General features: G+C 45.6%; 45 protein-coding genes (1 of these 45 running past the window's edge). 37 read left to right on the forward strand and 8 right to left on the reverse strand.

Annotated features, from left to right (window positions below; translation table 11 throughout):
* The first annotated feature begins 54 nt into the window (after positions 1 to 54).
* The 5 genes from DWX43_RS12660 to DWX43_RS12680 all read left to right on the forward strand — a co-directional run bounded on the left by DWX43_RS12660 (position 55) and on the right by DWX43_RS12680 (position 5,236).
* On the forward strand, positions 55 to 900 hold the full coding sequence (locus DWX43_RS12660) for a carbohydrate ABC transporter permease (protein WP_109731089.1): 846 nt from the start codon (positions 55 to 57) through the stop codon (positions 898 to 900).
* 70 nt (positions 901 to 970) lie between these two features.
* The gene (locus DWX43_RS12665) at positions 971 to 1,915 is read left to right on the forward strand and encodes an aldo/keto reductase (RefSeq protein ID WP_118620533.1); all 945 of its coding nucleotides are present in this window, start codon (positions 971 to 973) and stop codon (positions 1,913 to 1,915) included.
* Between the two features lie 166 nt (positions 1,916 to 2,081).
* The gene (locus DWX43_RS12670) at positions 2,082 to 3,518 is read left to right on the forward strand and encodes an NAD(P)/FAD-dependent oxidoreductase (protein ID WP_118620636.1); all 1,437 of its coding nucleotides are present in this window, start codon (positions 2,082 to 2,084) and stop codon (positions 3,516 to 3,518) included.
* A 44-nt stretch (positions 3,519 to 3,562) separates the two neighbouring features.
* Positions 3,563 to 4,867, forward strand: a complete 1,305-nt coding sequence (locus tag DWX43_RS12675; protein ID WP_118620534.1) for an NAD(P)/FAD-dependent oxidoreductase — start codon at positions 3,563 to 3,565, stop codon at positions 4,865 to 4,867.
* 3 nt (positions 4,868 to 4,870) lie between these two features.
* Entirely contained in the window at positions 4,871 to 5,236 is a 366-nt protein-coding gene (locus DWX43_RS12680; protein ID WP_118620535.1) for a DUF1667 domain-containing protein, read from the forward strand.
* An 18-nt stretch (positions 5,237 to 5,254) separates the two neighbouring features.
* Here the strand turns inward: DWX43_RS12680 and DWX43_RS12685 are convergent, their stop codons facing one another.
* Positions 5,255 to 5,962: a GntR family transcriptional regulator gene (locus DWX43_RS12685; protein ID WP_118620536.1), complete on the reverse strand. Its 708-nt coding sequence runs from the start codon at positions 5,960 to 5,962 to the stop codon at positions 5,255 to 5,257.
* A 234-nt stretch (positions 5,963 to 6,196) separates the two neighbouring features.
* On the opposite strand from DWX43_RS12685, the gene phnG reads away from it, so the two are divergent.
* The 20 genes from phnG (at position 6,197) to DWX43_RS12790 (ending at position 31,487) form a co-directional block, all read left to right on the forward strand.
* The gene (gene phnG, locus DWX43_RS12690; protein ID WP_181368656.1) at positions 6,197 to 6,625 is read left to right on the forward strand and encodes a phosphonate C-P lyase system protein PhnG; all 429 of its coding nucleotides are present in this window, start codon (positions 6,197 to 6,199) and stop codon (positions 6,623 to 6,625) included.
* Positions 6,626 to 6,628: 3 nt separating this feature from the next.
* Positions 6,629 to 7,225: a phosphonate C-P lyase system protein PhnH gene (gene phnH, locus DWX43_RS12695; protein ID WP_118620537.1), complete on the forward strand. Its 597-nt coding sequence runs from the start codon at positions 6,629 to 6,631 to the stop codon at positions 7,223 to 7,225.
* 41 nt (positions 7,226 to 7,266) lie between these two features.
* Positions 7,267 to 8,370, forward strand: coding sequence for a carbon-phosphorus lyase complex subunit PhnI (locus tag DWX43_RS12700; protein ID WP_118620538.1), 1,104 nt, complete (start codon positions 7,267 to 7,269; stop codon positions 8,368 to 8,370).
* Positions 8,363 to 9,208 carry an alpha-D-ribose 1-methylphosphonate 5-phosphate C-P-lyase PhnJ gene (locus DWX43_RS12705; RefSeq protein WP_109731097.1) on the forward strand — a complete coding sequence of 282 codons (846 nt, stop codon included), beginning with the start codon at positions 8,363 to 8,365 and terminating at the stop codon, positions 9,206 to 9,208. The genes DWX43_RS12700 and DWX43_RS12705 overlap by 8 nt, the downstream gene beginning before the upstream one ends.
* Entirely contained in the window at positions 9,208 to 10,038 is an 831-nt protein-coding gene (locus DWX43_RS12710) for an ATP-binding cassette domain-containing protein (protein WP_118620637.1), read from the forward strand. The genes DWX43_RS12705 and DWX43_RS12710 overlap by 1 nt, the downstream gene beginning before the upstream one ends.
* 59 nt (positions 10,039 to 10,097) lie before the next feature.
* Positions 10,098 to 11,285, forward strand: coding sequence for an alpha-D-ribose 1-methylphosphonate 5-triphosphate diphosphatase (locus DWX43_RS12715; RefSeq protein ID WP_118620539.1), 1,188 nt, complete (start codon positions 10,098 to 10,100; stop codon positions 11,283 to 11,285).
* 8 nt (positions 11,286 to 11,293) lie between these two features.
* Positions 11,294 to 12,004 (forward strand): ATP-binding cassette domain-containing protein, encoded by a 711-nt coding sequence (locus DWX43_RS12720; RefSeq protein WP_118620540.1) that lies wholly within the window; start codon positions 11,294 to 11,296, stop codon positions 12,002 to 12,004.
* On the forward strand, positions 12,004 to 12,816 hold the full coding sequence (locus DWX43_RS12725; protein WP_118620541.1) for a PHP domain-containing protein: 813 nt from the start codon (positions 12,004 to 12,006) through the stop codon (positions 12,814 to 12,816). Before DWX43_RS12720 ends, DWX43_RS12725 begins: the two co-directional genes overlap by 1 nt.
* 111 nt (positions 12,817 to 12,927) lie before the next feature.
* The gene (locus DWX43_RS12730; protein ID WP_118620542.1) at positions 12,928 to 14,016 is read left to right on the forward strand and encodes a putative 2-aminoethylphosphonate ABC transporter substrate-binding protein; all 1,089 of its coding nucleotides are present in this window, start codon (positions 12,928 to 12,930) and stop codon (positions 14,014 to 14,016) included.
* Positions 14,017 to 14,026: 10 nt separating this feature from the next.
* A complete protein-coding gene (locus DWX43_RS12735; protein ID WP_109731102.1) occupies positions 14,027 to 15,049 on the forward strand; it encodes an ATP-binding cassette domain-containing protein in 1,023 nt (340 codons plus the stop codon).
* A 22-nt stretch (positions 15,050 to 15,071) separates the two neighbouring features.
* Positions 15,072 to 16,775: a putative 2-aminoethylphosphonate ABC transporter permease subunit gene (locus DWX43_RS12740; RefSeq protein ID WP_118620543.1), complete on the forward strand. Its 1,704-nt coding sequence runs from the start codon at positions 15,072 to 15,074 to the stop codon at positions 16,773 to 16,775.
* Between the two features lie 165 nt (positions 16,776 to 16,940).
* Complete coding sequence (locus DWX43_RS12745; RefSeq protein ID WP_118620544.1) at positions 16,941 to 19,868, forward strand: insulinase family protein; 2,928 nt, start codon at positions 16,941 to 16,943, stop codon at positions 19,866 to 19,868.
* Between the two features lie 72 nt (positions 19,869 to 19,940).
* Positions 19,941 to 20,840, forward strand: coding sequence for a GTPase Era (era, locus tag DWX43_RS12750; protein WP_118620545.1), 900 nt, complete (start codon positions 19,941 to 19,943; stop codon positions 20,838 to 20,840).
* Positions 20,841 to 21,130: 290 nt separating this feature from the next.
* On the forward strand, positions 21,131 to 21,871 hold the full coding sequence (gene recO, locus DWX43_RS12760) for a DNA repair protein RecO (RefSeq protein ID WP_243099308.1): 741 nt from the start codon (positions 21,131 to 21,133) through the stop codon (positions 21,869 to 21,871).
* Between the two features lie 200 nt (positions 21,872 to 22,071).
* On the forward strand, positions 22,072 to 23,463 hold the full coding sequence (locus DWX43_RS12765) for a glycine--tRNA ligase (protein WP_118620547.1): 1,392 nt from the start codon (positions 22,072 to 22,074) through the stop codon (positions 23,461 to 23,463).
* Positions 23,464 to 23,566: 103 nt separating this feature from the next.
* The gene (locus DWX43_RS12770) at positions 23,567 to 24,346 is read left to right on the forward strand and encodes a transposase (RefSeq protein ID WP_243099309.1); all 780 of its coding nucleotides are present in this window, start codon (positions 23,567 to 23,569) and stop codon (positions 24,344 to 24,346) included.
* A 97-nt stretch (positions 24,347 to 24,443) separates the two neighbouring features.
* Entirely contained in the window at positions 24,444 to 25,814 is a 1,371-nt protein-coding gene (locus tag DWX43_RS12775) for an aminopeptidase (protein WP_182440689.1), read from the forward strand.
* Between the two features lie 237 nt (positions 25,815 to 26,051).
* Complete coding sequence (locus tag DWX43_RS12780; RefSeq protein ID WP_109733639.1) at positions 26,052 to 27,494, forward strand: aminopeptidase; 1,443 nt, start codon at positions 26,052 to 26,054, stop codon at positions 27,492 to 27,494.
* Positions 27,495 to 27,944: 450 nt separating this feature from the next.
* Positions 27,945 to 30,575, forward strand: coding sequence for a pyruvate, phosphate dikinase (gene ppdK / locus DWX43_RS12785; protein ID WP_118620550.1), 2,631 nt, complete (start codon positions 27,945 to 27,947; stop codon positions 30,573 to 30,575).
* Between the two features lie 204 nt (positions 30,576 to 30,779).
* Positions 30,780 to 31,487, forward strand: a complete 708-nt coding sequence (locus tag DWX43_RS12790) for a GntR family transcriptional regulator (protein ID WP_109733651.1) — start codon at positions 30,780 to 30,782, stop codon at positions 31,485 to 31,487.
* 61 nt (positions 31,488 to 31,548) lie between these two features.
* Here the strand turns inward: DWX43_RS12790 and DWX43_RS12795 are convergent, their stop codons facing one another.
* Positions 31,549 to 32,664, reverse strand: coding sequence for a uroporphyrinogen decarboxylase family protein (locus DWX43_RS12795; RefSeq protein WP_118620551.1), 1,116 nt, complete (start codon positions 32,662 to 32,664; stop codon positions 31,549 to 31,551).
* Between the two features lie 46 nt (positions 32,665 to 32,710).
* Entirely contained in the window at positions 32,711 to 34,783 is a 2,073-nt protein-coding gene (locus DWX43_RS12800; RefSeq protein ID WP_243099310.1) for an alpha-L-fucosidase, read from the reverse strand.
* 390 nt (positions 34,784 to 35,173) lie between these two features.
* Here DWX43_RS12800 and DWX43_RS12805 point away from each other — a divergent pair, with 390 nt between their 5' ends.
* The 5 genes from DWX43_RS12805 (at position 35,174) to DWX43_RS12825 (ending at position 42,330) form a co-directional block, all read left to right on the forward strand.
* Positions 35,174 to 36,547, forward strand: coding sequence for a sugar ABC transporter substrate-binding protein (locus DWX43_RS12805; protein WP_109733653.1), 1,374 nt, complete (start codon positions 35,174 to 35,176; stop codon positions 36,545 to 36,547).
* A 169-nt stretch (positions 36,548 to 36,716) separates the two neighbouring features.
* Complete coding sequence (locus DWX43_RS12810; protein ID WP_109733654.1) at positions 36,717 to 37,595, forward strand: sugar ABC transporter permease; 879 nt, start codon at positions 36,717 to 36,719, stop codon at positions 37,593 to 37,595.
* Positions 37,595 to 38,437 (forward strand): carbohydrate ABC transporter permease, encoded by an 843-nt coding sequence (locus DWX43_RS12815; protein WP_109733655.1) that lies wholly within the window; start codon positions 37,595 to 37,597, stop codon positions 38,435 to 38,437. The genes DWX43_RS12810 and DWX43_RS12815 overlap by 1 nt, the downstream gene beginning before the upstream one ends.
* A 3-nt stretch (positions 38,438 to 38,440) precedes the next feature.
* A complete protein-coding gene (locus DWX43_RS12820) occupies positions 38,441 to 39,616 on the forward strand; it encodes a PLP-dependent aspartate aminotransferase family protein (RefSeq protein ID WP_118620552.1) in 1,176 nt (391 codons plus the stop codon).
* 23 nt (positions 39,617 to 39,639) lie between these two features.
* On the forward strand, positions 39,640 to 42,330 hold the full coding sequence (locus DWX43_RS12825) for a glycosyl hydrolase (protein WP_118620553.1): 2,691 nt from the start codon (positions 39,640 to 39,642) through the stop codon (positions 42,328 to 42,330).
* Between the two features lie 79 nt (positions 42,331 to 42,409).
* On the opposite strand, the gene DWX43_RS12830 is transcribed toward DWX43_RS12825, so the two are convergent.
* From DWX43_RS12830 to DWX43_RS12845, 4 genes are all read right to left on the reverse strand, one after another.
* Positions 42,410 to 43,096 carry an ABC transporter ATP-binding protein gene (locus DWX43_RS12830; protein ID WP_118620554.1) on the reverse strand — a complete coding sequence of 229 codons (687 nt, stop codon included), beginning with the start codon at positions 43,094 to 43,096 and terminating at the stop codon, positions 42,410 to 42,412.
* Positions 43,097 to 43,114: 18 nt separating this feature from the next.
* Positions 43,115 to 45,595: an FtsX-like permease family protein gene (locus DWX43_RS12835; protein ID WP_243099311.1), complete on the reverse strand. Its 2,481-nt coding sequence runs from the start codon at positions 45,593 to 45,595 to the stop codon at positions 43,115 to 43,117.
* Between the two features lie 179 nt (positions 45,596 to 45,774).
* Complete coding sequence (locus DWX43_RS12840) at positions 45,775 to 47,187, reverse strand: HAMP domain-containing sensor histidine kinase (protein ID WP_118620555.1); 1,413 nt, start codon at positions 47,185 to 47,187, stop codon at positions 45,775 to 45,777.
* Positions 47,188 to 47,892, reverse strand: coding sequence for a response regulator transcription factor (locus DWX43_RS12845; RefSeq protein ID WP_109733660.1), 705 nt, complete (start codon positions 47,890 to 47,892; stop codon positions 47,188 to 47,190).
* A gap of 244 nt (positions 47,893 to 48,136) precedes the next feature.
* Between DWX43_RS12845 and DWX43_RS12850 the strand changes: the two genes are divergently transcribed.
* On the forward strand, positions 48,137 to 49,072 hold the full coding sequence (locus DWX43_RS12850; RefSeq protein ID WP_118620556.1) for a CPBP family intramembrane glutamic endopeptidase: 936 nt from the start codon (positions 48,137 to 48,139) through the stop codon (positions 49,070 to 49,072).
* A gap of 153 nt (positions 49,073 to 49,225) precedes the next feature.
* On the opposite strand, the gene DWX43_RS12855 is transcribed toward DWX43_RS12850, so the two are convergent.
* Complete coding sequence (locus tag DWX43_RS12855; protein WP_118620557.1) at positions 49,226 to 50,533, reverse strand: DUF4474 domain-containing protein; 1,308 nt, start codon at positions 50,531 to 50,533, stop codon at positions 49,226 to 49,228.
* A gap of 417 nt (positions 50,534 to 50,950) precedes the next feature.
* On the opposite strand from DWX43_RS12855, the gene DWX43_RS12860 reads away from it, so the two are divergent.
* The 6 genes from DWX43_RS12860 to cas3 all read left to right on the forward strand — a co-directional run.
* The gene (locus tag DWX43_RS12860) at positions 50,951 to 51,796 is read left to right on the forward strand and encodes a PRD domain-containing protein (protein WP_109733663.1); all 846 of its coding nucleotides are present in this window, start codon (positions 50,951 to 50,953) and stop codon (positions 51,794 to 51,796) included.
* Between the two features lie 96 nt (positions 51,797 to 51,892).
* Positions 51,893 to 53,875, forward strand: a complete 1,983-nt coding sequence (locus tag DWX43_RS12865) for a beta-glucoside-specific PTS transporter subunit IIABC (RefSeq protein WP_118620558.1) — start codon at positions 51,893 to 51,895, stop codon at positions 53,873 to 53,875.
* Between the two features lie 11 nt (positions 53,876 to 53,886).
* Complete coding sequence (locus DWX43_RS12870; protein ID WP_118620559.1) at positions 53,887 to 55,311, forward strand: 6-phospho-beta-glucosidase; 1,425 nt, start codon at positions 53,887 to 53,889, stop codon at positions 55,309 to 55,311.
* Positions 55,312 to 55,465: 154 nt separating this feature from the next.
* Positions 55,466 to 55,807: an HIRAN domain-containing protein gene (locus DWX43_RS12875; protein ID WP_118620560.1), complete on the forward strand. Its 342-nt coding sequence runs from the start codon at positions 55,466 to 55,468 to the stop codon at positions 55,805 to 55,807.
* A gap of 79 nt (positions 55,808 to 55,886) precedes the next feature.
* Positions 55,887 to 56,720: a WYL domain-containing protein gene (locus tag DWX43_RS12880; RefSeq protein ID WP_109733666.1), complete on the forward strand. Its 834-nt coding sequence runs from the start codon at positions 55,887 to 55,889 to the stop codon at positions 56,718 to 56,720.
* Positions 56,721 to 56,744: 24 nt separating this feature from the next.
* Positions 56,745 to 57,671, forward strand: partial view of a CRISPR-associated helicase Cas3' gene (gene cas3, locus DWX43_RS12885; protein WP_118620561.1) — the start only. The gene runs 1,212 nt beyond the window's last position; only the first 927 of its 2,139 coding nucleotides appear in the window; the start codon lies at positions 56,745 to 56,747; the stop codon falls past the right edge of the window.

Genomic DNA, 57,671 nt, shown 5'->3' on the forward strand with positions numbered 1-57,671 from the left:
ATTAACCAAGTAGTCTTGATTGACTACATCATTATTATACTGGGAGGTAGAACTATGACAAGGAAAAAACGTCTCTCTTCTGTATTACAGAATATATTTAAGATTGCCGTACTGGTTCTCTTTATGAGCCCGTTTTATGTGGCACTGAATTATGCACTTAAGACAAAACAGGAGATTGCACAGACCGGTCTGGCGTGGCCGAAAGAACTGCACTTTGAGAACTTTACGGAAGCGATCCGCCAGACTTATGTCGCAGGAATGCCTTTCTTTAAAGTACTGATGAATACTGTGATTGCTACATTGGTAGGTACGGCACTTATTGTATTTATTTCCGCTATGGCGGCGTATGCAATTGCACGCAGGAAAGGAAAAATATATTCCATCTGTTACACGCTGATGGTTGTTACATTACTTGTGCCGATCCAGGCATATATGTTCCCTCTGTATGATGAACTGAGGGGGATGGGACTGCTGAATACGAACCTTGGCTTTATATTGGCGAAGGTCGGGGCACAGGTCGGGTACAGTGTCATCATTACGACCGGATTCGTAAAAAATATTTCGGTGGAAATAGAGGAAGCAGCACTGATTGACGGGGCCAGTATCCCGAAAATGTTTGTAAAGATTGTCATGCCGCTTCTGAAACCGATTTTCATGACCTCAATTGTCATCAATGCACTGAGTATCTGGAATGATTTCGGACTGGCGTTCATCGTACTGACGAAGCCGGCGAATTATGTACTGCCTTTGCTTCAGTTTACATTTATTACATCGAATACATCTATGTTGAATCTGGCATTTGCATTATTCCTCCTGACAATGATTCCGATCCTGCTTCTGTATTTGTTCCTGCAGAAATACATAGTCAGTGGTATCATGCTCGGCTCGGTGAAGGGGTAATGTGACTTCTGGAAAAGGAAAAGCGGTACAGTGAAAATAAATTGTTGAAAGATAAGGAGACTTGTATAATATGAAAACAATAAAATTAGGCGGCGCCTTAGAGGCATCCGCAATTGGCCTTGGATGTATGCGTATGGAAAATCTGGATGTAGCGGATGCGCAGAAAGTAATCGATGCAGCCGTAGAATCAGGGATCACATTTTTTGACCATGCAGACTGTTATGGATTTGGTAAGTCAGAAGAAATCTTTGCAGAAGCACTGGAAAGAACAGACATCCGCAGAGAGGACCTGGTCATTCAGTCAAAATGCGGAATCCGGAAAGGACGCGGCAGATACCCGTTCTGTAAACAGTATTATGATTTTTCAAAGGAACATATCATTGAGGCGGTCGATGCAATTCTTGGCAGGCTGAAGACAGACTATCTGGATACCCTCCTGCTGCACCGTCCTGACACACTGGTTGAGCCTGAGGAGGTTGCAGAGGCGTTCGATATTCTGGCTTCCAAAGGAAAAGTGCGCTACTTCGGTATCAGCAATGAATCTCCTGCACTGGTGAAGCTGCTCCAGAAGGAATTAAACCAGCGGCTGATCGTGAACCAGCTCCAGTTCAGCCCGGCCCACACATGGATGGTTAACCAGCAGATTTATATGAACATGAATGACGGCCAGTCCGTCGGACGCTCCTGTGAAGTACTGGAATACTGCCGTGATAAGAACATTACGATTCAGGCATGGTCACCATTCCAGCATGGATTCTTCGAAGGAACCTTCATTGGGGATTATGAGAAATATCCGGAACTGAATCAGGTACTGGACGATTTTGCCAAAGAAAAGGGCGTGACCCCGGCGGCAGTCGTGATCGCCTGGATACTGCGCCATCCGGCGAAGATACAGCCGATCATCGGAAGTATGAATCCACAGAGGATCCGGGACATTGCAGAAGGGCAGAATATCGAAATCACCAAAGAAGAGTGGTATGAATTATATGGTGCGGCAGGGAATGTGCTGCCATAGTAATGGAATTTAGAGTTGTAATTTAAAAAGGCGGGGTGTATAATAGACGTAGAAATTTATAATGTATGCCTATGAGAACAGAGCCTGGCAGATGACATATCAGCAGATATGTTTATTTGTCGGACTCTGTTTTTGTTCGTTTAAAAGGAATATGGGAGGTATGAAGATGTATGATGTAATTATTATAGGCGCAGGTGTTTCTGGTTCGGCAGCAGCCCGTGAATTGTCCAGATATCAGGTCAGGGCGTGTGTCCTTGAAAAGGCGGAAGATGTATGCTGCGGTACTTCGAAGGCAAACAGCGGGATTGTACACTCGGGGTATGATGCGGCGCCGGGAACCCTGATGGCAAAGCTGAATGTCCGGGGAAATGACAGGATGGGGGAGCTGGCAGAGGAGCTGGATTTCCCGTTTTCCAGAAAAGGGTCACTGGTGATCTGCAGGGAAGAAGATGGGCTTTTGGCACTGGAGGAGCTTAAGAAACGCGGAGAGTTAAATGGTGTGCAGGGACTTGAAATTCTGAACAGAGAGCAGGTGCTTGAACTGGAGCCGAATGTGACAAAGGATGTCATTGCGGCACTTTACGCACCGAGTGCCGGTATTGTATGCCCGTTCGGACTGAATATTGCCCTTGCCGAAAATGCAAATAGAAATGGCATTGAATTTTATTTTAATACAGAGGTTATGGATATCAGGAAGACTGAAAAAGGATTTTTGCTGGAGACTTCAGCGGGAGTGTATGAGACAAAATATGTTGTGAATGCGGCCGGTGTATATGCAGATCAGTTCCACAACATGGTGAGCAGGGAAAAGCTGCATATCACCCCGAGGAAAGGTGAATATTATCTGTTGGATAAGAGCACGAGTGACCATGTTTCGAGAACGATCTTTGCACTGCCCGGGAAACTTGGGAAAGGGGTGCTTGTGACGCCGACGGTCCACGGCAACCTGCTTGTCGGGCCTACGGCTGAGGATATTGAAGACAAGGACGGTGTGAATACGACGCCGGAAGGGCTTGCGGCGATTGCTGAGAAGGCGGGGCAGAATGTCAGCGGCCTGCCGCTTAAGAAAGTAATCACCAGTTTTGCAGGTCTGCGTGCCCACGAGGACCGGCATGATTTTGTCATAGGAGAAGTGCAGGACGCCCCGGGCTTTATCGACTGTGCAGGCATCGAATCGCCGGGGCTTACCAGTGCTCCGGCAGTGGGAGAGATGGTTGCCGGGATATTAAAAGATAAACTGAATCTGGAAGTGAATCCGGGTTTTCAGGGGAAGCGGAAGGGGATTTTAGATCCGTCTAAACTTACGATGGAGGAGAGAAACGAACTGATCCGGCAGAATCCGGCTTACGGTAGTATCATCTGCCGCTGTGAAATGATTTCCGAAGGGGAGATTCTTGATGCGATCCACAGGCCGCTGGGGGCCCGCTCGCTCGATGGTGTCAAGCGCAGGACGAGGGCCGGCATGGGGTGCTGTCAGGCAGGTTTTTGTTCCCCGCGTACGATGGAGATACTGGCGAGGGAACTGGGGGAACCGATGGAGGCAGTCACGAAGTCCGGCGGCGGTTCAAGACTGATTGTGGGAACAAACAAGGACAGGATTTAGATATTATTACCGGATTTAGATATTTTTGGCAGGGAGGAAAGAACATGGAACAATATGAGATTGTGATTATCGGCGGCGGCCCGGCAGGACTCTCAGCGGCAGTTTCTGCAAGAAAAGCAGGGGCACAGCGGATTCTGATACTGGAGCGGGATAAGGAGCTGGGGGGAATTTTAAACCAGTGTATCCACAATGGATTTGGGTTACATACATTTAAAGAGGAACTGACGGGACCGGAATATGCGGCCCGGTTTATTGAACAGGCATGTGAGCTCCAGATTGAATACCGGCTGAATACGATGGTTATGGATATCAGCCCGGACAAAACAGTGACGGCTATGAGCCGGGAACTGGGGATGTATCAGATACAGGCAGGGGCGGTCATTCTTGCGATGGGATGCAGGGAACGTTCCAGAGGCGCCCTGAATATACCCGGATACCGTCCGGCAGGGATTTACTCGGCAGGAACAGCTCAGCGGCTCGTCAATATGGAAGGATTTCTCCCGGGGCGCAAAGTAGTCATTCTCGGTTCCGGTGATATCGGCCTGATCATGGCAAGGCGTATGACGCTGGAGGGTGCACAGGTACAGGTGGTGGCAGAACTGATGCCTTACTCCGGCGGGCTGAAACGTAATATTGTGCAGTGTCTGGATGATTACGGGATACCGCTGAAATTAAGCCATACCGTGACCGACATCAAAGGAAGGGAGCGGGTCGAGGGGATTACACTTGCTGCGGTTGACGGGAAGGGAAAACCAGTCCCGGGGACGGAAGAAGAGTATGAATGTGACACCCTTCTATTGTCTGTTGGCCTGATCCCGGAGAATGAACTCTCAGGGCAAATGGGTGTGACGCTGAACCCTGCAACCTCAGGCCCGGTTGTGAATGAGAGTCTGGAGACTGATATAGAAGGCGTGTTTGCCTGTGGAAATGTACTGCATGTTCACGATCTGGTTGATTTTGTTTCCGAAGAGGCGGCAATGGCGGGGGAAAATGCGGCACATTATGTGGATAACTCTCAGAGAACAGCGGAAGCATATGAAAAAACGGATTCGGCGGCGGGTCAGGAAGCATCTGCCACGGTTACATTAAAGCCGGAGAACGGCGTGCGCTATACGGTACCGTCCCTTATCCATCCTGACAGAATGCGTGAGGAGCAGATCATAAGATTCCGTGTAGGCAGTGTATATAAGAACTGCTATCTTGGTGTTTATCTGAATGGAGAGCGGATTCTCCACAGAAAGTGCCCGGTCATGGCGCCCGGTGAGATGGAGGAAGTTAAAATCAAAAAATCACAGCTGACGGGACTGTCCGGACCGGCGGAGCTTAGCATTCAGGTAGAGGAGGCGTAGAAGATGGAACGAAGAGAATTAATCTGCATCGGCTGTCCGATGGGCTGTCCCCTGAGTGTGGAGACAGATGAAGGAGAAGTGATTTCTGTGACAGGCAATACCTGCCCCAGAGGAGACAGCTATGCAAGAAAAGAAGTTACAAATCCGACGAGGATTGTAACGACGACCGTACGGGTCACAGGCGGTGTACAGGAAATGGTCTCCGTGAAGACGAAAACGGATATTCCGAAGGGAAAAATTTTTGACTGTGTGAAGGCATTAAAAAACGCACAGGCAGAAGCACCTGTACGCATTGGTGATGTAATTCTTCAGAACGCGGCCGGGACCGGAGTTGACATCGTAGCAACGAAAAACGTGGATGCTCTTTGAGCACCATGTTTAGTTTCATTAAATTTCAAATATAAACCGGTCGCTGCGGTAAATCGTGCGTGCCACTTCTACAACCGTTCTGGAGGGCAGGGTCACACAGCGGCAGGTCAGCACAAGACTGGGGGCGTATCCTTTGATTTCAAGAAGGGCACGCTCCCTTTTACTAAGGGAAGAAACCGTGATCTGCGTGTTTTCACTGTGCAGGTTTACATATCCGCAGTTATGGATATAATCATACACTGAAGTGACGGATGCTCCGTCATCCCGGATACACGGGAATAAGTCTTCCGCCATATAGCTGATATGGATCGCCGCGGGCTCACCGTCCAGAACCCGCAGCCGTGTAATTTTATAGACCGGCTCACTAAAATCAACATCCAGCATGGAATGAATCAGCGAATCATCCCGAAGCTTCTGGCAGCCGATATTTTTCGTCTCAAAATGAAGATTCAGAGCCGACATTTTCTTGGAGAAACTTTGATCCGTCATAGAAAGACGGATTTTCTCACGTTTCCCGGAAAAAAAGCTGCCGTATCCCTGCATTGAATACACATATCCCAGCTCCTTCAGCCGTTCATACGCCTTTCGTATTTCCGAGCGTGTCACCCCGAAACGGACAGCCATCTTATTTTCGCTCGGCATCTTTTCCCCCTTTTTGTACTTACATTCCTGAAATTCGCGAATTAAAACATCTACAATAGATTCCCATGTCCATTTTTTCTTCATTTGCACACATCTCCCATAGATTTCAGACAATGGCCCGCAAAGGGGTCTGACCCCTTTGCGGTACCTTCCGGTTTCATCTGGATTATATCAACATAAATATGGGCACACAACACAATTCAGACAACTTTACAGAGAGTTTACGTAATTTAGTTGGCGACTTTACACACCTGCAATAAGATGCACAAAGAAGCGGAAAAACAGGTTTCTATTCATAGAAGTTGGGAGGGTACATGGATGACAAAACGGGAGGTTTCCAGGATTCTGGCGAGGGCGTCTAAGGAGGAAGTGGCAGAGACTGCGTCTATTGTTTATGAACGATGCAGGGTGCAGATTATGAAGCAGCCGCAGAAAACTCTGGTTATGGTGAAGGCCCGGGAATCGATAAAGAAGTCCTTATTCTATCTCGGGGAGGTGCTGGCGTCAGAGTGCATGGTCCTTGTGGATGGTGTGAAGGGGGCAGGAATGATAGCGGGGGATGATTTTGAGAAAGCTGTGGCGGCAGCCGTGATTGATGGTTTTCTGAATCTGGAGGGCAGGCAGGATGAAAAGAAGGTTATACTGGACCGGCTTTTGATGCTGGAAAACCGTCAGGCTGAAAAGCGGGCGGAATTGAACCTTGCGGTCCAAAAGTCAAAGGTGAACTTTAATGTGATGGGAGAATAGGCAATGGCAGTGAATTTAAAATTGGCGTATGAGTTTGATTTTGTGTTTGACGGGCAGCAGGTGTTTCGAAAACTGCTGGATGCCCTGTCCAATCCGGGGAGGATTGAGAATATCAGAGTACAGGCGGGAAAATTTGAAAATGCGTATCCGGAGCTTATGGCCCTGGGGTGTACGCTGCTCGATAATGAGGAAACAATGTATGTGGAAAAAAATCCGGACCTTTCGTCTGAGCTGCACAGCCTGACTTTATGCCATGAGGGAAGTCTGGACGAAGCGGATTATGTATTTCTCTCTTCGGAAATGAACTATGGTTCTATGGAGCAGATCCTTAAGAATGTAAAGCATGGCACTTATGCGGACCCCCAGTTATCGGCGACTATATTCCTGAAGTGCGCGGCGATAGAAGGGACGGAGGAGATGAAGGTACAGGGGCCGGGGATCAAAGATACGCTCCGGGTCAATGTGTATCCTTACATAAAAAAGGTGACTGCGCTACGTGACAGCCTCCATATTGAATATCCGCTTGGAATAGACCTGGTCTTTGCGGATACAAAGGGGAACATCATGGGGGTTCCACGTTTGTGCAGGCCGAAAGACTGATACCGGCATGACACATTTATTAGCAGAAAAGGAGAAAAAAGATGGCTTATGTAGCAGTAACCGGCGGCCGGGAGGCGATTGAGCAGTCCCTGAAGCTGCTGGAGATATTCCGGGACAGTAAAACTGATATCAGTGTGTCCTGCATCAAAGACAACATGGGGCTTTTAATCGACAAAATTATGAGTGAAGCCGGATTCTATTCACGGGAATATGCGGCACTGGCGCTGAAACAGTGCGAGGGCAGCGTGGAGGAGGCTGTTTTCCTTCTGCGGGCATACCGCTCCACCCTCCCGAGGAATTATTATTCCCTGCCGGTGGATACCTCTGATATGCGGCTGATCAGGAGAATTTCGGCGGCATTCAAGGATATACCGGGAGGCCAGATACTGGGACCGACTTACGATTATTCCCACCGTCTTCTGGACTTTTCCCTCATGGATGGGGAAGAAAACAACCGGCAGCAAAAAAAGAAAGAAAAAGTAAGTGAAGATACTGGCAGGAGTGTTGCAAAGGAAGGATATGATATCCGCTGCGGACGTGTGACGGACATCCTGAAAAAAGAGAAGGTGCTGGTGGAGACAGAGGAGGACAATACCCCTCCGTTCGATGTGACAAGCGATGTGCTGACATTTCCCGCACCGAGAAGCGCGAGACTGCAGACATTTGCAAGGAGTGACGCCGGTTTCCTTGGCGGGGTGGCCTACAGTTCCATGCGGGGATACGGGGCGGTCCATCCAACGGTTTCTGAACTGCGCTGCGGCTATGTCGAGGTCTGCATCCCCTATGTACTGGATGAATCTGAGGAAATCTGTATCGGGGATATTCTGGTCACAGAGGTCGAGGCACTTGTCCCCTCCCACACGGAAACAGAGGAAGAGTTTGATAAAATGACACTTTCCGGAGGATATGGACTCATCTTCGGAAGAAATGAAAATAAAGCAATCGCGATGTCCATTGCGGATGCGAGTCTGGAAACGGAGGGGAACACACCTTCCCAGGACGAGGAATTTGTGCTGACCCACGGGGACTGTCTGGAAATGAGCGGCTTTATTTCCCATCTGAAGCTGCCGCACTATGTCACCTTCCAGTCAAAACTGGACCGTGTCAGAATACAGGAGGATGAGCAGGAGGAGAAAAATGATTGACGCGAAGCATTATAATTTTGCATTCCTTGATGAGGGCTCGAAACGGGAAATCAGAAGGAGCATCTTAAAAGCAGTGGCAATTCCGGGATATCAGGTTCCGTTCGGGTCCCGTGAGCTGCCAATCGGAAGGGGATGGGGAACAGGGGGAATCCAGATCACGCTTTCGATCATCGGAAAGGAAGATGTACTCAAAGTCATTGACCAGGGCAGTGATGACAGTGTGAATGCGGTAAATATCAAGAAACTGGTCGAAGAGTGCACAGGTGTAGAACTGACTACAGATTCAGAGGAGGCCAGCATCATTCAGAGCCGCCACCGTATTCCGGAGATTCCGATGAGAAACGATCAGATTCTGGTATTACAGGTACCGACCCCGGAGCCCTTACGCATTGTGGAACCGAAAGAATCTGTCACAAAACAGATGCATGCAGAAGCGGAATACAGCGGCATGTGGCTGTCCCTGTTTGAGGATCTGACCCGGTTCGGGGAGATCAGCATCAGTTCGGAATACCCGGTCATGGCCGAGGGGCGGTATGTTATGAATCCCAGCCCGATCCCGAGATACGACAATCAGAAACTGAATGACAGTGACACCCTGTATCTGTTCGGTGCGGGGCGCGAGAAAAAAATATATGCAGTTCCCCCCCACACAAAGATAGAGTCCATGTGTTTCGAGGATGTTCCTTTTCAGACAGAGGATTTCGAAGGCAAACACTGCAGGCTCTGTGGGGCGGCAGGCGTTTATCTGGATGAAATCATTGACGAGAAGACAGGCGAAACGGTATACGAATGCAGCGATACCGGGTTCTGCCAAAAAAGAAGGGAGCGTGGGGCATGATGGAACAGCCGGTACTGGAAGTGAAGAACCTGACGGTCCGTTACGGCAGGACATGTGAGTACTGCAGAAATGGCGGCAGGCTGGTGAAGAATACCTGTCCGCACTGCAAGACGGTATGGGCATGCAATGATATTAACGTGACACTCTATGAAGGGGAAATACTTGGCATTGTCGGGGAATCGGGGTCAGGGAAATCCACTTTGATGAAGAGTCTTTATTTTGACTTCCCTGTTACAGAAGGAAAAGGGTATCTCCGGGATTTTGAAGACGGCAGGACGGATATTTTCGGACAAAGCCTGCAGCAGAAAAAATATATCAAGAATCATGTCATGGGGATGGTGTACCAGAACCCTATGCTGGGACTGCGCATGGACTATTCCAGTGCTGGCAATATTGCAGAGAAACTAATAGCGGCAGGACGGCGTAACTATGCCGGGATGAATGAACGTGTCGGGGAGCTGCTCGATGCCGTAGAGATCCTGCAGTCAAGAAAGAAAGAGCCCCCGAAAAACTTCAGCGGCGGAATGCAGCAGCGCGTACAGATATCAAAGGCGCTGGCAAATAACCCGGCAATCCTCCTGCTGGATGAGGTGACGACCGGGCTGGACTTATCCGTACAGGCGAAGGTGCTGGAACTAATACGCAGGATCAGGCAGGAATTCCATATATCGATTATGCTTGTGTCCCATGATCTGGCGGTCATCAGGATGCTCTCAGACCGGACTATCGTCATGCTGGACGGGAAAATAATCGAGCAGGGACTGACCGACCAGATTCTGGATGACCCGCAGCAGCCGTATACGCAGCAGCTGGTGCACTCCCTGCTGTAAGCCTGAGGGGATTTTGGGCTTAGGGGAGTCTGCGAAAAGAATGTGATAAGGAGAGGGAAATGAAAAAAATCATTACAAATGGCAGGATCATCCTAAAGGAACAGCTTCTGGACGGCTGTGACATCATTCTTGAGGATGGCCTGATCAGTGGAATACAAAGAGCGGGAAGTATGGATATGACAGGGGACATATCCGTATATGATGCAAAAGGGGGATATATCATGCCCGGGATTATCGACATTCATTCCGACATGATTGAAGCCTATATCCAGCCGAGGAGCACCGCGGTCATGGATTTTGAAATGGGGCTTGGTGAGGCGGAACGGGTGCTGGCCGTCTGCGGAATTACGACGATGTTCCATTCCATTTCCATGTTCCGCGACGGGTCCTGGGATGTAAAGGAAATCCGGAAAGCGCCGCAGGTGAAAAGGCTGGCAGAACTAATCAGCGGGTACAGGCACAAGAAGAGACTGATCCGCCACAGGTATCATCTGCGCTACGAGATAGACAATCTGGACTGCTATGAGGATGTCAAAAAAATGCTGGAGGACGGTTTCGTCGACCTGCTTTCCTTCATGGATCATTCTCCGGGACAGGGGCAGTATAAAAATCTGGATGTATACAGAAAACACCAGCCGGGGGAAGGAAAAAAGATTTCGGATGAAGATTTTGAAAAGCTGGTAGAACGGGAAAAAAATAAGAATACTGTTACTCTGGATGAGTTGAAAGTACTGGCAGAAACGGCTGGGAAAAGGGGCATTTCCATAGCCAGTCATGATGATGATACAATAGAAAAGCTGGAATTGAACAAGGAGCTTGGGATAAAAATCAGTGAGTTCCCGATCACCTTAGAGGTGGCAAAGGCTGCTTCAAAAGAAGGATTCATGACCGTTCTGGGGGCGCCAAATATTTTGCTGGGGGGATCACACTCGGGTAATTTATCTGCAATGGATGCCATCCGGGAGAATGCGGCGGGCATTCTTGTTTCTGATTATTACCCGCAGGCCCTGCTCCAGTCCGTCTTTTATCTGTATCAGGAGCAGGGCATCCCCCTGTGGGAGGCGGTCCGGTATGTGACGATAAATCCCGCGAAGGCGGTTGGGCTGGACCGAATGCTGGGCTCTGTTGAGACCGGGAAAAAGGCGGACCTGCTCGTAGTGGATGCCTCGGGAAAAAGGCCGGTCCCGGAGTTTGTGTTTGTCAATGGTGAATGTGTGGCAGAATGTCATTACCGCGCGGCGGATTAGGAGGAGAGATGGAAAAGATACTGGAAATACAGGGATTGTCGAAACAATTTTATTTATATGAACAGGATCGGGAAATCAAGAGCTGCAGTGATATTACCTTTACTTTGAATAAGGGCGGGTTTATCGGAATTGTGGGGACGTCGGGGGCAGGAAAATCAACGGTCCTGCGCTGCATATACCGCACATACCTCGCGACCACGGGGAAAGTGGTATATGACTCTTTGTCTTACGGGAAGCTGGATCTGGTCAGGGCGGATGAAAGAAAAATCATTCACTTAAGGAAGGTGGAGCTTGGGTATGTTTCCCAGTTTCTGACGATCCTGCCGAGAACGACAGCGAGGGAACATGTGATTAACGGTGCACTGGATGCCGGTTTTTCTTATAAGGAATCCGTAGAAAAAGCGGAAGAGATGCTCCGGTATTTTAAACTGAGTGAGACCTTGTGGGACATCTACCCGAATACATTTTCCGGAGGAGAAAAACTTCGCCTGAACCTGGCACATGCAATGGTAAAAGCGCCCCGGCTGCTGCTGCTGGATGAGCCGACGGCCTCCCTTGACAATGACACAAAGCTGCTCGTAAAGGAGCTGCTGATGAAACTAAAAAAAGAGGGGACATCCATGATCGGTATATTCCATGATCTGGAGTTCATGGAAGGGCTGTGTGACCATGTTTACAATATTTCAAAAGGAAGTTTTCAGGAAGGAGAGGCATCATAATGTATGCAGCAGATTTACATATACACACAGATGTGTCCGACTGCAGTATGAACGCAGAAGAAATCCTGAAGCTTGCCCTTGATAAAGGAATCACACATCTGGCCTTCACGGACCATGATACCACGGACTGTGCAGGAGAACATCTAAAACTGGCAGAAAAATACGGGATCAGGGCAATCCCGGGAGTAGAAATGTCTGCCTATGATTATAAGAAAAAGAAGAAAGTCCATATCTTAGGATATGGTTATCAGACCAACCGCCAGATCGAGGCGATTGGTCGTGAGACGTTAAAGAAGAGGACAGAAAACTGCCTGAAACAGATAGAAATACTGAACACACTCGGCTACCATGTTCCTGAGGAAGAGGCGGCCAGGATGGGAAGGACTGGCATTTACAAGCAGCACATACTGGATTACCTTGTAAAAACGGGGCAGGAAGAGACGATGTTTGGGGAGGTATATCACAACATCTTTAAAAACAACGGCCCCTGTGATTTTGATATCACCTACCCGGCGGCAGAAGATGTCATACAGGCGATTAAGGCAGATAAAGGAAGTGCAGTGCTGGCTCATCCCGGCCAGCAGAACAATTACAGTTCCATTCACCGCCTGACAGAAGCCGGCCTTGACGGAATCGAATTAAACCATCCGTCCCACAGGAAAAATGACAGGATAAGAGTAGAGGAATACTGCCGGACCTATCAGCTCATCATGACGGGCGGCAGTGATTTCCACGGCAGCTATGAAAAGACAAGGACAGAACTTGGCGGTTTTCCTGCCCATAAGAGCAGCGAGATCCTTTTCCTGTCATAAAAAACCACAATTTACATCATTTTACATAATTTATACAAAAAGCCGATGAAGATTCAACATTTGGACGCTATACTTCGTTTGTAATCTTAAAAAAGTTATTTGGAGGTAGTTATGAAGAAAATGATTGTATTGGCTCTTGCAGCCATGTTATCCGTAAGTGTACTGACGGGATGTGTGACGAAAGCTGATGCCAGCGGGACAGGGACAGAAGATACTGCCCAGGCAGCGGACGAGAATGTACTTAATGTTTATACGGCTCTGGAAGATGAGCAGGTTGCGGATTACCTGACTGAGTTCAAGGAGCAGAACCCGGATGTGACTGTAAATGTTACGAGGGAATCTACAGGTATTATTACATCAAAGCTCCTTGCAGAAAAAGACAATCCAGTAGCGGATGTAGTATGGGGATTATCAGCAACAAGCCTGCTCGTGCTCGGTCAGGATGATATGCTGGAGGGATATTCACCCGAGGGCGTTGATAAGATTCTGCCAGAATTCAAGGATGATGCGGAGGTTCCGACCTGGGTCGGGATTGATGCATGGGAGACAGCATTCCTTGTAAATAAGGAAGTACTGAAGTCCAAGGGGATTGATACCGTTCCCCAATCTTATGAAGACCTGCTGGATCCGAAGTATAAAGGCCTGATCGTAATGTCCAACCCTGCATCCTCAGGGACGGGGCTGCTGACTGTAAATGGTATCCTGAACTTATACGGCGATGAAGAGGGATGGGATTATCTGGACAAGCTGCATGAAAATGTTGCAGTCTATATGCACTCCGGTTCCCAGCCGGCAAAATCTGCGGCAGCAGGGGAATACGGAATTGGTATTTCCTTCGGATACCGCTGTATCCAGTCAGCCGAAGAAGTAGGAAGTGACATCTGTGAGGCTGTATTCCCTAAGGAAGGTTCCGGATGGGACATGGAAGCGAACGCTCTGATTAAGAAAGATCAGGAAAAAGAGATTTCTAAGAAGTTTCTTGACTGGGCGATTTCAGAGAATGTAATGAAAAAATATGCGACAAACTATCCGATCGTGGCAACAGGTGTTGGTGACAATATTCCGGAAGGATATTCCCAGAATCCGATTGACCAGCTGATTCCGGACATGGACTTTAACAAGGCTGCAAAGGACAGGGAATCAGTACTTGAAACATGGACGGAGAAATACGATTCTAAGAGTGCTCAGGAAGAAGGTTAGAGGCAGGACTATGAGTGTAAGTTTAAAAATTAGCGGCGTTTCAAAGGTATTTGATAAGAACGTAGCATTGAATAACGTAGACTTACAGATCCAGGCAGGCGAATTTGTCTGCCTGCTTGGCCCGTCAGGCTGCGGCAAATCAACGCTTCTGCGATTGATTGCCGGTCTGGACAGGCCGAGTGAAGGTAAGATCTATATCAATGACAGAGATGTGACGAACCTTCCTCCTTCCAGAAGGAATTTCGGTATTATGTTCCAGTCATACGCCCTTTTCCCGAATCTTTCTGCGTTTGAAAATGTGGCATACGGACTGCGTAATAAGAAGATGAAGAGCAAAGATATCCAGGAGCGCGTAGACCGGCTGTTTGAAATGATCAAGTTGACGAGTGCAAAGGACCGGCTTCCGTCCCAGATGTCCGGAGGGGAGCAGCAGAGGGTCGCACTGGCCAGGGCGCTTGCGACGGAACCTGATTTTCTCCTTCTGGATGAACCACTGTCCGCGCTGGATGCGAAGGTGCGTATCTCCCTGCGGAAAGAAATATGCAATATACAGAAAGAATTGAACCTGACGACGATCATGGTAACACATGACCAGGATGAGGCGCTGACTATGGCGGACAGAATTGTCGTGATGAATAAGGCGGTCGTGATGCAGGAAGGAACGCCGGAAGAAATCTATGAACACCCGGAGAATCCGTTTGTGGCGGATTTTATCGGTTCTATTAATTTTATTGATAAAGAAAAAAGCAAAGTATATGACCTTGGAAATTATGAGCGTGTTGCAATACGTCCTGAAAAAATAGAAATCACAAGAAACCCGTCTGACAATGTGCTCCGCGGCAGGATCACGGATATCGAATTCAGAGGTTTTTATGACCGTGTTTCTGTTCAGGTGAGCCATGTTCTTTACGGAGATATGGTTCTGTATGTGGATGTTCCTTTCCAGACGGCAAAAGAGATGAAATTCAGGGTGGGGGAGAATGTGTACGTGAATTTGCCGAAAGAAGAACTGCTGTGTTTTGAATCAGCATGATGGGGAAGGAGATTAACATGACATGGAACGTATAAAAGCAAAAATAAGAGGGGGGACGAAGGAAGACATTGTCAGGGGAATCCTGATCTGCTGCGTTGTTTTATTTCTCGTTTTGTTTCTGGTATTTCCTCTGTGCACCCTCTTTATGAAGGCATTCCAGAATAAAGACGGGGCATTTGTCGGACTTGACCAGTTTATAAAATATTTTCAGAGCAAGTCAATGGTTTATTCCATTTCACATACATTTTTTATAGCAATCGTTTCTACTATAATATCCGTGACAATGGCTTTCTTTTTTTCCTATGCGCTTTCCAGAAAAAATGTACCCTGGAAGGGGTTTTTCAGATATATCGGCATGATACCGATCTTTGCACCAACAATGCTGCTGGGTATCGCACTGATCTATCTGTTTGGAAATAAGGGAATCCTGACAGGCCTGGGACTTCAGATTCCACTTTACGGGAAAGTGGGCATTATCATCGCGGAGAGTATCTACTGCTTCCCGGTGGCGACCACGATTCTGATGGTGGCGTTTTCGGCGGCGGATAACCGGTTGTATGAGGCGGCGGATACGATGGGGACCTCAGCCATAAGAAAAATGTTTACCATTACGATCCCGAATGTAAAATATGGTCTGATCAGCGCGATTTTCGTGGCATTTACATACAGCTTTACCGATTTCGGGGCCCCGTCGGTTGTCGGGGGCAATTATAATGTTCTGGCGACGGATGTGTATAAGCAGGTCGTCGGGCAGCAGAATTTCAACATGGGGGCCGTGGTCGGAATCATCCTGTTATTCCCAGCCGTCCTGTCCTTTGCGGTAGACCGGATCACCAGCCAGAAGCAGAGCGCCGCAATCAGCGCCAAATCCGTGCCGTACCAGATCAAGCCGCACCGCACCTCGGATACAGCGGCCACCTTATTCTGCCTTCTGGTGACGGTTGCCATGATGCTGTTTTTCGCCGTGGCACTGTTTGCCTCCGTGATAAAGCTGTGGCCTTATAACCTGACATTTACACTTTCAAACTATGATTTAAGCAAGGTATCATCCGGGAATGGTTTCACAGCTTTTAAGAACTCTATTCTGATATCGCTGATCTCGGCATTCCTTGGAACATGCATCACATTTATTGGCGCCTATGTGATCGAGAAGAACCAGAAATTCAAGACGGGCAGGAGGGCGGCCTACCTGTTGTCGATCACTCCGCTTGCAATTCCGGGTACCGTGGTGGGATTGAGTTTTATTATGTTTTTTAATGCACCGTACTTTCAGATCCCGTTCCTTGATGGGTATATGCTGCAGAATCCGTTCCACGGCATATACGGGACCATCTGGATTATTGTGCTTGCCAATATGATCCATTTTTACTCCGTTCCATTCTCCACGGCAACAACGGCGCTGAAGGGACTGGACAAAGAGTTCGAAACCGTCTCGGAATCATTAGCGGTTCCGTTTTATAAGACACTGGGGCGTGTTACCTTACCTTTATGCATGCCCGCAATCTGCGAGATGTGGGTATACTTCTTCGTGAACTCACTTGTGACCGTATCCGCAGTGGTCTTTCTGTTCTCACCGGCGGCACCTATCGCATCCGTTGTCATCGTAAGCATGGAGGGTGCGGGACAGACCGCTCCGGCGGCAGCGATGTGTATGCTTCTGCTGTTTATCAATCTGATTGTGAGACTTCTGTATGAGAATCTGAAAAAATACAGGGGAAGGAAATAGAATATTCCGTTTTTTAATAATGGCCTGGGGGCAGAATGTCTGCTTCACAGGCTGTTTTTTCCGCATTTTTTCTGCATGGAGAAAATATTTGACATATGCAGACCCCTTTTATTGTGTTTGGGAAGATGCTATAATAGGAGCATCGAATAAAAAGTGAGGTGTAATATGAGTATTTTGGATTTGAATGCATATGAATTGATACAGCAGGAAAACTTATCTGATTTAAAATCGAAAGGCTATCTTTTTAAACATAAAAAGAGCGGGGCGAGGATTCTCCTGATGGAGAATGACGATGACAATAAAGTATTTGCTATCGGTTTTAGGACTCCGCCGTCTGACAGTACGGGTGTTCCGCATATTATGGAACACTCTGTTTTATGTGGTTCAAGGGATTTCCCTGTGAAAGATCCGTTTGTGGAGCTTGTGAAAGGGTCTTTGAATACATTTTTAAATGCGATGACTTACCCGGACAAGACGATTTACCCGGTTGCAAGCTGCAATGACAAGGATTTCCAGAACCTGATGCATGTGTATATGGATGCGGTTCTTTATCCGAATATCTATGAGCATGAGGAGATTTTCCGTCAGGAGGGCTGGAGCTATAAGCTGGACAGTGAAGAGGACAAGCTCGGGTACAATGGAGTTGTTTACAATGAGATGAAGGGGGCGTTTTCCTCACCCGAGGGTGTGCTGGACCGCATGGTTCTGAATTCCCTGTTTCCAGATACTTCTTATGCGAATGAATCAGGCGGGGACCCGGATGTGATTCCGGAACTGACCTATGAGCAGTTCCTTGATTTCCACAGGAAATATTACCATCCTTCCAACAGTTATATCTATCTGTACGGTGACATGGATATGGAGGAAAAGCTTAAGTGGCTGGACCGTGAATATCTGAGTAAGTTTGATAAAATCGAAGTGGATTCCGAGATCCGTTATCAGGAACCATTTGACGCTGTGAAGGAAATTGAGATGGAATATTCGATCTCCAGTGAGGAGCCGGAGGAGGACAATACCTATCTTTCATACAACAAAGTGATCGGGACAAGTCTGGATGAGAAGCTGTACCTTGCGTTCCAGATTCTGGATTATGCGCTTCTGTCTGCCCCGGGCGCACCGCTTAAGAAGGCACTTGTGGATGCGGGGATTGGAAAAGACATCATGGGATCCTATGACAACGGGATTTTGCAGCCTATTTTTTCTGTGATTGCAAAAAATGCTAACCTGGAGCAGAAGGAAGATTTTCTGGATGTGATTGAGAATACGCTGAAGAATCTGGTGGAGAACGGTATTGACAAGAAGGCACTGGAGGCAGGAATCAATTATCATGAATTCCGTTTCCGTGAGGCCGATTTCGGCAGCTATCCGAAGGGACTGATGTATGGACTTCAGCTCTTTGACAGCTGGCTGTATGCAGAGGATAAGCCATTTATCCATATGCAGGCAATTCCGACGTTTGAATTTCTGAAAGCACAGGTGGGGACCGGTTATTTTGAAGAACTGATTCAGAAGTACCTGCTGGATAATACGCACGCTTCTGTCGTGATCGTGAAGCCGGAAAAAGGAAGAACCGCGCGACTGGATAAGGAACTGGATGACAAACTCCAGAACTATAAGGCGGGTTTAAATGATGAGGAAGTGAAAAAGCTTGTCCGGGATACGAAGGCACTGATTGAGTATCAGGAAGAGGAAGATTCGAAGGAAGATATGGAGAAGATCCCGGTCCTTCGCAGGGAAGATATTTCGAAAGAGACTGCCCCTATTTATAATGAAGAAAAAGATGTGGACGGGACGAAGATGGTCTATCATGATGTCGATACGAACGGAATCGGTTATTTGACGCTGATGTTCGATTTATCCTGTGTGCCGGAGGAAAAGCTTGCCTATGCAGGACTGCTGCAGGCAGTGCTCGGCCTGATTGATACGACGAACTATGAGTACGGGGAACTGTTTAATGAGATCAATGTGCATACCGGTGGAATCGGGACTTCCCTTGAGTTATATGCGGATGTGACAAAGGTCAAAGAAAAAGACTTCCGTGCCACATTTGAGATTAAAGGAAAAGCACTGTATCCGAAAATGGATGTCCTTTTCAAAATGATGCGCGAGATTCTGATGGAGTCCAGGCTGGACGATGAGAAACGTCTGAAAGAGATCCTGTCCATGCTGAAGTCCAGGCTGCAGATGAGTTTTCTGTCATCCGGACATACAACTGCCGCACTGCGTGCACTTTCCTATGACTCTCCGCTGGCGAAGTTCAAGGATGATGTGGACGGAATCGGATATTACGAGGCCGTAAAGGAGATTGAGGAACACTTTGAGGAGAAGAAGGGCGAACTGATTGCGAACCTGAAGGAACTGGCTGCAAAGCTCTTTAGGGCAGACAACATGATGGTAAGTTATACCGCTTCCGAAGATGGGCTTGAGCCTGCATATGAGGGGATCCGGGAACTTACAAAGAGCCTGCATGAGGAACCTGTGGGTGAAGAGACACCATGCATCATCCACTGCCATAAAAGAAATGAAGGCTTCAAGACCTCTTCCAAAGTACAGTATGTGGCCAGAGTCGGAAACTTCATCGACCACGGCGCCGAGTACAACGGTGCACTTCAGATACTGAAGGTAATCCTAAGTTATGACTACCTGTGGCAGAATATCCGCGTCAAAGGCGGCGCATACGGCTGCATGAGCAGCTTCAACAGACTCGGGGAAGGATACTTTATATCCTACCGTGATCCGAACCTCGAGAAAACAATTGAAGTTTACGAAGGAATCGTAGATTACCTGAAGAACTTCACTGTGGATGAGCGGGATATGACAAAGTACGTGATCGGTACAATCAGCAATATCGACCGCCCGATGAACCCTTCCGCAAAGGGAGACCGCTCGATGAGCCTGTATATGAACCATGTCACTGAAGAAATGATCAAAAAAGAACGAATGGAAATCTTAGGGGCACAGCAGGAAGATATACGCAGACTGGCCGATGTCGTGGCAGCAGTGCTCAAGGCTGGGCAGCTCTGCGTAATCGGCGGAGAAGAAAAAATAGAGGAACAGAAAACACTATTCAAAGAAGTAAAAACCCTTTTTTAGGGACGTAATCTTTTTCAGTTTTACTACGTCCCAAATTGAGTTAAGTGGTGTACCTAAATGAGAGGAGAACGAATGAAGGATAATTTTAAGTCGGGTTTTGTTACTTTGATCGGACGGCCGAATGTGGGGAAATCTACGTTGATGAACCAGCTGATCGGGCAAAAGATCGCTATCACATCGAATAAGCCCCAGACAACGAGGAACCGTATACAGACGGTGCTGACAACGGATGAGGGGCAGGTTGTTTTTGTGGATACACCGGGAATTCACAAGGCGAAGAATAAGCTTGGTGAATATATGGTGAATGTAGCAGAGAAGACTTTAAATGAAGTGGATGTTGTACTGTGGCTGGTGGAGCCGTCGGATTTTATCGGCGCAGGGGAACAGCATATTATTGAGAAACTAAAGAATGTGAAAACGCCGGTTATTCTCGTTATCAATAAAATTGATATGGTAAAGAAGGAAGAAGTTCTGGGCTATATTGATGTCTACCGTAAGGAATATGATTTTGCAGAGATTGTCCCGGTTTCTGCGAGGAATGGGGATAACACGGATGAACTGGTCAAGGTGATTATGCAGTATCTTCCTTATGGGCCACAGTTTTATGACGAAGATACAATTACGGACCAGCCGGAACGCCAGATTGTAGCGGAACTGATACGGGAAAAAGCACTGCACAGTCTGCAGGAAGAAATTCCGCATGGGATTGCGGTTGCGATCGACAGTATGAAGATGCAGAAAAAGGTGATGCATATAGACGCAACGATTATCTGCGAGCGAGATTCCCACAAAGGGATTATTATTGGGAAGCAGGGAAGCATGTTGAAGAAAATTGGCAGTACGGCGCGGTTTGAGATCGAACGCCTGCTGGACTGCAAGGTGAACCTGAAGTTGTGGGTTAAGGTACAGAAAAACTGGCGTGACAGCGATTCCCTGATGAAGAATTTCGGATACCGGGAAGAAGAAAATTAATGAATCGTTTTGCCCGGTGATTGTCAAGGCATTTTGACAAAATAGTACTGGTATATTTTACGAGGTATACTGCTGTCTGAATCGGAGAACCTAATATTATACCCAAAGCGCACATCGTAATACATGCCGCGCGGGCAGATATGACTGAAGAAGAGGTGATCTGATGGAGAAGGAATACTGGCAGCAGTTTACATCCACTGGAAAGGTGGAAGATTATTTAAGTTACAGGATGGAGCAGAAAAGCGGTACATCTGGACTTAATAAGGAAAGAAACAATGAGGTAGGGAACCGTGAATCAGATTGTACTGACAGGAATGGTACTGTCTACAGCTCCGGTTGGAGAGTATGACAGAAGAGTCGTCATATTGACAAAAGAACAGGGGAAAATAGCCGCGTTCGCTAAGGGCTCGAGACGTCCGAACAGTCCTTTGGTGGGGGCGGTAAATCCCTTTACGTTCGGTGAATTCACCATGTATGAAGGGCGGACATCACATACGATACAGTCCGCCAATATTACAAATTATTTTTCGGAACTAAGAAATGATATGATTGGGGCTTACTATGGGTTTTATTTTCTTGAATTTGCGAATTACTATACAAAAGAATTCAATGATGAACGGGAAATGTTGAAGCTTTTATACCAGACGCTCAGGGCCCTCTCGAATCCCCATATCCCGAACCGGCTGATCCGTTACATATTTGAACTGAGGGCTTACTGTATTAACGGGGAAGGTCCTCAGGTATTCCAGTGTGTGGTGTGCGGGGATAAAGACAGGCCTGCGGTTTTCAGTGTGAATAAAGGGGGGATAGTTTGTTCGGAATGCGGCCATGATGTGATCGATGGGATGCGTCTGGATGGTTCTACATTATATAGTATGCAATACATTGAAACAAGCAAAATAGAGAAACTGTATACCTTTAATGTGAAAGAGGAAGTTCTGGAGCAGCTGGCTAAAGTCATGGACAGGTACCGGGATGTGTATGTGGATAAAAAGTTTAAATCTCTGGAAATACTGGAGACACTAATATAAACGCTGCCAGTATACCGAAGTGACAGTAACAGCCATGCCTGATGGTTATGATACCATATGGTAAATTGAATGGAAATCTCCGTGTTGTGTCACAAGCGTAATGGGAGAATCATGGATTGTAATAAATGGCTTGAAAAAAAAGGAAATAGACCTTATAATAGTTAGCAATCGAGATGAAAAAGAATGTGAGGAGCAGTATTATGGTAGAAAAAACGATGGATAAGATTGTAGCTCTTGCTAAAACAAGAGGATTTGTTTACCCGGGTTCCGAGATTTACGGTGGGCTTGCCAATACATGGGATTACGGTAACCTTGGCGTAGAGTTGAAGAATAACGTAAAAAGAGCATGGTGGCAGAAGTTTATTCAGGAATCTCCATATAATGTGGGGGTTGACTGTGCAATTCTGATGAACCCGCAGACATGGGTGGCTTCCGGGCACCTTGGAGGATTTTCAGACCCGCTTATGGACTGCCGTGAATGCCATGAACGTTTCCGTGCAGATAAGCTGATCGAGGATTATTGTGCAGAAAATGGCATCGCTATTGAAGGCGCAGTCGATGCATGGTCTCAGGAGCAGATGTCAGCATTTATAGAGGAACACAATATTTTATGCCCATCCTGTGGAAAACACAACTTTACAGATATCCGTCAGTTCAACCTGATGTTCAAGACATTCCAGGGGGTTACTGAAGACGCTAAGAATACTGTTTATTTAAGACCAGAGACGGCACAGGGTATTTTTGTAAACTTTAAAAATGTCCAGAGAACATCCAGAAAGAAAATACCATTTGGTATTGGCCAGATTGGTAAGTCTTTCAGAAATGAGATCACACCGGGTAACTTCACATTCCGTACAAGAGAATTTGAGCAGATGGAACTAGAATTCTTCTGCGAACCGGGCACAGACTTAGAATGGTTTGCATACTGGAAACAGTTCTGCCTTGACTGGCTGCATTCACTCGGCCTTACTGATGAAGAAGTAAGATACCGTGACCACGATAAAGAAGAACTTTCTTTCTACAGCAAGGCTACAACAGATGTAGAATTCTTATTCCCATTTGGATGGGGAGAACTGTGGGGGATCGCTGACAGAACAGATTATGACCTGACACAGCATCAGGAAGTTTCCAAACAGGATATGTCTTATTTCGATGATGAGAAAAAAGAAAAATACATTCCATACGTAATCGAACCATCACTCGGAGCTGACCGTATGGTACTTGCATTCCTTTGCAGTGCATACGACGAAGAAGAGCTGGAAGGCGGAGACATGCGTACAGTTCTTCATTTCCACCCTGCACTCGCTCCGGTAAAGATTGGAGTACTTCCGTTATCCAAGAAATTGAATGAAGGGGCGGAAAAAGTATTTGCAGAATTATCAAAGACATATAACTGTGAATTTGATGATAGAGGAAACATCGGAAAACGTTACCGCCGTCAGGATGAAATCGGGACCCCATTCTGCGTAACATACGACTTCGATTCAGAAGAAGATGGGGCAGTTACCGTCCGTGACAGAGACACAATGCAGCAGGAAAGAGTCAAAATCGAAGATCTGAAAACATACTTCGAAGAAAAATTAAAATTTTAATATATATGGGGACGTAATCTTTTTTAGGAAGGCTACGTCCCAAATTAACCTAAGTGGTGTACCAAAATGAAATTTACCCTGTACCTAAATGAACTATGAAAGGATGGGTGAATGTGTGCCGACAAAGAGACGTAGAAAAAGCAGCACAGATATTTATCATGTGACTGCTAAAGGAATAAATAAAGAACAAATCTTTAATCAAATCAGGGAACGCTATTATTTCAAGAAAATTCTGTTAAAACATCTGGGAAAATATGATGTAAAGATATATGCATATTGCATCATGTCGAACCATATCCATATAATTATCCGTTCAGAACTGAACATTTTATCGCTTTTTATGGCAAAGGTATTGGCTGAATATGCTGCCTATTATAATTATAAACATGGGAGAAACGGCCATGTATTTCAAAACAGGTTTGGAAGTGAATGTATTGAAACAACGCAGTATTTATGGAATTGCGTTAGATATATCCACATGAACCCAGTGAAAGCGAAAATGGCAAAAGACGTATGTACTTACAAATTCAGCAGTATGAAAGAATTTCAACAGAAAAAGGCTGTAGTTATACACGAAAACGTAATCACAATGTGGGAAAAGCGATTTGATAATTTTGATAACTTCCTAGATTTTCATAAAATGCAGGATACTTGTACATATCAGGATGTAGCTGCCGATGTAGATATGCAGATGAAGAGTGCGGCATTTGTCATACTTAGTGCTATGGCAGAAGTCGAAAAAGTAAAGGAAGATGTTGAGATTCTAGAAGATAAAATCTTGAGAGAAAAGTATTTGCAAAGTCTGAAAAGTTCTTTAAATATTTCACAAAAAAAAGCGGATAAATTGTATAATTATATAAAAAAGAGTATAATGACTAAGTGATTACCAAAAAGGGACAGGGTAAATTTCATTTTGGTACACCATTAAATGCAATTTGGGACGTAGCAAACCTTAAAAATATTACGTCCCCAAGGAGGGTATGATGGATAAGAATTTATGGGAAGTTTACAACAACAATCAATTGGCAGAGCTTGATTCTCTGTCGTCTGCGTACAAATTGTTTCTGGATGCAGGCAAAACGGAAAGGGAGTGTGTGTCGGAGGTTATCAGGCAGGCAGAGGCTGCGGGATACAGGGATCTGGCAGCGGCTGAAGTGTTAAGGACAGGTGATAAGGTTTATGCCGCTTGGATGGGAAAATCAATTGCTCTTTTCAACATTGGGGAGGAGCCTTTGGAGGATGGCATGAACATTCTCGGTGCGCATGTGGATTCTCCGAGGATGGATCTGAAGCAGAACCCGCTTTATGAAGAGAGTGGATTTGCTTATTTTGATACTCATTATTATGGTGGAATCAAGAAATATCAGTGGGTTACGATTCCACTGGCCATTCATGGAGTTGTTGTGCGAAAGGACGGTACGAAGGTTGAGGTTGCGATTGGTGAGAAGGAAGAGGACCCGGTTTTTGTTGTGACCGACCTTCTGATTCATCTTTCTGGAAAGCAGATGGAGAAGAACGCCGCTACGGTGGTTGAAGGTGAGAATCTGGATATCCTGATCGGCAGCAGGCCTCTTGCGGGAGAGGAGAAGGATGCGGCAGCGGCGCAGATCCTGAAGCTCCTGAAAGATACATATGCCATAGAAAAGGAAGATCTCATGTCAGCGGAGCTGGAGATTGTTCCGGCCGGAAAGGCAAGGGACTGCGGTCTTGACAGAAGTATGATCATGGCTTACGGGCAGGACGACAGGGTATGTGCATACACTTCTCTGGCGGCAATGTTAAAAACAGAACATGTGAAGCGTACTTCCTGCTGTATACTTGTGGATAAAGAGGAAATAGGAAGTGTAGGTGCAACCGGTATGCATTCCAGATTTTTTGAGAATGCAGTAGCCGATCTTATGGATAAAATGGGAAGTTTCTCAGAACTGAAGCTGCGCCATGCGCTTGCTAATTCTGCTATGATTTCTTCAGATGTAGGGGCAGCTTATGATCCGATGTACGCTGATGCCTATGACAAGAAATCATCATCTTTCTTTGGAAAAGGGATTGTAGTCAAGAAGCATACAGGTTCCAGGGGAAAGAGTGGTTCTAATGATGCAAATGCGGAGTATATTGCGAAGCTGAGAAAAGTATTTGACGACAATCAGGTAGCTTTCCAGATGACGGAAATGGGAAAAATAGATGTCGGTGGCGGCGGTACAATTGCTTATATTCTGGCGCAGTTTGGAATGGAAGTAATCGACGGCGGTGTTGCTGTATTGTGTATGCACGCACCTTGGGAAATTGCAAGCAAAGCCGATGTATACGAAGCATACAGAGCATACTGCGCATTTCTGACTGATATGCGTTAAGTAAAAAGGTATAAAATCAGAAACATGTATGAAACTCAATACACTAAAAAACAAAGAAACGGCTGACCAGCCGTTTTTTTGTTCCCAGAAGTAAGGTATAGTTTTCCCAAAATCCTCCATAATAATCAAAGAGAATCCGGATGTCTGATTAATGTGCTGATATGTTTTTATCCTGCTGGTGTTATGTGCCTCAAGCATGATAAATGTGAAAAAGTGTCTGGAGAAAGGGAGAACTATATGGAAAGAAAAAATGCATGGAACTACTATAGTGAGGAAGAACGCAGACGGGTGGAAGATATCTGCCACGCATACTGCCATTTTCTGGACTGCAGCAAAACAGAACGGGAATGTGCCGCTGCGGCTATTAAACTTGCAAGGGCCCAGGGATACAGGGACCTTAAGACGATACAGGAAGCGAAGGAGACGTTGAAACCGGGCGACAGAGTATATGCCTGCCACATGGACAAGGCTGTTGTACTTTTTCAGATAGGTGCGGAACCTTTAGAGAAGGGGATGAATATTCTGGGGGCGCATATTGATTCGCCGAGGATTGATGTAAAGCAAGTTCCGCTGTACGAAAGTCATGGAAATGCCTATCTGGACACACATTACTACGGGGGTGTTAAAAAATATCAGTGGATGGCACTCCCGCTGGCTATTCATGGTGTTGTGGTCAGAAAAGACGGGACAAAGGCGGAAATCAAAATCGGGGAAAGAGAAAAGGATCCGGTTTTCGTCATAACAGATCTCCTGCCCCATCTGGGAAAGGAGCAAAATGAAAAGAAGGTCAAAGAGTTCATTGATGCAGAGAAGATGGACCTTCTGATTGGGAACCTGCCGGCTGGGAAGGGCATAGAAAAGAAGGCGCTTGGGAAAAAGCATCTGGAGATTGTTGACGGAGAGGAAACCGCTGAAGAGAATGAACTGGTGAAGAGGACAATATTAAGGTTTCTGCGGGAAGAGTACCACATCAGGGAAGAGGATTTTATATCAGCAGAATTAGAAATCGTGCCTGCCGGAAAAGCCAGGGACTGCGGTTTTGACAGGAGCATGATACTGGCGTACGGGCAGGATGACAGGAGCTGTGCCTTTACCTCGCTGCTTGCACTGCTTGAGCAGAAAATGGCGAAACGTACGTCCTGCTGTCTGCTGGTTGATAAAGAAGAGATTGGAAGCACTGGGGCAACCGGAATGCGTTCCCATTTTTTCGAGAACACCCTTGCGGAAATAATGGAACTGGGCGGTGATTATTCAGAACTGAAGCTGCGCCGCTGCCTTTCCAATTCCAAAATGCTTTCCTCAGATGTCAGCGCGGCCTATGACCCGATGTTTGAGGAATATTTCGAAAAGAAGAACAGCGCATATCTTGCAAACGGGCTTGTATTCAATAAGTATTCCGGAAGTGGGGGAAAATCAGGGGGAAACGATGCAAATCCTGAATTTATAGCGGACTTAAGGCGGATCATGGAGAAATACCAGGTTGTCATGCAGACAGCGGAGCTGGGGGCGGTAGACAGAGGGGGCGGAGGAACCATCGCCTATCTGATGGCAGATTACGGGATGGATGTGATTGACTGCGGTATTCCGGTTCTGAGCATGCATGCTCCGTGGGAAGTATCCAGTAAGGCCGATATCTACGAATCACTAAAAGGATATCTGGCATTTCTGAAAGAGGCTTAGAGTGTGTTTGATAATTCATTGTACACGTCTGACCGCCCCGCTTCACGACCTATTTGAGCCAAATTTTATCAACGTAGAACCACTACCCTTCAAAAATTTGGCTCAAATATCTCGCAAAGTGGGACAATCAGCCGTATATATGATTTATCAAACACACTCTAGCAAAATGAGCCCGCCTGCTGTGATGTCCTTTTTTCTGTACACAAGGCAAATTCCTTCATATAAGGGAGTTTGCCTAGTTTTTTGATATTATGTGAAATAAAATTGTGAATAATTCCAAATAAAAAATCGGGCTTGTCGGAAAAGGGTATTTTAAACAAAAAATCTTGCTAAAGATTGGTCAAAATTCCGTACAAAGTGCTTGACGAGCCTAAATAAAACCATTAAAATATTATATGCGACTTAGTGCAATATTATTTGTAAAAAATATTTTTAGGAGGTCATTAAGACATGGCAAAATGGGTTTATATGTTTACAGAAGGTAACGCGACCATGAGAAACCTGCTTGGTGGTAAGGGTTCCAATCTTGCTGAGATGACGAATTTAGGTCTTCCGGTACCACAGGGATTCACAATCACAACTGAAGCTTGTACTCAGTACTATGAAGATGGTGAAAAGATCAATGACGAGATCATGGATCAGATCATGGAATCCATCACAAAGATGGAAGAAGTTACCGGAAAGAAATTCGGTGATAAAGAGAATCCGCTTCTTGTTTCTGTTCGTTCCGGAGCAAGAGCTTCCATGCCGGGAATGATGGACACAATCCTGAATCTTGGTTTAAATGAAGAAGTAGTTGAAGTACTGGCTGCTAAATCCGGCAATCCACGCTGGGCTTGGGACTGCTACAGAAGATTCATCCAGATGTATTCAGACGTAGTTATGGAAGTTGGTAAGAAATACTTCGAAGAACTCATCGACAAGATGAAAGAAGAAAAAGGTGTTACACAGGACGTTGACCTGACAGCAGAGGACCTTCAGGTTCTGGCAGGACAGTTCAAAGATGAATACAAGAAGATGTTAGGCGAAGAGTTCCCGACTGATCCGAAGGAACAGTTAATGGGCGCTATTAAGGCTGTATTCCGTTCATGGGACAACCCGAGAGCTAACGTTTACCGTCGTGACAATGATATCCCGTATTCATGGGGAACAGCTGTTAACGTACAGATGATGGCATTTGGTAACATGGGTGATACTTCAGGAACAGGTGTTGCATTTACACGTGACCCTGCAACAGGAGAGAAGAAGCTCATGGGAGAATTCCTGATGAACGCTCAGGGCGAGGACGTTGTTGCCGGAGTTCGTACACCTCAGAAGATTTCCCAGTTACATGAAGTTATGCCGGAAGTTTATGATCAGTTCGTAGCAATTTGTGATAAACTGGAAGACCACTACAGAGACATGCAGGATATGGAGTTTACAATCGAGGATAGAAAACTGTACATGCTGCAGACACGTAATGGTAAGAGAACAGCTCAGGCTGCCCTGAAGATTGCTTGTGATTTGGTTGATGAAGGAATGATCACAGAAGAAAAAGCTGTTGCAATGATCGATCCTAGAAACTTAGATACACTGCTTCACCCACAGTTTGACGCTGCTGCACTGAAGGCTGCAACACCTGTTGCAAAGGCTTTAGGAGCTTCACCAGGAGCTGCATGCGGTAAGATTGTCTTCACAGCTGACGATGCTAAGGCATGGGCTGCAAGAGGAGAGAAAGTCGTACTTGTACGTCTTGAGACATCTCCGGAAGATATCGAAGGTATGAAGGCTGCCCAGGGTATCCTGACAGTACGTGGAGGTATGACATCTCACGCTGCCGTTGTTGCACGTGGTATGGGTACATGCTGTGTATCCGGATGCGGTGACATCGCTATGGACGAGGCTAACAAGAAGTTTACACTTGCAGGAAAAGAATACCATGAAGGAGATGCAATCTCTCTGGATGGTTCCACAGGTAATATCTATGACGGATTAATCCCGACAGTTGATGCTACAATCGCCGGTGAATTCGGAAGAATCATGGGATGGGCTGACAAGTACAGAACCATGAAAGTCCGCACAAATGCAGATACACCTGCAGATGCTAAGAAAGCTCGTGAACTGGGAGCAGAAGGTATCGGACTCTGCCGTACAGAGCATATGTTCTTCGAGGGCGACAGAATCGATGCATTCCGTGAGATGATCTGCTCAGATACAGTAGAAGAAAGAGAAGCAGCACTTGAGAAGATTCTTCCAGTACAGCAGGGAGACTTTGAAGGTTTATTTGAAGCTCTGGAAGGAAACCCGGTTACAATCCGTTTCTTAGATCCGCCGCTTCATGAATTCGTTCCTACAGAGGAAGAAGACATTAAGAAACTGGCTGATGCCCAGGGCAAGACTGTAGAAGAGATTAAGACAATCATTGATTCTCTTCATGAGTTCAACCCGATGATGGGACACCGTGGATGCCGTCTTGCAGTTACTTACCCAGAGATTGCAAAGATGCAGACAAAGGCTGTTATCCGTGCAGCTATCAACGTACAGAAGGCACATCCTGACTGGAATGTTTGCCCGGAAATCATGATCCCATTGGTTGGTGATATCAAAGAGTTAAAGTATGTAAAGAAATTTGTTGTTGAGACAGCAGACGCTGAAATCGCAGCAGCAGGAAGCGACCTGAAGTACGAAGTTGGTACTATGATCGAGATCCCGAGAGCTGCCCTTACAGCTGATGAGATTGCTAAAGAAGCTGATTTCTTCTGCTTCGGAACAAATGACCTGACACAGATGGCATACGGATTCTCACGTGATGATGCAGGTAAGTTCTTAGATGCTTACTATGATGCAAAGATCTTCGAGAACGACCCATTTGCTAAGCTTGACCAGACAGGTGTCGGCAAGTTAATGGAAATGTCAATCAAATTAGGAAAACCGGTTAACCCGAACCTGCACATCGGAATCTGCGGCGAGCACGGTGGAGATCCAAGTTCTGTAGAATTCTGCAACACACTTGGTCTGGATTATGTATCCTGCTCACCATTCCGTGTACCGATTGCAAGACTGGCTGCTGCTCAGGCTGCAATTACGAAAAAGAATGCATAATCGGCGGATTTATCTGACTGATATGTGATGGAAACCTCTTATACCGTTGGGAAACCGATGGTGTGAGAGGTTTTTAATTGTACCTTCGCGGCATAATAAACAGTACTCGAAATGCGTGGACGATTAATTTCCATATAAGACTTGACTAAGCACGCGGCTGACCTTATAATCAAATAAAAAGCGGTCAGACCGGTTAGGAGTATTATGGAGTACGGTAGAGATACAGGAAGAAAAAGATTATTATATTCTAAGCTATCAGATAGAATATACCAATACATAAAAGAAGAGCACTTAAGTCCGGGGGACAGACTGCCGGGGGAACGTAAGCTGGCGGCGGACTGGAAGGTCAGCCGCCCGTCCCTGCGTGAAGCGATCCGGGAGCTGGAGAATCAGGGGATTGTCCGTGTGGAAGTGGGAAAAGGGACATTTGTCACTGATTATGTAGAGGGAAGGCAGTTGAGCATTAATCTTGCTTTAAAGAATTTTTTGGAACTATTTGAGATTAAGACTGTGTTGGAGAGATACAGTCTTGAGAAAGCGATTCCCAATATATCCGAAGAAAAGCTGAAAGAATTGGAAGATATGGCTGTACAGATGGATGCGGTAGCGGCGAAAGGGATCATGCCTAAGGAAATGGACCACCAGTTCCACCGCAGCATAAGTGAGAGTTACGGGAATCAGGAACTGGCTAATCTGGTCTGCAATATGATCGAGATGTATGAAACCTTTGATAATGACCTGTATGGGTATTTCGAAGACAAAGATTTTGATTATTTACCAATTTTGCTTCAGACATTTCCATATCATCTGGAGATGGTGCGGATGATGAAGGAGAGGAATGTAGAAGAGGCATTGAAAAGGTTTGATAAGATAGTCGCTTTAGATCTGGAAATATACGGACAGATTAAGTAAAGAGCAGGCCGGGCACGGGAGAACGAGTGTTTCCCGTGCCCGGCCTGTTGGAAATGTAACCCTAATCCAGAATGTTTTTGATTTTCTCGCAGTAATATTGTACGTTTTCCCACTTTGCATCATCGGGAATCCGGTGGTCCGGGCAGGGGATGTAGCCGGACAGCCGGGCCAGCGGTTTCAGCCTGTTTATTTCTTCGTCTATGGCTGCATAATCCTGGGCGAGCACAGATTTGCGCATGCCGCCGATTCCTTTTAAGGGGCGCCCGTATTTCTCACGCCAGGGGGCTATGCTGGCATCCCAGGTACCGACTTCGATTGGAAACATTGTATTGACCCCGTTTTTCAGCCAGATCGGGAGAAGGGAGTCTACCAGCCCGTCACAGTCTACGCTGATGGTCCTGACATCATATTCCACGAGCAGGTCCGTTATCTTTTTGTAATGGCGTGCGGTATATTGTTCGAATACATCCGGGGCTAATAAGGGGCCATTTTTATAACAGACGTCTTCCCAGAAATGTGCGTAATCGAACCGGATGCCCGTATCCAGAGTCCTTTTTACGGATTTCAGGCAGAGGTCTCCGACGGTGTTAAACATTTCTTCGAGAAGTTCTTCATCGTCTACCATCATGTAACTGAATTCTACAATCCCTAGATAGTCCCTGATACGCCCGCAAAGGCTGCCGCAGTGGAGGCCGATGGGATTCCCCTTCTTTTGTTCCGATATGACACGGTTTAATTCTGACTGGGAAAAACGCTCCTCCGTGTAAGTTAGTTTCGGTAAATAGTATTTTTCCCAGGATTCTCTGTCTTCCAGCAGGTGCCCGACTTCGGCGGGAATAGACTTGGCCCCGGCACGCTGGAGGATGTATACTCCGTCACAGTTGATATATTTATCGAAGCCATTATCCAGATGCTCTACGAATTTTTCCTCGAAGAAGGGGAAAAGTTCGGTGGTAGTTATACGGCTGGCATGCCACCCGAAATCAAATCCTAGTTTTTGTGATAGAATTTCTTCTCCTTCAAAAGAGTATTCTTCTAAATCCAGAATATCTTTGCCAAGGTGCCCTTCCTGAACCCATCTTTCGATGACCTCCGGGGTAAAGCCAAAATGTACGGCGGGCATCCGGTCCGGTTTTTCGTAATTCATAATCGCCTGAAGGCGTTCTCGGTTATTCATGATCCATATTTCCTTTCATCATAAGATTCTCACATTTATTCTTAGGCTATTTCTTACAAACAATTATCTGCTGTAGTGAAAAAGCAGGCAGAGATATGACTGTTTTATTATTTTCCATATGCTGTTCCAATGTGGCACATTCAGGGTATACAAGCTCAGCCTGTGAAATTGTGCGGTCAAGTTCCAGAGTTCCTCCGCTGACCGGGAAGGCGTCTCCGTGGAAACGTCTTGGAACCATAGAGATCTGGTGGATGATATAACTGTCTTCTGTTTCAAAATAAGCTGTGCGGATTACATCAGGTGTTTCTGTTATATTGCGCACCGCTGGTGTGATTTTTTCATGCTTTAAAAGATCACTGAATAACTCATGCGGATACTGGAAGCTGTCCAGTGAGGCCATTGTAAAGAAGTCGAAGGCCATGTAATAAGCACTGCCTTTTCCGGCTGTTTTCCGGATCAGGGCGGGAAAGACGGAATCGGCCCCCGGCGGAGGACTCCACCAGTTGACCCAATGCCGGGAATCACACGCGACACACGGCAGTATGAAAATAATGAGCGTTTCGGCGTTCTTTTCGGTTATTGTTTCAATGAAGTGTTCACTGACCGGGGGCGTTGTACAGGACAAAAGTCCCGAAAAGTCTTCCGTGCCGGTATTCTTCAGATATGCAGCCCAGCGGTTGGCAGCATATTCAGTGTGTATGGTACACTCGCCGGTCCCTGTGATTCTGGCAATCGTGGAGGCAGGAAGCTTTCTGGAATCTGCCGTCCACAGCCCGCTTTGCCCGGAACTGATCAGGGTACCGCCGTTTTCTGTGTAATCAGCCAGTAGTTCGGCAGTTTCTTTTTCTATGACAAATACTTCCGGCAGCAGGAGCAGGTCAAACTGTTCGAGAAGCGCTTTGTCCAGTGTGCGTTCAGGAAGAACCACGTAAGGGATTTTGGCCCTTTCACAAAGCTGCATGGCACCCAGGACAGCATTCTGGTGCGGATTGTGGTGCTTCATCCGCAGGATGGCGTCTGCATCCAGCGAAGGGATATTGACGGCCATAGAAAGGTCGCTCTGCACGATGCCGGCACACTTTACAGGGGTGCGCCCATTGAAATAGGGCTCCATCTTCTTTAGTTCGGTATAGACGGCGCCAAGCCTTCTTGCCTCTTCAAAATCGAGTGTGCCGTCGATGTGCTGGGAACCGCTGTACATGCCTACTCGGCAGCCCTGTGCGGCGATCGAGGAGAGGTCACATATGTATTCATTGACAGAGCTGTAATTATAGACCTGCGAGGCCTCGCCGGGAGCGAGGATTGGATACTGCCCTACAGCAGTGTCACGTGCATAGGCGGAGGAAAACCAGTTGTCTTTCAGCAGTGGTTCTGAAAACTGGTAGTCCAGCATATCCCGGAGTTCCTGCGGATAATGGCAGGAAAAATTAATCGTAATGGCAAGTGACGGATCAATGGCCTTTACACGCTGCTTCAGCTCGGCAAGGAAACTCATCGCATTCTGATTCAGAAATTCTACAATGTCTGTTTTATGTTCCAGAATTTCATCCTGTGTTTCCGGCAGCGGATAATGATAGAGGGAAGCAAATTTGGTGCGGCAGTGATTGCAGTAGCACAGGGACGCCCCGAAAATATCCAGAAATAAAGAATCAGGGGCATAGTTTCTTACAATCTCTTCGAGCTGTTTCAGACAGTATTCCCGGTATCTGGTCTGGCAGCAGCAGAGTGTCCATTTCGCAAATTCATCGTCCCGGATCAGCGCGGAGCCGTCCGCCTTCTTAACCTGCCATTCCGGAAATCTCCTGGCGGCTCCTTCATCATATTCAATACAGTAGTAGGCAACAAATTCAATGCCTTTTTCTCTTAAAAGTGTACTGATTTCTTTAATCCAGTCACCTTTAACTCCGAGATGCTTTTGTGCCCCGGGCACTTCACTCGGGTAATAAGTGACGCCCCAGTGGTCTTTGCAGTACACCATGAGAGAGTCGATACCGGCAGTTTCGAAAAATGCCTCATATTCTTTGATATCGAGATGGTTCAGCGTGACGTCAGGTGGCTGGGGGGAGTGATGGTCTATTAAGTAGCATCGCCTGGTGGCCGTGTATTTTTTACTCATCATGATTTAAGCAATATACGTCTGTATACTGCCTGACTCCTTTCTGTATAGGTGAAATTTTACGATTCAACATATAAGTGAATAGACTTGAGATCAGATAAGGGAAAAGTTTATTAAGCTAAGAATATAAAAAACGTACAGTATTGTCAAGTGAAAACAAAAAGTTAATTGGTGAAAAATAACCAAAAAAGGAGGGGATAAATTAGATAAAAAGTATAAAAATAACAAAGATATTGACAAGAGGAGTTTCAAATGATAGTATAATCGCATAAGTGGTCAGACCGGAAATACCTCACGAGAGTGGCGGTCAGTAACCAGCTAAGGGAAAAGCGCAACTAAATAATTCAAATGACCTGGTATTGTGATTTGAAAAAAAGAAAAGGAGAGGAAGTTATGAAAAAAAGGATTTTAGCGGCAACATTGGCAGCTGTTATGGTAGGCGGACTGCTGGCAGGATGCGGGTCATCCGATAAGAAGTCCGGTTCCTCCAAAGACTCGGCAAAAGACGGCGGGAAAGCGACGCTTCGTTTTATTGATGTAAGCCCGAGCCCGGAGAGGCAGAAGTATTATGAGAATGCATTTGCCAAGTTTGAAGAGGAAACCGGCGTGGCAGTTAAGTACGAAAGTGTCCCGTGGGACGATGCAGCCGACAAGCTGACGGTACTCGGTACTTCCGGACAATTACCGGATGTTATCACCACCCACCCGCTCTGGCTGGGACAGTTTACAGAGGCCGACTGGGTGATTCCGATTGACGATTATGTGGAGGAAAACGGGGACCAGTTTGTTGATGCAGTTCAGAAAATCAACTGGGCACAGGAAAAAGAAAGATATGGACATGTTTACTCTGTTCCTGACGGATTCATGGTAAAGGGTATCTTCTACAGGAAAGACTGGGTGGAAGAGATAGGATATGATATTCCGACCGGTGATGACTGGACATACGATGCATATTTTGATCTGATCAAGGCATTGACAGACAAAGACCAGAAACGTTACGGAAACTCCTTCCGCGGGGCAAGAGGTGCATTTGACCCGCTGCTCGCTTACCTGCAGTCCTTTACAGGCGGCTATGTATTCGATGAAGAAGGCAATTTCATCCTGAATACACCGGAATGTGTAGAAGCAGTCGAGAAATGGTGTGAGATTTATAAAGACGGATATGTACCGGAAGATTCTGTTAACTGGGGATTTGTTGAGATGGTGGATAACTTCACAGGAGGCCTTACAGGAACCCTTTCCAATGACTCTGAAGTAGCAAAGGCATGTGAAGAGAAGATGGATGCTTCCAAATGGGGAGTCCTCCCAATGCCGGTATCTACTGTTGACGGTAAGATGATGAATACCGCGGGCAGCCCTTACTCATATACAATCGCAAAGAGCTCTGAATATCCGGAAGAGTCCCTGCAGCTGATTGATTTCCTTGTGAGAGCTGACAATAACATTGAATACTGCAAGATGGGCGGACTGATTCCGATCAAGAAGGATGTCGGAGACGATGCAACATACGGAGAAGACGGACCTTACGCAGTATTTCTGGATGAATTAAATGATCCGAATTTTACCGTTCCGCCGATGTATGGTCCTTTTAATTATACAGACCTTCATCAGGATATGTTCCACACAGAACTTCAGAAATATCTGCTTGGACAGCAGTCAGCTGAAGACGTCCTGACTCATATCGGAGATGAACTTACAACAAGAATGAAACAGTACCTTGCTGATAATGAAGGATCTACAATAGAAACACCGAAAACGATGCAGTAAAAATACAGCAGGTAAGGTTATTGCAGGATAAGATGAGAAGGGGGTTAATGTAAAATGAAAATAAACATTAACCCCTTTTCCATTTCATACCGGATACCGTGAATTTTTACAACGGCAGAACAACTGCCATGCATTTTTTGAATACGAGATAAAGGAGAGTGATATCTACATGAAAAAGAAAATGGAACCCTGGTTGTTTTTACTTCCTGTTCTTGTGATTTTGCTGCTGCTGTTTGGATATCCGCTGATCAACAGTATTATCATGGCATTTCAAAATTACAAACTGACAGCGCCAAACGATATTCATTTCAATGGACTTGATAACTTTGCCAAGCTGATGGGGGATCCGGACGCGTTGATGATCATAAAGAATTCCTTTATTTATGTCATCGTATCTGTACTGGGACAGTTTCTGCTTGGAATGACTCTGGCAGTAGCATTGAAGAAGCAGTTCAAAGGAAGAGGCATCTACCAGTCAATCGTATTTCTGCCGTGGGCTTTTTCAGGATTTGTGGTTGGTCTGATTTTCCGCTGGTCTTTTAACGGGGAATATGGCGTTGTAAATAACCTTCTGGATAAACTGGGACTGATCGACAAGAATATTGCCTGGCTGGGAACACCGGGATTTTCGCTTGCAGTTGTTATTATTGCGATGATCTGGATGGGAATCCCGTTCTTTGCAATCATGATCCTCGCGGCTCTGCAGTCAATCCCGACGGATGTCTATGAAGCGGCGGATGTGGACGGATGCGGGACAGTAAGACAGTTTTTCCAGATTACGCTTCCCTATATCAAACCAACGCTGATTACGACGATCCTGCTGAGGACAATCTGGATCTTCAATTCGCTGGACCTGGTGGTTATTATTACAGACGGAGGACCCGCGAATACATCACAGACTCTGCCCGCGTATATGTATTCAAAGGCGTTCGGCTCTTATGACTTCGGTTTTGCAGCGGCGCTGGGCGTGATACTGATGATTATTCTGGGAGTTTATGCAATGGTATTCCTGAAAGCGACCAAATATGATAAGGCAGGTGATTTCTAATGAGCAGAAAGACAAAAAACGCAATTGGAGGCACAATACGTGTTCTTGTTCTGATTTTCTTCTTTTTACTTGTCGTACTGCCTATTTACTGGATTGTGATCACTTCGTTTAAGACAAGCGGGGAAATTCTGGACATCAATAACCTGACATTCTTCCCGAAGGATTTTACATGGAAGAATTATACAGACTTATTTGAGCAGTTTAACTACGGTGTGTTACTAAAGAACAGTCTTTTGGTATCGGTGACTTCGGCACTGGTTGTTACGGTCTTCTCCATGCTGGGCGGATACTCACTGGCACGATATAAGTTCAATGGAAAGCAGGCAGTTATCCTCTTTTTCCTGATTACGCAGATGATACCCGGAATCCTTGTGATTATTCCGTTGTACATCATTTTCTCAAAAATGGGTCTGATCAACACACATATCGGGCTGTTTATCTATTATGTAACCGTGAACCTGCCGTTCTGCGTGATTACGATGCGGAGCTTCTTCGAGCGGATCCCGGTAACACTGGAAGAGGCAGCCAAGGTGGACGGATGTACAAAAATGCAGTCTCTGTTTAAAATTGTATTTCCGATCATGTTCCCCGGCATCGTCTCCGTATTCGTATTTGGCTTTATCGGAGCGTGGAACGAATTGATTGCAGGATCTATTTTCATAAGTACGCCGGAAATGTGGACGATCCCGGTAGGACTGAAGACCCTGATCGGAAAATACAACGTCGAGTGGGGCCTGCTCATGGCGGGCGGTGTGATGGCACTCCTTCCTACGGCAGTCATGTTTGCGGCCATGCAGAAATTCATCGTGGAAGGAATGACAGCCGGGGCTGTAAAGGAGTAAGTCATGCAGAACAAAGAAGACAGATTAGCAATCACACATCTTGGGGAAGAACAAAGCAAATATATGAATGCGGTTGTTCCCCCGGTATTTATGAACTCTCTCCATGTATTTGACAGTCTGGAATCCTATGCATCCCATCAGGAGGACCAGGCCTATGTATATGGGCGTGCGGCAAATCCTACTGTACATATTTTAGAGGAGAAGGTGGCGGCCCTTGAGAAGGGGAGCACCGCAATCGCATTCTCCAGCGGCATGGCGGCAGCATCGGCAGCAATACTGGCGGTATGCCGCGCAGGCAGCCATGTGATCTGTATGCGGGATGTCTACCAGCCGGTGAAAAATATTCTGAACAGGTATTTTATTCCGAAAATGGGGATCACGGTATCCTATTGGGACGGGATGGACCTTAACCGGCTGGAAGATCTGATTCAGGATAATACGGATATGATTCTGCTGGAAAGCCCGGCGACATTTGTTTTTACCGTAACGGATATCGCAGGTGCGGCCAGGGTTGCAAAGGCCCACGGCATCAAGACTTATATTGATAATACATTCTGTACGCCGCTTTTCCAGAAACCGCTGACAATGGGAATCGACATTGTCATGCATACATTGTCGAAGTATATCGGTGGACACAGTGACATTATCGGCGGCATTCTTGTCGTTCAGGATGAAGAACTGGGGAAACTGATCCGGGAAACAATCCGGGAGCTTTTTGGCGGGATATTAGGGCCGATGGAGGCGTGGCTGGGAATCCGGGGGCTGCGGACGATGCACCTGCGGGTGGAACAGCATCAGCAGACCGCAATGGAGGTGGCAGATTATCTCGAGCACCATCCGAAGGTAGAACGGGTCTACTATACAGGACTGGCCTCCCACCCACAGGCGGAACTGATCAAAAAACAGCAGTCGGGACATACGGGACTCATGAGTTTTGTACTGAAAGGAGATCCTGAAAAGGCGGTGAAGGCTGTAAACAGCCTGAACGTATTTGAAATCGGCTGTTCATGGGGCGGGTTTGAGAGTCTGGCACTGTGCCCCCTGATACATTACAAGAAGGAGGAACTGGAGTTCCTGAACCTGAACGGGCATGACAGCGGCCTGATCCGGATACACTGCGGCCTGGAAGGGGCCGATGTACTGATCGGGGATCTGGAGCAGGCATTGGAAAAGATTTAACGATTAAGCCGGGAGGTGTTCAAATGAATAAAGAAGAAGTCATTCATCAGCTGAACCAGCCGCGCAGTGAGACAAGAGGACGTACGAGATGGTGGTGGTATGGCTGTGCAGTGGAAAAGGATGAGATTATAAGGGAACTGGATCTGATGAAGGAGGCACAGATCGGGGGTGTGGAACTGCAGATTTTATACCCAGTAGAGGCGGATAATAAAGAAAAAGGTGTCGAAAACTACGAATATCTTTCTCCGGGATACTTTGAAATGATACGCTTTGCAGCAGATGAGGCCGCAGCACGGGGAATGCAGTTTGATCTGACACTCGGGTCATCCTGGCCCTTTGGAGGGCCGTTTCTTACGGAAGAATTAAGCGGGCCGAGTGTTCTCCCGTTCTGTCTGGACATCGAAGGGCCATGCCGTTTTTCGAAAGACCTGACGACAGTCATATACGGGAAAGTTGTCGGTGCAGTGCTGGGAAAAATGGAAGGTGCCCAGATGCTTCCGGAGACGATGGTGGATATCACAGAGCGTGTGGTGGATAAGTATCTGTTCAACTGGCCCTGGGGCACGGAAATCGAAGAGATCGTGATACCTGAGGGCGTGCACAAAATCGTCCTGTTTGTGTCCAGTGATAAAAGGCAGAGAGTGTTGAAACCTCTGCGGGGCGGGGAAGGGCTGATCATAGACCATAACCGGAAGGATTCCCTGAGGGCCTTTCTGGAATATGGCGGGGACCCTATTGTAGAGAACGTCGGCCGGGGAAAAATAAGCAACTTTTTCTGTGATTCCATCGAGGTGTTCGGACACAACTGGACGGATATCCTGTATGATGAGTTCCGCAAAAGAAGAGGGTATGAGCTCAGACCTTACATCTATGCCCTGTGGGGGGAGGTAAAGGGACTGACAGAACAGATCCGGTATGATTTCCAGAAAACAATGGGTGAGCTTACCGTGGAGAATTTCTTCCGGGAACTGACTAAGTGGTGTCATGAAAAGGGCGCCGTTTCCAGAATCCAGGCGCACGGGACATGGGGGGACATCCTTCAGGCATACGGGGCTGCAGATATTCCGGAAGGGGAGACCTTCTCAGCATTTGACAGATATGCTGTGAATACGGTACACAGAAGGCTGGCGGTTTCAGCCGGGCATGTCTACCGCAAGCCTGTTATTTCCAATGAATCCTTTACCTGGCTTCGTTTCCCGCGGTTTGTAGTGTCACTGGAAAACATCAAGGCGGCGGCAGACAGTATTTTTCTGGACGGAATCAACCAGATTGTCAACCACGGATACAGCTACAGTAAAGAAGACGGTGTGGGGATGACTCCATTTTATGCATCCACAAACATTAACCATACGAACACATGGTGGAAGTATTACAAAGAGATCAGTGTTTATATCAACCGTGTGTGTGACTTCCTGCAGCGGGGCACGCCGGTGGTTTCTACGGCCGTGTATCTGCCACAGCATGATATATGGGCAAAAACCCCTCTCGCGGATACGCATATGTGCATGAAGCTGGACGAAAGACTGGAATCATCCTGCATAAATGCGATCCATAAGGCGGGCTACTGGTTCGACTACGTCAATGATGATGTTCTGGAAAATTGGGAAAAGTATGAATATGACACACTGCTCCTGATTGAGTGCGGCCATATCCCGCTCGATACGATGGAAAAGATCCGGCAGTTTGCGGAAAATGGCGGGAACGTCATTGCAGCCGGGAGGATTCCGGACAAGTCCTGTGGAATGCTCCGGTTTGAGGAGGATACTGCCAGAATCCGTGAGATTGGAAATGAGTTGAAAAGGCAGGGGAATGTTATCGTCACAGAGGATAAGTTTGACAGTCTGATTCAGGAACTGCGCAGGATAAAAACCCCGGATGTGCTGATATACCACCATCCGGAAACCGTCGGGTATGTACAGCGTAAAACGGAGACGGATGATATTTATTTTATGTCTAATATTAGTGAAAAAGACACAGAAGAAACGATAAAGTTTACAAAAGCCAAAACTGGATTCTGTGTATTTGACCCTATGAACTGTGAAGAAAAGGAGATCCGACAGATACAAGTGACAGAGGATGGGATAGAGGTAAGCCTTGATATAGAAGCATATCAGTCCCTGCTTTTTGTATTTCATGACGGGATGGATATGCCTGAGCCTGAACGCAGAAAAGAGGAAATCATATCTCTGGACCTGTCTCGCGGCTGGATTCTCGATATACCGGAAAAAGATTTCCGAAAAGAATACCATGTGCTGGACAGCTGGGAGAAAGAACCGGAGCTTAAGTATTACTCTGGAAGCGGAAGGTACAGCAAATGTTTCTGTATCACAGAAGACGAATGGGCGGAACTGGAAGGCTCCGGCGCTGTAATACTGCATATGGATCACCTCGGGGAAACGGCTGAGATCTATGTAAATGGCACGCTGGCTGATACCGTGATCAAGCATCCTTACAGGGCAGATATCACCGGGCTTTTGCACCAGGGTGAAAACAGCGTGGAACTGGTCGTGACAAATCTCCTGATTAACAAAATGATCGATCCGGAATATCCGGAAATACTGGAAGATAAAATCATATCGGAATGGCCATATGCTTCTGGCGGGCTGAACCGGTGCAGGGAAGAAAAAGTATTCAACTGGCGGGAGAGAGAGATGATAAAAGAACCATTCCCGTCAGGGATCTGGGGAGAGGTCAGAATTGTTGGAATGAATTAAAAGATTAATTATCCATAAGGGGCATCATGATTCAGCCTGGGTCATGATGCCCCTGTATTTCTCCCCTCCCAAAAAGCAGTTACAAAATCACTCCGTCTTTTACGGTAATAATACGGTCACTGCTCTTCGCTGCTTCTGGTGAATGGGTGACCATAATAATCGTCTGGCCGCTGCTTTTATTGATAGACTGTAAGAGTTCCATAATCTCTGCCCCGGTTTGACTGTCCAGATTCCCAGTAGGTTCATCCGCAAATAAAATGTCAGGACTGCCCATTAGGGCACGGGCGATTGCGACCCTTTGCTGCTGTCCGCCTGACAGCTCCCTTGGTGTATGTTTTTTCCTGTCCGTCAGCCCTACTACTTCGAGGATTTCATCCAGCCGTTTTCTATAATCCCGTATTTTTTTCCCGTCCAGCAGCAGAGGCAGCATAATATTTTCCTCTACATCCAGATTCGGGATCAGGTTATAAAACTGGAATACAAAACCTATTTTCTGACGCCTGATTCTACTCATTTTTTCATCATCAAATTTAGAGATATCTATTCCATTCATAGAAACAGTTCCCCTGGTCGGTGTATCAAGGCCGCCCAGTATATAGAGGAGCGTACTTTTCCCGGAACCGGACTGTCCCATGATAGAGACAAATTCACTCTTTAAAACTTTTAAAGAGATATCTTTCAGCACCTGTGTCGTTGTATCTCCGATTATAAAATCTTTGACGATATTCTTTCCTTCGACAGCAATATTGCCAGTAATTGATTTCATTTCACGTCCTCCTATTTATCATTCAAATTTTATCTCTTCAACCAGTTTCATTTTTCTGCTCTTTACCATAGGAACAACCGAACCTGCCAGTGTGACGAGGATTCCCAATAATCCGGCTGATAAAAAGGTCTTGAAATCCAAATCCGGTGACATGGATATTTTAGGACCTGCCACAAGAAAGATTGTCTGGATCTCCAGATAAGATACAACGATTGCGATGGCGGCTCCAATGATCCCGGAGGTGAGGCTTTCGATGATTGTTATTTTGATATTCTGCCTGTTGCTCAGGCCGACTGATTTATACATGGCAATCGAACGCTGTTTCTGGATGTAGTTAATCAGCAGATTATTAATGATGCCCACTGCGGCCAGCAGCAGTATCAAATAGGTCATACTATACATTGGCTCCAGAAATGCCCCAACCGTGGAAAGTGCATCTGTATTAAATTCTTCGACAGTCCGGCTCCAGTTTTGTGTATTTCCAAACAAATCCCTGATCTGAATCATAATAGAATCCGGATCGGCAGCCGTATAGGCCAGAAAATGATATGCCGCAGGTTTGAAATCCGGGATGGCATAAGCCGAGGGGATAACAGCTTCGACATCGGTAGCCCTCGATTTAAAACTTCCGGTTATGGTGTAAGTATTCCTGCCGGAATCGTTCTCCAGTGTCAGCGAATCACCAATTTCATAGTCATCCCTGTTCAGGACATCCTCCTGAATGAGGATGGAACGTGTCTCCGAAAAAGCGGAAATGGCGGAGACTTCCATGTCCTTTTTTGAATAGATGAGATGAAACATCGAGTTGTATAGTTCAAGGTTGTCTGTGGCCTCCAGTCGTGAGAATGTATGATCCTGACACTGCATTTCATTATTGAATACATAGACCGGCAGTATCTTTTCAATTCCCTCCATCCCTTCCACCTGTCTGATGAAATCTTCATCCATTTCCCCGTCTGCAAATCCCTGAAGTTCAGCGCCATTGAATACATCTGTGATATAGGTATTGACAAAATTACCGACAACTGTAATTGCAATCACAGCGGAAATGCTGATGAACAAGAGAGTGATATTCTGGGTTATGTTTTTATTATCCCTCAAATTTCTGGCTGCCAGCATCCCTTCATTCTTGAAGATAACCGTATACACTCGTTCCAGAACTTTTGACAATAAGTTTGTAACAAGCGGGATGACCATGATTGCCGCAGATATCAATCCGAGTAATGAAAAACCACCTGCGGGGTACAGGAATTTCCCTGAGGCAAGCCTTGGAAGTAACACAGAAACCACAAGAAGCGCGATACCGATGCCGGCAGCGTGATGGTTTGGCATATGTTTTTCTTCCACCATTCCTAATACAACATCCTTAATTGGCAGCCGGCTGGCACGGCGTACCGGAATCCATGCACTGAGTATGGAAACGACAACCGCCGCCCCGAAAGAAAGCAGGACTGCCGCAGGAGTAATAACAACAGGAATTTCGATGCCTGCTGACAAAGAATCGCCCATGCCCCGTAAAATCAGTTTAAGGATAACTGTGCCGAGCAAGATACCAATGATACCACCGGTAAAGCCATATAAGGCACTTTCCAGCATTAATATACGGGTTACCGTTTTCTGTGTCGCCCCGATACTGCGAAATGTTCCAATGATTGGTAAACGGTCCAATGTAATGACCTTGTAGCTGCTGTAAATAATAAAAACACTCATCGTCAGGGCGAAGAAGCTGATGAGGAAGAACGGCATTGATTTCTGTCTGGCATCGGCTTCTATCTGCTCCTCATTCACGACCTTTGATACGCTAAGGGGGCGGCCGGAAAGCTCCTCAGTCAACGTGTCCGCCAATTCCCCGGCAGATACATCCCCGGCAGGTTCTATCAGAATTTCGCTGTATCCATTCTTTTTCTGTAAAATTTCTGCGAGTGTGGATTCCGGCAGCAGAGCCGTTGCACCTCTTGTATGTCTTAAAAAGACTGTATCGTAAGAAGCTATTTCGGCAACTTCGAACCGGGTGGGGACACCGTTGATTTGAAGAATGACGGTATCCCCCTTTTCAATTCCATATTTAGAAGTAAAACGGTCAGGCAGGATAACCTTGTAACCCGTAAAATTTTCGATGTCCCCGCCGCTGACCAGGCGGGGCTTATTTATCTGGTTCAGCAAAGAGAGGTCAGAAGCGATTAAATCAATGGTTTCATAATAACCATCCTCATGGTACAGGGCACTGCCCTCCAGCATGCCGGCTTTTGCCTTAATAGAAGTTAATTCCGGGATATCATCTAAGCCGACCGTATCATCGGGGGACAGGGGACTGACTGATATCGCGGCAGACCCGGCCATTCCGCGTGCCATTTTTTGCTGTGCATTTTCATAGGATGTACCGATTGAAAACGAAACAAACAAAAGTACTGCAGAAAGGACGATTGACAGAAGCATGACAATTGTCCGTGTTTTCCTTTCCTTAACATTTGTGAGAATATATTTCAAAATAATCTTCAAAGCTGTTCCTCCTTTCAATTTCTGTATTTTTGATGTTCAGTGAATGTAACAAAAAAGGTTAATAGCTATTACATAACATAATAAGCTATCAACCTTAATCTAACTTGCAGGCATCCTTAATTAACCTTAATTCATGAAAATGCAGTTACGCACCTGTATGCATCTGTGGGGTGCACTTCTTATCCGTTTCCCAGATAAATTTTAAAATCAGTTCCGATTCCGAGTTCACTTTCGACCATGATACTGCCGCCCTGTGCCTCGATAATACTTCTTGTTATAGCAAGTCCCAAGCCTGTTCCTGCTGTCTTTTGTTCCGTGTTTGTCCCTCTGTAATACCGCTGGAAAAGCCGGTTGGCTTCCTCAGGTTTTATACCATTTCCGTTATCAGAGACAATGATCTGCACCATGCTTCCAGCTTTTGCAATTCGTAAGGTAATCTCTGTATCTTCATTCCCGTGCGCAAAAGCATTCAGAATTAAATTTTGAAAGGCCCTTGTCATGAGCTTACTGTCGAAGAAAAGTGTAATTTCTTCCTCAGGACAGTCAAAATGAATTTCGCGGTTCTCATATTCAGGATTATTTAGAATATCGATCACCAGTTCCTTTAAAAAGCGGACAATATTCCTGTGCTCGTTCTGGATAGGAACCATGCCGCTGTCCAGCTGATAGGTCAGCTTTAGATCATTGATCAGCGACTCCATATAGGAAACATTTTTTAGCATCACCTGAGAATATTTTTTTACCTGTTCTTCAGATATGATATCTTTTTCAGACAGCATCTCCGCATAGCCTTTTATAGGGGACAAGGGTGTCTTTAGATCATGTGTTATATTGGAAATCCATTCTTTACGCAAGTTTTCCGTTTCTTCCGCCACTTTATCACTTGCTTTGATTTCTGCATCCAAATGGTCCAGACTGTCAAAGAGATCACGGAAGGCACCCCTGTCTGCTGTTGGGATATAAGAACGTTGTGCAATATTCTGAATCGAGTGAGACAAGCGGCTAATGATGTTTGTGATCCGGAATCCGTAAATAAATCCGGCGATAAGTATGGTTAAAAACATAACACCTAAGCACAGGAAGAGGACTTGCTTCCCTGCTGTAAACCGGTCTCCGTTCATATACATCGTCACCTTTGCTATATTTACTGGAAAATGAACGATATAAGTGTAATCTTTTCCATTATGTTCCAGAGCGCCGACAAAGGATGTTGTCCCACTGTCGTTTATATGTCCTGTTTCACTTATCTCCAAGAGATCTCTGTAAGAATAAGAATCCCTGAAATCTTCAGGTTTCTGATAACTGACTATTTCCTGTCCGCTGTCATTGAGAATCTGTATTCCCGCATGATTTGACTGCAGCAGTTCCAACCCGGATTGTTTGATACGAGGTGTATTATCTGTAAAAACAATCTGTTCCTGAAAACCCACGGTAAACTCTTTCGGGTAACTGCTCCTTTCAGCAGAACCGCCGGGAGTATGGACCGTGATTATGGATAACGAAAAGAGGGCTGCAAAAATAGTTACACATAGTAATGCTGTTAAAAAAATGAAATATATGTGCAGTGTCGAACGGTATCCAGATTTTCTCATCTAATCAATCCTTTTCTTTAATTTATATCCCAGACCCTTCACAGTAATAAGCTGCCGGGGATTGGAAGGGGAGTCCTCAATTTTTTCACGAAGGTGCCGTATATGGACCATAATCGTGTTATCACAAATGACACTGTACTCACCCCACACATGTTCGTATAAATGTTCTTTGCTTATGATCTTATCCGCATTTTCCATGAAGTAAGACAGAAGCAGAAATTCGCGCCCAGTCAGGCTGATTTCATTTCCGTCCTTATAAATGCGGCAGCTCTCTTTATCTAGCGAAAGGGGGCCGGCAGTAATCATGCTTTTTTCAAGCGGCTGAAAATCGGTATGGTACTGCTGGCGTCTAAGCTGTGCTTTAATCCGGAATACAATTTCACGCGGGCTGAAAGGCTTCGTAATATAATCATCACCGCCGCTCGACAGGCCAAGGATTTTATCAACATCCTCATTTTTTGAAGAAAGAAAAAGGATCGAGCAGATAGAAAATTCACGGATTTTTCTGCACACATCTATGCCGTTGCTATCTGGCAGCATAATATCCAAAACCACGATATCCGGCTCAAATTCTTTGCATAATTGTAAGGCCTCCATACCGGTATAAGCCTTTTTAATAAACCGGAACCCATCCTGCCGCAGAACCTCTTCCATTAAATCCACGATATCCTTCTCATCATCTACCAATAATATTTTACCGTCCATATTAACCACTTCCTTCTCCGCTATTGCCCTGTGATTTAGAAACTTCTCTGATGTTCATTATATTTCGGGAGGGCACGATATACAAGAAGAGATTTACTGATGGATTATTTCTTTTAACATTATTTTTGAACTATTGAATTAAAAGTTGAAAGTGATATAGTTAAAATATGGAAATAAGGGGAATTGGGAGTAAAGGAAGGAGAGTATAATATTCAGCTTCTACAAATATTATACAAGGAATAGAATGAGGGCAGGTAATTCTAAAAAAGCAGAGATTGCAATTTTTTTTGCTATTTCGTATGGATGTTCCTTAATTTTTGGCATCATTATTTATTTGGGGATATATGAAGAAGTTTATAACATATCTCTATTTATGATGTTAACGCCTGCGGCTGGTGTCGCTTTAGCAAAAATACGAAACAGCGATAAAGAAAAGGGAGCAAAACAAATATATAAAATAATTATAATTGCTTTTTGTATGTCTCTTTTCGCATTGTTGTTTAGGATTACAGGCGTTATAGGGGAACCCCTGCTAAAGAACTTCATAGTAATAGGTAATGGTATCTTAAGTCTAATTATACTTTTATATGCATGGATGTCCTGTCCACAGCTGGATCCTTCTAAGAACATAAAAGCTGGGGCAAAATATATATTATTATATACAGTTATTATGCTTATTGTAGTTATGTGTATGAATTTTAAAGGAATAACATCTACTATATTTTTTGCTCCTGTTGCATCTATTGTAACATTTCCATTACAGTGTATATTGACATTCGGGGAAGAATATGGATGGCGGGGGTATCTCCAGCCATTATTACAAAGAAGATTCGGAAAACGGCTGGGCGTCATTTTTGTCGGTGTACTCTGGCAAATATGGCATATACCATTTTACTTTCCAATTGATAATTGGAACTGGACAGTACAGTTCGCCAGGTTTATTTATTTGCCCGCCCTGTCAGTTGCGTTTGGTTATGTGTATATGAAAACTAAAAATATATGGATTATATCATTTATGCATTTTATGACTAATATAATTCTGACATTCCTTCCGGATTATAAAGATACACATTATTTGCCTTGTATAATGATCCTTTCATGTATTTGTTTTTCACTACTTTTTACTAAGACATACCAAAATGATAAAAATAAACAAAGTGAGATTGACAATTCTATTTAGAAAGCTTTAGGAGAAAAATAATACTGATGGCCGGGAAATACCAAGCTGGTGTGAAAGACGTATATGGGCGCATATCATAAAAATTCCGGAAATGAAGATTCTATCATTTCCGGAATTTTTCTATCCTAAAGAAACTTAGGTTTTTTCTGCGGTCTATTCAAAATCATCATTTCTGTCAGAATAGGATTCTGTCTCTTCCGATTGGTATCCATACTGTGAATCTCTCATCTGCCTGTTGTTTCTGCAGGGACTGCACTGCATCTGGTTTCGCTGCTCCATATTGCAGGAATTATAATTTCCCTGACGACACGGATTGCACTGTGGTGGACAACTGGGCCTTGGCGGGCAAGGCGCGCATGGATTCGGACTGCACGGCGGGCAGTTACAAGGCGGCGGACAGTGCGGCTTCGGCGGACATGGAGGTTCAGGCGGACACGGAGGCTCCGGGCGGCAGGGTGGTTCAGGCGGGCACGGTGGTATCGGAGGCTTAGGTGGCGGGCATGGCGGTACTGGCGGAACCGGGTGCGGTGGTTTCCCGCCCAGCCAGTCTTTGATCCACTCGAAGGCCTCATATATTCCCCTTGCATAAAGTGAGTCGATGAATAATTTATAAAGCTCCGGGGCCATTGCCTTTGCGTATTCCAGTTTATCAAGGGTATCACTGTATTTTCCTGTTGCAAATTCGTAGAGTTTACAGTTGTTGTGATTTGTCTGCTGTACAAGAGCTGCACTTACCTTATTGCGGGATTCAGCCTGAGGGGAATGCGGTGTCGTATAATGAATACAAACGGTGTTCCTTCTGATTGAATATTCCTTTTTGCGGTAACCGATATCTACGAGTGATTCCACAAAGGCATTTCTCATGCCGCGGTCAGGGAAGCTGATTCTGGCATCCATCGTCAGCATGTCAGTATGGGAAAACTGTCCGAGTTTAAAACCTGTGAGCCACCAGTGAACAGCACTTCTCTTTAAAATAACCCTGCCGTTTCTGCGGAGCACAAACGACATCTTCAGCATCTCTTCATTACTAATGTTTTCGTAAAATGTTCCTTTGAATTTATCGGAATCGATATCGTTTCTTTCCGTGTTATAGATTCCTATTTCACCGCCGGTCGTGATACCATACTGGCCCTTCCAGAGTTCAATCAGCCAGCGTTTGCCGGCATAGCTAAAGGTAACTGGTTCACAATCCATGATCATATTGAACAGCGGTGCGGCTTCATCATAAAGGCGGCAGTAACCGACTTCTCTCTGCCAGCAGTCCATAAGAGAATAGAAATAATCACCTTTTAATTCATAGGCAAACCCGGTTTCTTCGAGATCGGCGTTTAATTCATTTTGCTGGCTCTGTTTATTGCCAGAGGGACGAAAACGACGGCTTCGGACCTGCCATACGATACAGAATGCAAGGACTGCGATCACTAGGACTACAGCCGCAATGATTATATAAACTGTAAGCATAATGTTTTGACCTTTCTTTCATTATTAATATATTTTATTCTGCCGCTGCCTTTTCGTGACAGAAGGCAGATTGAACAAAAATACAGTAGAAAATTTATGAAAAACAGAGAAAGTTCATCCAGCTGATGAGCAGGAGATTGACTTCTCACAAAAGCTGTGCTATGCTCTGTTTTGTAAATGGGATGGTGATTGCGTAAGCAAGCTAAACCTATATGTAGAGATAATTTTGGACGCAGGAGTTTCCAGATTTATTTGTGCATATAGGTTTTTTTATTTCATAGGAAAGTACATCCTATGAAATAAAAAGCCTTCCGGGGGATGCGCACTGCGGCGTATAAGGTAGATGTCGCAGAGCGAGCGCCGCAGGCGCGAGTTTCGCAAGCGAAACTCTATTTTATTTTCAGGGGGTAACAGAGAATGAAAATCTTTAAGACTTTGAATAATAATGTTGCAGTTGTACTGGATGAGCAGGGCCAGGAAAAGATTGTGATGGGGAAAGGAATCTGTTTCAAGAAAAAGACAGGTGACGATATTCCGAAAGAAGTGATTGACAAGACCTTTTTTCTATCGGAATCCGAAGCAAACAATAAATTTCAGGTTCTGATTCAGGATGTTCCGATGGAGCATATTGCCATCGGCGAAGAGATCATTACGGAGGCAAAGCTGCGGCTGGGAAACAAGCTGAACGATATGATCTATATTTCCCTGATCGACCACGTCCATACGTCTATTGTACGTTTTCTGGAGGGCGTGACAGTGAAGAATGTGTTACTCTGGGATATCCGACGTTTCTATAAGGACGAATTCCAGACAGGGCTGTGGGCGCTGGACCTGATCGAGGAGAAATGCAAGGTAAGGCTACCGGAGGATGAGGCCGGGTTCATTGCCCTCCATCTTGCGAATGCGCAGATGAATGAAGAGAAGATGCATAACATGTATGAGATTACCAGAATCATGCAGGAAGTCGTGAATATTGTAAAATATTTCTTCCACATTGAGTTCGATGAAGATGACGTCTATTATTACCGGTTTATTACACATCTGAAATTCTTTGCAAAACGGCTTACGGAACATAAAACATACGAAGAAGATGACAGCGATGGCCTGTGGGAGATTATCAAAGAGAAGTATCCGGATGCATACCGGTGTGTAGAGAAGATCACAACGTTTATTCAGAAAAAATACGAATATCATTTATCAAGGGAAGAACAGCTGTATCTTACAATTCATATAGAAAGAGTGATTAATAAAACCTGCAGGTAATGAAAACCTGCTGCATAGATACCATGTATGCCAGGATGGTGACATTAAGTTGGCCAAACCTTCATAAATATAATTTTTATCAATGGAGGAAAGAAAATGGGTAAGTATGAAAATCTGGCAAAAGAAATTGTCAAAAATGTCGGCGGAAAAGAAAACATCATCAGTCTGACACACTGTATCACAAGACTTCGTTTCAAGTTAAAGGATGAAAGCAGGGCAAAGGACGATGTCCTGAAAAATATGGACGGTGTCGTCACGGTTATGAAAAGTGGTGGGCAGTATCAGGTAGTCATAGGCAATCATGTACCGGATGTCTATGCTGATGTGATGCCTCTGATTGGGTTGGAAGAAGGCGCGGCAGGCATAGAAGAAAAAACTTCCGGGAATATTTTCAACCGTTTTATCGACATCATCTCGGGTATCTTCCAGCCGATTCTTGGAATCATGGCTGCCTGCGGTATGATCAAGGGATTAAATGCCCTGTTTGTAGCTCTGCATCTGTATTCTGATACATGCGGCGGTTATTTGGTACTGAATGCGGTCGGTGACGGCCTGTTCACCTTCCTTCCGCTGTTTCTTGGTTATACGGCGGCGAAGAAGTTCAATCTCAAGCCGATGCTCGGTCTCGTGATCGGCGCAATCATGTGCTATCCCGCCATACAGGGAAGCGCGCTTTCGGCAGGTAATGATGTACTTTATACATTATTTTCAGGGACGATGTTTGAATCCGCGGTGTATACAGATTTCTTTGGGATTCCGCTGATTGCAATGGATTATACCGGCACAGTGATCCCGGTGATCTTCGTCGTATACTTTGCATCCAAGTGTGAGAAATTCTTTAACAAAATCGTGCCGGATCTGGTGAAGTTCTTCTTTGTCCCGATGCTGACACTGCTCGTGGCAATTCCGGCAGGCCTTCTTCTGATCGGACCTCTGGCTACATTTGCCTCAACGATTATTGCAGAGGGCGTTATGGCAGTACGGAATTTCAGCCCGATGCTGGCTGGGGCAATTGTCGGGCTTACATGGCAGATTCTTGTTATATTTGGCCTGCACTGGGGATTCATCCCGGTCTATATTAACAACATTATGACAAATGGGTATGACAATGTTATGATGCCGTTCTTTGCATGTACGTTTGCGACCTCAGCGGTTGTGCTGGCAATCTTTTTCAAGACGAAGAACAAACAAATAAAAGAAATGGCCCTGCCGAACTTTATTTCGGGTATTTTCGGTGTCACAGAACCGGCCATATATGGTATCCTGCTTCCTTTGAAGAAACCGTTTATTATCAGCTGTATCGTCGGAGGAATCGGCGGGGGATTCTATGGTGCGTTCAATTTCAGAAAATTTATGATGGGCGGTATGGGCATTTTTGAATTCCCGGCCATGATCGAGCCTGACGGAAGTATGGGGAACCTGATCGTAGCTGTCGTGGGTGTTGTGATTACGATGGTGCTTGCTTTTGCGGCGACGATGATCTTCTACAGAGAAGAGGGTGTGAAAGAAATTGGGGGTTCATGTGGAAAAACAGAGACAAACAATGGAATTGATGTGGAAAACAATCAGACAGAGGAAGGAGCTGCGGCAGATGGCGGAAAGCAGGAACACAGCAGCATCTTAAAACAGATAGATATTACAAGCCCAATAAAAGGGGAAGTCCTGAAACTGGAATCCATCAAAGACGATGCATTCGCATCCGGTGTTCTCGGGAAGGGGGCGGCGATTCTTCCTCAGGAAGGAAAGGTATTCGCCCCGGCAGACGGTGTTGTTTCGACACTGTTTCCGACACTGCACGCTCTCGGTCTGGAAACGGATGAGGGGGTAGAACTCCTGATACATATCGGTCTGGATACGGTGCAGCTGGAGGGCGAAGGGTTTGAGGCTCTTGTAAAACAGGGGGACAGGGTTCAGAAAGGCCAGCTTCTCGTGAAGTTTGACATAGAATTTATTAAAAATAAAGGCTTCTGCATGGAAACACCTGTCATTGTTGCAAACACAGATGACTTTTTGGACGTAGTTGAGACAGTTAAGGAACAGGTTAATCCGGGTGAAAACCTGTTGAAAGTATTGAAATAAGAGGTGTTAGAATGGGATTTCAAAATAATTTCCTATGGGGAGGCGCAACAGCGGCGAACCAGTGTGAGGGTGGGATTTTCGAAGGCGGAAGAGGGCTTGCAAATGTAGATGTGTGTCCGTCCGGCAGTGACAGGGGGGCAGTGATCACAGGGCATTTGAAGATGCTGGAAATGGATGATGCTCATGTGTATCCGGCCATAGAGGCTATTGATCACTACCACCATTTCAAGGAGGATATCCGTCTCTTCGGAGAGATGGGATTCAAGGTGTACCGGCTGAGTATTGCATGGACCCGTATATTCCCGCATGGAGATGAAGAGGAGCCGAATGAGGAGGGACTTCAGTTTTATAAAGAAATATTTGAGGAATGCAGAAAGTATGGGATTCAGCCATTGGTTACAATTTCTCACTTTGACTGCCCGATCGGCCTTATTAAGAAGTACGGGGGATGGAGAAGCAGAGAAATGATAGATTTCTATCTTCATCTCTGCGATGTACTGTTTAACCGTTATAAGGATTATGTGACATACTGGCTGACATTCAATGAGATCAATATGATCCTGCATGCCCCGTTTATGGGGGCGGGAATTTATTTTGAAGACGGGGAAAATGAAGAGCGCATCAAATATCAGGCTGCTCATCATGAACTCGTGGCAAGCGCGCTGGCAACCAGAATGGCACATGAGGTGAACCCCGAAAATAAGGTCGGGTGTATGTTTGCGGCGGGCAGTGCCTACCCATATACATGTAAGCCGGAGGATGTGTGGGAGGCACTTAAGACGGATCAGGAAAACTATTTCTTTGTGGATGTTCAGGCCCGGGGGTATTATCCGTCTTATGCGTCAGCCCGTCTTGCAAAAAATGGTGTATTTCCGGTCATGGAGCCGGGGGACAAAGAGATATTAAAGAGACATCCGGTAGATTTTATCTCATTTTCTTACTACAACAGCAGATGCATCGCCTCACCAGGAAGCGGCCGGGAAGAAGCAGGGGGAAACCTCTTTAAATCTGCAAAGAACCCCTATCTGGATTTCAGCGAATGGGGATGGCCGATCGACCCGCTTGGACTTCGCATTACTCTGAACCAGATATATGACCGTTACCAGAAGCCATTATTTATTGTGGAAAACGGGCTGGGTGCGGTTGATATTCCGAATGAAAACGGGGAGGTTGAGGATGATTACCGGATCGATTATCTGCGCAGGCATATCCGGGCAATGAAGACGGCTGTAGAGGAGGACGGCGTGGAGCTGATGGGATACACATCATGGGCGCCGATTGACCTGATCAGTGCAGGAAGCGGCGAGATGCGGAAGCGGTACGGGTTTATCTATGTGGATAAACAGGAAGATGGAAAAGGAACATTGAGCAGAAGCCGGAAAAAATCATTTTACTGGTACAGGAAAGTAATAGAGACGAATGGTGAAGTTCTATAAAGTAAGAATGGAAATCAGTGGGAGACTGGTGGCAGATAAAGAGCCACCGGTCTTCTTTTTTTAATAAAACGAATGTATGTACGAGGGGGGAGGCCGGATTTTGGGACTGGGTATTTGTTAAAGTTTATTTATGAACAAAAGGAGGTCGTGAAATATGAAGAAGCATTATGTTACAGTTACAGGGTTTAATCACTATTTTGGAGTTACACCTTTTAAAATTGATAAGACATTGAAATGTGTAAAGGAACCCGATAATCCATATGACGGGGATGCAATTGTAGTAAAGATAAAAAACATAGGAACAGTCGGGTATGTTGCTAATATGCCTTACACATCAGCGACGGGAACCTATACAGCCGGGCGGATATACTCTAAAGTTTCGAAAAATTTTAAAGTAAAAGTACGGTTTATTACAAATTCCAAAGTTATTTGTGAGGTCATAAGCGGAATGAAAGTAAAAGAAAAAGTGGAACCTGTAAAGCAGGAAAGGGAGTAAAATTCTGGGGTTTACGGTTGTTCTGACATTTGCAGTGACTTATAATTGACTTAGACGAATGTGTGAAGGAGCGAGGAATATGGCAACAAGAGAGACAAAATTAAAATTGCTGTATTTAATGAAAATATTGTTGGAACAAACGGATGAGGATCATGTACTTTCTACAATAGAACTGATTAATGAATTGAAAAGGTACGGAATAAGTGCAGAAAGAAAAAGTATATATGATGACATTGAGGCCCTGAATGAATTTGGAATGGATATCATAAACAAACGTACGCAGCCGTCCGGATTTTATGTGGCAGGCAGGGAGTTTGAACTTCCGGAATTAAAATTACTGGTTGATGCAGTACAGGCATCAAAGTTTATTACGGAAAACAAGACGAATGAATTGATAAAGAAGCTGGAGAATCTAACAAGTAAATTTGAGGCACGCCAGAATGGTGAATTCTATATAGTCAGCCCCTGGGCACTTACATGGGATGATGAAAATTATTATATGATTGCATATGATTCAGCGGTGAAGTCTGTAAAATATTATAGAGTTGATAAGATGATAAATACTGAAATGACGAAAGAACGCAGAGCAGGGAGAAAAGAATTTGCCCGTTTTGATCTGGCGGCATTTGCTAAGAAGACGTTTGGTATGTACGGTGGCGAAGAACGAAGCTTAAAGCTGCGTTTTGGAAATGAACTGATTGGTGTCGTAATAGACCGTTTTGGGAAAGGAATTTTGATTCATATGGATGATGCGGATCACTTTATTGCTCATCCTGCTGTTAATGTAAGCAGACAGTTTTTCGGGTGGATCAGTAGTTTGGGTGATCGTGCAGAAATTCTCGGACCGGATGACGTTGTGGAAATGTATGTGGAATGGTTAAAGAGTCTGCTGAAATGTTACCATATGAAGTAGTCGTATAAGAGGAAAGGAGTAACTATGGAATATCTGGCTCATATTGAAGGAATAAGGGAACAAAGTATCAAGGAACATTTGACAGGCACGGCGGAACGGGCAGGTAAATTCGCAGAGACATTTGGGTGTTATGAATGGGGATACTGCAGTGGTATGCTGCATGATATTGGAAAATATTCTCTGGAATTTCAGCAGCGGCTGCAAGGGAGTGATAAAAAGGTTGACCATGCAACTGCCGGGGCAAAAGTTTGTTATGAAATGGGAGGTCTGTATGGGTTTCTGAGTTATTGCATAGCGGGGCATCATTCCGGCCTGCCGGATACAGGGGAGAAGGCGGATTTGGGAACATCGGCTACGCTGATGGGGCGGCTGAAGAAAAATGTGAAAGATTTTGAGGCATATAAGCAGGAGATAAAGGTCCCAGCTCTTAAAAATCCTCCCTTTGATCCAAAAAGCGCAGCCAATTTTGACTTTGCCCTGAGTATGTTTATAAGAATGCTATATTCGTGTCTGGTAGATGCAGATTTTCTGGATACAGAATATTTTATGAAACAGGGTGAGACAGGGCGTGATTCGGGAGAAGATATGGAAACCCTTCTTAAGAAATTGGAACAGCATATTTCTAAGTGGCTTGACAATGACAATCTGGATACGGTAAACGGAAGAAGAACGGAGATCCTTAGAAGCTGTCTGGAAAAAGGTGAATTAGGGAAGGGGCTTTTCCGCCTGACCGTACCCACAGGGGGCGGAAAAACAGTGGCCTCTCTGGCATTTGCACTTCGCCATGCTGTTAAGAACAAGATGGACCGTATTATTTATGTAATCCCCTATACAAGCATCATTGAACAGAATGCCAGAGTCTTCAGCGACATTTTGGGAAAAGATAATGTTTTGGAAAATCATTATAATATCGATTATGAAAGTGATGAGGAGTTAAAGCCAATGCATCTG

The organism is Clostridium sp. AF19-22AC, from assembly GCF_003479085.1.
In the GTDB taxonomy this organism is placed as follows: Bacteria; Bacillota; Clostridia; order Lachnospirales; family Lachnospiraceae; genus Faecalicatena_A; species Faecalicatena_A orotica.

Bases quoted from the DNA above. Each gene is read 5' to 3' on its own strand.
- DWX43_RS12855 (WP_118620557.1), bottom strand. From the start codon at position 50,533: ATGCTTACAGTTTATATAATCATTGCGGCTGTAGTCCTAGTGATCGCA.
- DWX43_RS12780 (WP_109733639.1), top strand. From the start codon at position 26,052: ATGGAAAGAAAAAATGCATGGAACTACTATAGTGAGGAAGAACGCAGA.
- DWX43_RS12730 (WP_118620542.1), top strand. From the start codon at position 12,928: ATGAAGAAAATGATTGTATTGGCTCTTGCAGCCATGTTATCCGTAAGT.
- era (WP_118620545.1), top strand. From the start codon at position 19,941: ATGAAGGATAATTTTAAGTCGGGTTTTGTTACTTTGATCGGACGGCCG.
- DWX43_RS12880 (WP_109733666.1), top strand. From the start codon at position 55,887: ATGGCAACAAGAGAGACAAAATTAAAATTGCTGTATTTAATGAAAATA.
- DWX43_RS12795 (WP_118620551.1), bottom strand. From the start codon at position 32,664: ATGAATAACCGAGAACGCCTTCAGGCGATTATGAATTACGAAAAACCG.
- DWX43_RS12660 (WP_109731089.1), top strand. From the start codon at position 55: ATGACAAGGAAAAAACGTCTCTCTTCTGTATTACAGAATATATTTAAG.
- DWX43_RS12875 (WP_118620560.1), top strand. From the start codon at position 55,466: ATGAAGAAGCATTATGTTACAGTTACAGGGTTTAATCACTATTTTGGA.
- DWX43_RS12710 (WP_118620637.1), top strand. From the start codon at position 9,208: ATGGAACAGCCGGTACTGGAAGTGAAGAACCTGACGGTCCGTTACGGC.
- DWX43_RS12800 (WP_243099310.1), bottom strand. From the start codon at position 34,783: ATGATGAGTAAAAAATACACGGCCACCAGGCGATGCTACTTAATAGAC.
- DWX43_RS12685 (WP_118620536.1), bottom strand. From the start codon at position 5,962: ATGAAGAAAAAATGGACATGGGAATCTATTGTAGATGTTTTAATTCGC.
- DWX43_RS12845 (WP_109733660.1), bottom strand. From the start codon at position 47,892: ATGGACGGTAAAATATTATTGGTAGATGATGAGAAGGATATCGTGGAT.
- DWX43_RS12830 (WP_118620554.1), bottom strand. From the start codon at position 43,096: ATGAAATCAATTACTGGCAATATTGCTGTCGAAGGAAAGAATATCGTC.
- DWX43_RS12765 (WP_118620547.1), top strand. From the start codon at position 22,072: ATGGTAGAAAAAACGATGGATAAGATTGTAGCTCTTGCTAAAACAAGA.
- DWX43_RS12865 (WP_118620558.1), top strand. From the start codon at position 51,893: ATGGGTAAGTATGAAAATCTGGCAAAAGAAATTGTCAAAAATGTCGGC.
- DWX43_RS12715 (WP_118620539.1), top strand. From the start codon at position 10,098: ATGAAAAAAATCATTACAAATGGCAGGATCATCCTAAAGGAACAGCTT.
- DWX43_RS12745 (WP_118620544.1), top strand. From the start codon at position 16,941: ATGAGTATTTTGGATTTGAATGCATATGAATTGATACAGCAGGAAAAC.
- DWX43_RS12735 (WP_109731102.1), top strand. From the start codon at position 14,027: ATGAGTGTAAGTTTAAAAATTAGCGGCGTTTCAAAGGTATTTGATAAG.
- DWX43_RS12680 (WP_118620535.1), top strand. From the start codon at position 4,871: ATGGAACGAAGAGAATTAATCTGCATCGGCTGTCCGATGGGCTGTCCC.
- DWX43_RS12770 (WP_243099309.1), top strand. From the start codon at position 23,567: ATGGGTGAATGTGTGCCGACAAAGAGACGTAGAAAAAGCAGCACAGAT.
- DWX43_RS12840 (WP_118620555.1), bottom strand. From the start codon at position 47,187: ATGAGAAAATCTGGATACCGTTCGACACTGCACATATATTTCATTTTT.
- DWX43_RS12725 (WP_118620541.1), top strand. From the start codon at position 12,004: ATGTATGCAGCAGATTTACATATACACACAGATGTGTCCGACTGCAGT.
- DWX43_RS12670 (WP_118620636.1), top strand. From the start codon at position 2,082: ATGTATGATGTAATTATTATAGGCGCAGGTGTTTCTGGTTCGGCAGCA.
- DWX43_RS12790 (WP_109733651.1), top strand. From the start codon at position 30,780: ATGGAGTACGGTAGAGATACAGGAAGAAAAAGATTATTATATTCTAAG.
- DWX43_RS12870 (WP_118620559.1), top strand. From the start codon at position 53,887: ATGGGATTTCAAAATAATTTCCTATGGGGAGGCGCAACAGCGGCGAAC.
- phnH (WP_118620537.1), top strand. From the start codon at position 6,629: ATGGCAGTGAATTTAAAATTGGCGTATGAGTTTGATTTTGTGTTTGAC.
- DWX43_RS12860 (WP_109733663.1), top strand. From the start codon at position 50,951: ATGAAAATCTTTAAGACTTTGAATAATAATGTTGCAGTTGTACTGGAT.
- DWX43_RS12740 (WP_118620543.1), top strand. From the start codon at position 15,072: ATGGAACGTATAAAAGCAAAAATAAGAGGGGGGACGAAGGAAGACATT.
- DWX43_RS12815 (WP_109733655.1), top strand. From the start codon at position 37,595: ATGAGCAGAAAGACAAAAAACGCAATTGGAGGCACAATACGTGTTCTT.
- phnG (WP_181368656.1), top strand. From the start codon at position 6,197: ATGACAAAACGGGAGGTTTCCAGGATTCTGGCGAGGGCGTCTAAGGAG.
- DWX43_RS12675 (WP_118620534.1), top strand. From the start codon at position 3,563: ATGGAACAATATGAGATTGTGATTATCGGCGGCGGCCCGGCAGGACTC.
- DWX43_RS12720 (WP_118620540.1), top strand. From the start codon at position 11,294: ATGGAAAAGATACTGGAAATACAGGGATTGTCGAAACAATTTTATTTA.
- DWX43_RS12705 (WP_109731097.1), top strand. From the start codon at position 8,363: ATGATTGACGCGAAGCATTATAATTTTGCATTCCTTGATGAGGGCTCG.
- DWX43_RS12825 (WP_118620553.1), top strand. From the start codon at position 39,640: ATGAATAAAGAAGAAGTCATTCATCAGCTGAACCAGCCGCGCAGTGAG.
- ppdK (WP_118620550.1), top strand. From the start codon at position 27,945: ATGGCAAAATGGGTTTATATGTTTACAGAAGGTAACGCGACCATGAGA.
- DWX43_RS12700 (WP_118620538.1), top strand. From the start codon at position 7,267: ATGGCTTATGTAGCAGTAACCGGCGGCCGGGAGGCGATTGAGCAGTCC.
- DWX43_RS12805 (WP_109733653.1), top strand. From the start codon at position 35,174: ATGAAAAAAAGGATTTTAGCGGCAACATTGGCAGCTGTTATGGTAGGC.
- DWX43_RS12820 (WP_118620552.1), top strand. From the start codon at position 38,441: ATGCAGAACAAAGAAGACAGATTAGCAATCACACATCTTGGGGAAGAA.
- DWX43_RS12665 (WP_118620533.1), top strand. From the start codon at position 971: ATGAAAACAATAAAATTAGGCGGCGCCTTAGAGGCATCCGCAATTGGC.
- DWX43_RS12850 (WP_118620556.1), top strand. From the start codon at position 48,137: ATGAGGGCAGGTAATTCTAAAAAAGCAGAGATTGCAATTTTTTTTGCT.
- DWX43_RS12810 (WP_109733654.1), top strand. From the start codon at position 36,717: ATGAAAAAGAAAATGGAACCCTGGTTGTTTTTACTTCCTGTTCTTGTG.
- DWX43_RS12775 (WP_182440689.1), top strand. From the start codon at position 24,444: ATGATGGATAAGAATTTATGGGAAGTTTACAACAACAATCAATTGGCA.